The following is a 57447-nucleotide window of genomic DNA, read 5'->3' as shown; positions in this document are numbered from 1 at the left end:
CGTCGGCGACAGCCCCGGCAACCCGGGCAACCCGGGCGGCAACTTCACCAACCCGGCCGTCTGGCAGGACTTCGCCGACGTCGACATCATCCGGGTCGGCGACGTCTACTACATGTCCGCCTCGACCATGCACTACTCGCCGGGCGCGCCGGTGCTGCGCTCCTGGGACCTCGTGAACTGGGAGTTCGCCGGGCACTCGGTGCCGCGGCTGGAGTTCGGCACCAAGTACGACCTGAGCGGCAGCGAGCAGGCGTACGTGGACGGCATCTGGGCGTCGACGCTCAACTACCGGCCGAGCAACCGCACGTTCTACTGGGCCGGGTGCATCGACTTCGCGCAGACCCACATCTACACCGCCACCGCCGTGGACGGCGCGTGGAACCGGCTGACCACCATTCCCAACTGCTACTACGACGCCGGCATGCTGATCGACGACAACGACACCATGTACGTCGCGTACGGCAACGGCACGATCAGCGTGGCCCAGCTCTCCGCCGACGGACGCAGCCAGGTCCGGGCCCAGCAGGTCTACCAGACGCCGTCGAGCATCGGCACGCTGGAGGGCGCGCGCTTCTACAAGCGCAACGGCGCGTACTACATCTGGCTGACCCGGCCGGCCAACGGCCAGTACGTGCTGAAGTCCACGAACGGCCCGTTCGGCCCGTACGAGCAGCGGCAGGTGCTGCTGAACCTGCCCGGCCCGATCTCCGGCGGTGGCGTGCCGCACCAGGGCGGCCTGGTGCAGACGCAGACCGGCGCCTGGTACTACATGGCGTTCACCGACGCGTACCCCGGTGGCCGGATGCCGACGCTGGCGCCGATCACCTGGACCGCCGACGGCTGGCCGCAGGTGCAGACCGTCAACGGGGCCTGGGGCGCGAGCTACCCCAACCCGCTGCCGACCCGTCCGGTCAAGCCGCTCACCGGCACCGACACGTTCTCCGGCACCACGCTCGGCCCGCAGTACGAGTGGAACCACAACCCGGACAACAGCAGGTGGTCGGTGAACAACGGCCTGCGGCTGCAGACCGCCACCGTCACGAACGACCTGTACCGGGCCCGCAACACGCTCACCCACCGCATCCAGGGTCCGACCTCGACCGGCACGATCGAGCTGGACTACTCGACCATGCGCGACGGTGACCGGGCCGGCCTGGCGATGCTGCGGGACAGCTCGGCCTGGATCGGCGTACGGCGGGACAACGGCGCGACCCGGGTGGTGATGACGAACGGCCTGACCATGGGCTCGAACTGGAACACCACGAGCACCGGCACGGAGATCGCCAGTGCGGCGGTGTCCGGGGGGCGGATCTGGTTGCGGGCGAACGCCGACATCCGGCCGGGTTCGGGCCGGCAGGCGCGGTTCTCCTACAGCACCGACGGGGTGAACTTCGTACCGCTCGGCAACGCGCTGACGCTCAACAACGCGTGGCAGTTCTTCATGGGCTACCGGTTCGGCTTCTTCAACTACGCCACCCAATCGCTGGGCGGCGCGGTGACGGTGCGGCAGTTCTCGCTGACAACACCGTGACAACGGTCACCATTCACGAGCGTTGACACAACTGCAAAGGCCCGGGGTGTGGCGGCGGCAATCGCCGGAAAAGCCGCACCCCGGGCCCAATTGCACCGCCTCCGAGCTGCCTGTTCGTGCCGCTGCGCAGCGGAAGGGAATGAGCCGTCGATCGATTCCGCGATAGCACCGCGCCACGGTGGGAACGGTCGTTCGACGGTGCCGATACCGATGGGACCGCTGGCGTAGACTGTCGCCACCCGGGCCGGTCCGGTCGAGATCGACCGGGTGTGGCCGCGGGCAGTGGCGAAAGTGAGGTGGCCGTGCGCGGTCCTGCGATGACGGACGTGGCCCGCCTCGCCGGGGTTTCGCACCAGACGGTCTCCCGGGTTCTCAACGGGCACCCCAACGTGCGCGAGCAGACCCGGCTCCGGGTGCAGGCTGCCATCACCGAACTCGGCTACCGGCCCAACCGCGCGGCCCGCGCGCTGGTGACCGGCCGGTCCCAGGTGATCGGTGTGGTCGCGCAGAACACCACGCTCTACGGTCCGGCGTCGCTGCTCGCCGCGTTGGAGCAGACCGCCGCCGAGGCCGGTTTCGCGGTGAGTATCGGCAGCGTCCGCGACCTCGACCACCGCTCCATCTCGGCGGCAGTGGAACGGCACCTGGCGCACCGGGTCGCCGGCATCGTGGTGATCGCGCCGGTCGAGTCCGCCGGTGAGGCGCTGGAACGGTTGCCTCAGGACGTGCCGCTGGTGACAGTCGACGGCGATCCGCGACGGCCGATCCCACTGGTGACTGTCGACCAGGTCGCCGGTGCCCGGGCCGCCACCGAGCACCTGCTGGCCGCCGGGCACCGCACGGTGTGGCACGTGTCCGGCCCGTCGGACTGGTTCGACAGCGCCGGCCGGATCGAGGGCTGGCGCGAGGCGTTGCGGCAGGCCGGCGCCGAGATCCCGCCGCTGGTCCATGCCGACTGGTCGGCGGCGGCGGGCTACCGGTGCGGGCAGATGCTGGCCCGGATGCCCGAGGTCACCGCCGTCTTCACCGCCAACGACCACCTGGCGCTCGGTGTGCTGCGGGCGCTGCACGAGCACGGCCGCCGCGTCCCCGACGACATCAGCGTGGTGGGGTTCGACGACGTGCCCGAGGCGGCGTACTTCATCCCGCCGCTGACCACGGTACGCCCGGACTTCGACGCGGTGGCAGCGGCGAGCCTGGACCTGCTCCTGGCCCAGATCGAGTCGCAGAGCGCCGGGCCGCTGCGGCAGACGATCGCCCCGACGCTGGTGCCGCGCCGCAGCGTCGGCCCGCCGCCCGCCCGCTGAGCCGCGGCTTGCCCCTCCGTGGCCGGCCCCCGACGGTCCGATCGTCAGTGGTCCGTGCGACGAGCGCGCGCCCGGCGCACGACCAGCAGCACGATCCCGGTGACCACGAGCAGACCGGCGACCGCCCCGCCGGCCAGCAGCGCGACCGGCGGGCCGTCGTCGCCGGACCGCGTACCGGAGGCGTCCGGCTCGCCCGCGCCGGCCGAGGTGTCCGCGCCGGTCGACGCGGGAGCCGACGGTGAGGCGGGAGCCGTCGGTGAGGCGGGAGCCGTCGGCTCGGGCGCGGCCGGGTCGGCCACTGTGAAGCGGTACGAGCCCTGGACCGGGTGGCCGTCGCGGGAGACCACCCGGTAGGCGACGGTGTAGGTGCCGTTCACCAGCGGCTCGTCGATCGTCACCGTGCCGGTGACGCCGTCCACCGCCGGTGCGCCGGTGGGCACCGCGCGCCGGCCGGCGTCGCTGAGGGTGATGGTGGTGAAGGCCGGGTTCAGCCGCTGCATGAACCGCAGCGTGACCTGCGTCGGCGCGCTGGTGAGCCGGGCGTCGCGCGCCGGGGTAGCCTCCTGCAACGAGTTGTGCGCCGCCGCGGGCGTGGCCGGGACCAGCAGCAGCGCGGTGAGGGTCGCGGCGAGCAGCGCGGTGACGGATCGGGTACGCATGACGGGCCTTCCTGTGGTGGTCAGCCGAGCAGCTGCCGGCCGACCCAGCCGCCCTCGGGGCAGCCGGGCGGTACGGCGAACACGGCGGAGCCGATCGGGGTGGTCCACTCGTTGAGCAGGTCACGCTCGGCGAGGCGGCGCTGGAGGGGCAGGAACTGCCGGGCGATGTCGGCCTGGTACGCGGCGAAGACGAGCCCGCTGTCAGCGTTCCCCTCGGGGGTCGGCACGCCGTCGTAGTTGTAGGGCCGGCGCAGGATCTTCTGCCGGTCGTCGGTGACACGGGCCCGGGTCAGGTGCGAGAAGTCGGGGATCACGGTGAGCCCGTCCGGGCCGAGCGCGGCGAAGTCCGGCTCGTCGTGTTCGGCCCGCCCGGTCAGCGGCGCGCCGGTGTCGAGGCGCCGTCCGACGGCGAGTTCCCGGTCGGCGCGGCCCAGCAGGTCCCAGGTCTCCAGGTTCATGCTGATCCGCCGCACCACCAGCGTGGTCGAGTCCCGCAGCCAGTCCGGCCCGTCGGTCACCCACACCGCCGTGTCGGCGGGCGTGCCGGGCTTCGGGTTGGCGGTGCCGTCGAGCTGCCCGAACAGGTTGCGCTGGGTACGCCCCGGCTCGGCCCCGGCGGCCCGCCGGAAGCCCTGCTGCACCCAGCGGACGACGGCGAACGGCCGGCTGTCCTTGACCAGGACCCGCTGCGCGTGGGCGACGGTGAGCGGATCGTCGGCGCAGATCTGCAGCAGCAGGTCCCCGCCGGACCAGCGGGGTTGCAGCCGGTCGATGCCGAACGCGGGCAGCTCGGCCACCGAGGCGGGCCGCCGGTCGTCGAGCCCGGCGGCGGCGTACAGCCCGGGGCCGAAGCCGAACGTGACGGTCAGCCGGGCCGGCAGCACGCTCAGCTCCGGCTCGGTGTCGGCCAGCGCGGGGCGGCCCTGGGTGAGCCGGGCGGCGTCGTCGGAGAGCAGCCGCATCATCCGGCCGAGCGCCGCCCGGTCGGTGCCGGGCCGCAGCGTGAACGCGACGAACGCCGCGTGCGCCTGCGCGTCGGTGGTGACCCCGGACTGCCGGGCGCCGTGGAACGGCTCGACCGCGTCGCCCACCCGGGCCACCGGGACGGCGTCGTCGGGGCGTACCCCGGGAGTGGGAGCACGGGCGGCGGCGAGGGCGCCGGCGCCGGCCAGCGCGCCCCCGGCGGCCGCCGCGCCGCCGGTGAGCAGGCCACGCCGGCTCACCCGGCGGGCGGGCGCGCCGGTGCCGGTCATGACGCCGGGCTCGCGCCGTGCCCGGGCGCGTAGCTCTCCTGGGCGCCGGTGAACGGCTTCGCCACGGCGGTGAACGTCTGGGTCCGGCCGTCGGCGAAGGTGAGCGTGACGTCGAGCTGGTCGCCGGCGCGCACCGGCCGGGTGAGGTCCATCAGCATGAGGTGGTCGCCGCCGGGTTCCAGGGCGACCTGGGACCGGGCGGCGACCACGACGCCGCCCGGCTTCTGCCGCATCGCCATCTTCCCGTCGGTCATGGCCATCTCGTGGATCTCGGCCCGGGACACGTCGGTGCTCACCCCGGTGATCGTGACGTCGGTGTCGCCGTCGTTGACGATCGTGGCGAACGCGGCTGTCATGCCCTTGTCGGCGGCCTTCACCCACGGGTCGCGGACGGTGAGCACACCCGCCGCGGCGCTCGCCGGCGCCGAGGCCGGCGCCGAGGTGGCCGGTGCGGCGGCGGACGGCGTGTCCGAGGAGCCGCAGGCGGTGATCGACGCGGCCAGCACGGCGGCGCCGATCAGGGCCGCCGGGCGCAGGAACCGGCGGCGGTTGGTGCTGGACATGACGTCGTCCCCTCGAAGATCCGGTGTTCGTACCGTTTGTCGGCGCGGCGCCACGGAAAGTTCCGGCCGGGGCCGTCGGGCACGTCACACCCGGCCGGTGGGCCGCCCGCCGAGCCGGGTTCGGCGGTGCGCCCGGAAGGCATAATGGTTCCGGGTGTCACGTGGCGCGCCGGGTGCGGCCGCGGCCGGCCGAGGGTGCCGGGCGGGCGCCCGGACGAGGGAGGCGACGGTGACCCAGGCGACGACCGGGGCGACCCGCAACACCCGTCAGCGTGCCGAGGTGCTGGCGCTGCTGCGGGAGTTGGACGGCTTCCACAGCGCGCAGCAACTGCACCAGATGCTCGTCCAGCGGCAGGCGAAGGTCGGCCTCACCACCGTCTACCGGACGCTGCAGATGCTCGTCGACAACGGCGAGATCGACTCGGCCCGGCTGCCCGGCGGCGAGCATCTCTACCGGCGGTGCAGCCAGAGCCGCCATCACCACCATCTGGTCTGCCGCCGCTGCGGCCGGGCCGTGGAGGTGGCCGGCCCGGCCGTGGAGCGGTGGGCCGACCAGGTCGCCGCGCGGCACGGGTTCACCGACGTCGGGCACACCCTGGAGATCTTCGGCACCTGCGACCGCTGCGCCGCCTGACCCGCGCGGCGAGCTGACGAACACGGTTCCCGTTACCGGATTGCCGGACCTGTCGCACATCGCCTCAAGCGGGACGGCGGGCGGACCCATGGGGCCGCCCGCCGTCCCGCTGTGCGACGGGGTCAGCTCAGCCGTGCCTCGATCGCCTCGATGACGCGGGGACGCAGCTCGGCCGCGCGGACCACCGCGTCGACCGACCCGACCTCGACGGCCCGCTGGATGCTGTGCACCCGGTCGAACTCGGCGGCCACCTCGCCCAGCTTCTCCGCCCGCACCGACGAGCGCAGCTCGTCCAGCTCGGCGGTGAGCGTCGCCCGCTCGGTGCCGGCCGTGGCGGCGACCTTCGCCTCCAGGTCGCGTACCCGCGCGTCGGCGGCGGTGCGGGCGGCGACCTCACCGGCGAACACCACGGCGGCGGCCGGCGCGCCGCCCAGCACCGAGGCGAACGACCCCTCGATCGCCAGCACCGTCATGTCCGGGTTGAGCGCCTTGGAGAAGACCACGAACGCGCCGCCGTGATAGCGCGAGATCACGCAGAACACGATCGGGCCGCGGAAGTTGACGATCGCCCGGCCGATCTCCGCGCCGTACTCCAGTTGCAGCTTGCGCATCGACTCGGGTGAGCCGTCGAAGCCGGACAGGTTGGCGAGCACGACCAGCGGCCGGTTGCCGCTGGCCGCGTTGATCGCCCGCGCGGCCTTCTTCGACGAGCGCGGGAACAGCGTGCCCGCGGTGTAGGTGTCCGGGCCGTCGGTGGGCGGGAAGCCGTGCCGGGGCACCGAGCGGGACTCGATGCCGAGCAGGCACACCGGGATGCCGCCGAGGTGCACGTCCTGCACCACAGCGGTCTCCGCGTCGGCCATCCCGGCCCACCGCTCCAGCACCGGGTGGTCCTGGTCGGCGAGGGCCCGCATCACGGTACGGATGTCGAACGGCTTCTTGCGGTCCGGGTTCGCCGTGGCGGAGAAGATCTCACCGACGGTGGCGAAGTCGCTGCCGGCCACCGCGTGCGGGTAGCCGCAGATGTCCCGGTCCACCGGGTCCATGGTGACGGCCCGGCGCGGTGCGGCCTCGCCCGGCGCGACGTACGTGTGGTCGTAGTGCGCCATCAGCACGTCCCGCGCGGCCGGCAGGTCCGGCGCCCAGTACTGCGCCTGCCCGTTCGGGCCCATCACCCGGTCGTAGCCGCCGATGCCGAAGTTGTCCTCGGCGGAGACACCGCCGGAGAAGTCGAGCGACTGCTTGCCGGTGAGCACCATCGCCGAGTCAGGCGTCATGACCAGCACGCCCTTGGTGTGCATGAGCATCGTCGCCTCGGCGTTCCAGTACGGCTGGGCGCCGACGTTGATGCCCGCCACCACGATGTTGATCTCACCGCCGTCCTGGGTGAACTCGACGATGCGCTTGAGCGCCGCGGCCACCCAGTCCATGTTCTCCGTGCCGGAGGTCATCGAGATCCGGGCGCCGGCGGACAGCGCGTACCACTCCAGCGGCACGCCCATCCGCTGCGCCAGGTCCAGCGCGGCGATCACCCGCCGGCACTCCGGCTCGGAGAGCGCGCCGAGCGACTTGGTCGGGTCGCCGAGCAGCACCACCCGGGTCACCCCCTGCGGATGCCGCGGCGTGGGCGTGGTGACCACGCCGGCCACGATCGCCGCGGTGTTGCGGCCCTTCGGCCGGTCCACCGGCACCAGTTCGTTCTCCGCGTCCAGGTCGTGCTCGACGAAGTCGCCCAGCAGGCCGGTCAGCTCGTACGGGTAGACGGTGTTGCGCCCGGCCGCGCGCAGCACCTTCAGCCGGTACTCGTCCAGCGGCTCGACCGGCTCGGCCGGCGGCTCGCCCACGGTCAGCCGCGCGTGCCCGGTCACATCGAAGGTGATCCGCACGCCGACCTTGGTGAGCTCCCCGGTACGGCGGTCGCGCTGCCGGGCGATGAACAGGATCTCCTCCAGTTCGGCGCCCACGGTGGTCGGGCGTACCCGCCCGGCGATCAGCTCCATCTCCTCGCGGGTCAGCTCGCTGGGCGGCCACACGTAGATGACGATCCGGTTGGTCGGGAACCGCGACTTCGACGGCCGCCGCGACTGCGCCCGGCGGATCGAGTCGAGGCAGGCCGCCACCGCGTCCTCGGTGGTCGGCAGCGCCACCAGGCGGCCGTCCTGTTCCCGCAGCTCGGTCAGGTCACGCACCTGCGCGAACGCCACCAGCCGCTGGTCGGCCGGGTTCTGCCGGGCGACCGCCTGGAACAGGTAGACCTCCTCGTCCAGCGACGGCAGCCGGGTCAGGTCGAACTCGCGCAGCCGCTCCAGCTGCATCCGCTGCGCGATGTACGGGTGCAGGCCGCGGATCAGCCGTTCCTCGGCCATCCCCCCGCCCTCGGCCGGACGGAACGTGACGTGGTGGTGCATCACCGCGCCGGCCCGACCGGCCACAGTGGTGGTGAGCCGGCGTACCTGCTGCGGCAGCGGGTGCGCGTTCACCACCTCCAGCAGCGCGGCGGCGGTGGCGCCCAGGTCCTCGGGCTGGTTCTCCCAGGACAGGTAGACGTCCGCGTCGACCGCCTCGCAGTCCCGGGCCACCTCGGCCAGGCCGCGCAGCGCGTCGCCGAGCGCGTCGAAGCGTACGGCGGCCGAGACCACGCTCGACCCGGTGCGCCCGGCCACCACGAACGTGCAGCCCTCGGCGGTGCGCGTAGTGACCTCGGTGAGCGCCTTGTTGCCGTAGTACCGGCGGGTCAGCACCTCCAGCATTGTCGCGTTGTCCGGGGCGTTGCGGACCAGACGCTGGCCGAGCAGCCGGACCAGCGGCTCGGTGCTGCGCACCATCTCGGCCATCCGCTCGGCGCGGTCCGGCGCGTCCGGCTGCGCGTCGAGGTGCCGCAGGTGGGAGCGGACCCGGGCGTAGACGCGGGCCCGGTTGCGACGCAGCAGCGGCTGGGCGAACCAGGCGAACACCACGCCCCGGGCCAGGTCGGCGACCACCGGGAAGCGGACCTGGGTGGCCGCGACGAGGCGTTCCAGCGTGAGGCCGGCCGGCTCGCGCAGCGCCTCGTCCGGAGGCGGCTCGCGCAGCCAGGAGCGCAGTAGCGCGGCGATCACCGTGGCGTCGGCGGCGGCCCGCTGCTGCGCCAGGAAGATCCGGAAGACCGCGGCCTCCAGCTCGGGGGAGCGGTCCAGCTCGGTGACGCCGTAGTGGGCGAGCGCCTTGGCCAGGCGGGCCCGGAACGGTTCCGGGCAACCGGCCCGCTCGACGTCGAGGCTCTGCAGGTAGGTGTGGAAGTACTCGCGGGCGCTGGGCGCGTGCCCGCCCGGCGCGTCGTCGCCGGGCCGGTTGCGGCTCAGCTCGGCCAGATCGGCGAAGACGTTGACCAGGTCCAGTTCCTCGGCCAGCGGCCGGTGCCCGGCCTCGGTGGCCGCGCGCCGCGCGTCCAGGTAGTCGTCGAGCACCCGGCGCTCGTCGTGCGGGTCCACGTCGTAGCCGAGCATCAGCGCGCACAGGTCCTCCCGGCCGCGTGCGGCCCGGGACCGCGCCGGCACGTCCGCGGGCGCGACGGGCAGGTCCAGCTCCACCGCCGGCCCGGCCGGGCCGGCGGCGGCCTCGGCGCCCTCCTCGGCGACCGGCTCCAGGCGCAGCAGTGGCGCACCGGCCTCCACCTGGGTGCCCACCGCCACCGACGACTCCTTGAGGCGGGCCCGGAACGGCGCCCGCAGCACCGTCTCCATCTTCATCGCCTCCAGCACCAGCACCGGCGCCCCGGCCTCGACCTCCGCGCCGACCGCGAGCGGGGTGGCGACCACGAGCGCCGGCATGGGGGAGCGCAGCACGCCGCCCTCGTCGCGGCTGATCCGGTGCGTCACGCCGTCCACCTCGACCAGGTGGACCGGGCCGTGGGTGTCGGTGAGCAGGCGGAACCGGGCGCCGTTGACGGCGACCTGGCCGGTGTGCCGGTCGAAGCGGTCCAGCTCGACGTCGGCGGTGCGGACGTCGCCGCCGACCTCGACGCCGACCCGGAACCGGTGCGCGCCGACCCGGGCCACCCGCATCCGGTAGGTCACGCCGCGCAGCTTCAGGTCCAGCGGCCGGCCGCTGCGGTGCTGCACCTGGGGGCGTCCACCGGCCGCCGTGGACAGCAGCCGCTGCCGCTCGGCGGTCTCGTCCTCCTCGTACGCCTCGATCGCGGCGGCGGCCAGCGCGACGGCGGAGTGCCGGTGCGCGACCAGGCGGCCCTCGCCGCGTACCCGGTCGATCCAGCCGGTGTCCGCGCTGGCGTCGATCACCTCGGGCTGGTCGAGCAGGTCGAGCACGAAGCTCTTGTTCGTCGCGCCGCCGGCGATGACCACAGTGGTGTTCGCCATGGCCCGGCGCAGGCGGCCCAGCGCCTCGTCGCGGTCCCGGCCGTACGCGATGATCTTCGCGATCATCGAGTCGAAGTCGGCCGGGATGGTGTCGCCCTCGCTGACCCCGGTGTCGACCCGGATGCCCGGGCCGGCGGGCAGGTCCAGCCGGGTGATCCGGCCGGGGGAGGGCGCGAAGTCGCGGTCCGGGTCCTCGGCGTTGAGCCGTGCCTCGATCGCGTGCCCGCGCTCGGCCGGCGGCCCGCCGGTGAGCCGTCCGCCGCCGGCCACGTGCAACTGCGCCTTGACCAGGTCGAACCCGGTGGTCGACTCGGTGATCGGGTGCTCGACCTGAAGGCGCGTGTTCACCTCCAGGAACGCGAACAGCCGGTCGCCCGGGTGGTAGAGGAACTCCACAGTGGCCGCGCCGCGATACCCGACGGCGACCGCCAGCCGCTCCGCGGACGCCTTCAGCTCCGCGGTCTGCTCCGGGCTCAGCACCGGCGACGCCGACTCCTCGATCACCTTCTGGTTGCGCCGCTGCACCGAGCAGTCCCGTACGCCGAGCGCCCACGCGGTGCCCTGGCCGTCGGCGATCACCTGGACCTCGACGTGCCGGGCGCCGGTGACCAGGCGCTCCAGGAACACCACGCCGCTGCCGAACGCCCGCGCCGCCTCCTGGCTGGTGCGCTCGTAGGCGTCGGCCAGTTCGGCGTCGCTGCGGATCACCCGGATGCCGCGCCCGCCACCACCGGCCGTCGCCTTGAGCATCAGCGGGTAGCCGATCGAGGCCGCCGCGCGCAGCGCGTCCTCCAGGCTCTCCACCGCGCCGCGGCTCCACGGCGCGACCGGCACGCCCACCTCCTCGGCGATCAGCTTCGCGCCGATCTTGTCGCCGAGCTTGCGCATGGCGTCCGGGCTCGGCCCGACGAACGTCACGCCGACCTTCTGGCACAGCTCGGCGAACGCCGGGTCCTCGGCCACGAAACCCCAGCCCACCCACGCGGCGTCCGCACCGGTGTCGACCAGCGCGCGCTCCAGGACCTTCAGATCGAGGTACGGGCGGTCCGACGCGGGGCCGAGGTCGTAGGCGATGTCCGCCTCGCGGACGAAGGTGGCGGTACGGTCGACGTCGGTGTACAACGCGACGGTCTCGATCCGGCTGCCGGTCTCCGCGGCCAGTTCCCGGACCGCGTGGATGAGCCGCATCGCGGCCTCACCACGGTTGACGATGGCGACACGGGTGAACACGTGACCGTCCCCTTCGGTAGACCCACGGTGGTGCGCCGGGCGGCGGCGGTGCCCCCGGCTTGCCTCACCCTTCCGCCTGTGCGCGGGCCGCGCCATGTCGTAACCGCCGAAGCCTGAGCGGGGGCCGTTGTGGGAACCCAACAAAAGTTTTTAGCCAGGCGCTCACTACCGGCGGGTATGCGACAACGGCGCCGGACCCGAGCGGGTCCGGCGCCGTCTTGCGACGTGCGGTGTTGGCGGCTCAGCCCGGGATGTCCCGGGGGTCGCGCTCGCGGGGGTACGTGTTCTTCTCGCCGATCGTGCCGTCCTGCTTCTTGATCACGTGCTCGGTGCCGCGTTCGACGGCCATCTCCCGGCCCGCCGCCTCGGCCTCCGCCTTGGTGTCGTGGCGGCTGGTCGCGCGCTCGTTGCCCTCCGGGCGGTTCTTCCACTGCCCGTCCTGCTGGTAGGTGTCGATGTCGCCCTTCGCCATGCCGTCAGCTCCCTCGTTCGCGTGCCTGATGACAAATGTCTGCCCATGCGCGGGGAGTGCTAATCCTGGTGGCACGATCCGGCGGTCCGGGCCGGGCGTGTGAGCGCCCGGTCCGGACCGCCCGGGTCAGGCGGCGGCGTGCAGTCCCTGCCAGGCGCCGTACCCGCCGAGCAGGTCGGACACGTCGGAGTGACCGGCGTCGCGCAGCAGGCTGGCGGCGACCGACGAGCGGTACCCGCCGGCGCAGTGCACCACGACGGGCCGGCCGGCCGGCACCTCGTCGAGGCGGCGGGTCAGCTCGGCCAGCGGGATGTGCAGCGAGCCGTCCACGGCACCCTGCTCCCGCTCACCCGCGTTGCGCACGTCCAGCACCACCGGGGCGTCCGGGCGATCGAGGGCCGCGCGCAGTTCGGTGGCGGTGAGCCGGCTGGCCCGGGTCATCTCGGCGACCATCTCCAGGAACGCGCTCTCGGGCTCGCGCAGGTAGCCGATGACCCGGTCGAAGCCGATCCGGGCGAGGCGGACGACGATCTCCTCCTCCCGGTCCTGCGGGGCCACCACGAGCACCGGCCGGTCGGGTGCGACGACACTGCCGGCGGTCTCGGCGAACCGGCCGTCGGCCGGGACGTTGAGCGCGCCGCGCAGGTGCCCGGTCGCGTACTCCTGCGGGTCGCGGGCGTCGACCACGACGGCGCCGTCGGCCCGGGCGGCCAGGAACTCGGCCGGGGTGAGCGGGCGGGCCGGCCGGGCGTGGTCGAACAGCTCACGCGCCTTGCGGTTGAGCACCGCGTCGAAGGCGAAGTAGCCGGGCGCGGCCGGCTGCCCGCCGGTGACCAGGGCGAGGAAGCGCTCCTCGCTCATCGGCGCGCAGGCGTAGTTGGTGCGGCGCTGCTCGCCGATGGTGGACTGCCGTTCGGTGGACAGGTTCTTGCCGCAGGCCGAGCCGGCGCCGTGGGCGGGGAAGACGCGCACCTCGTCGGGCAGGCCCATCAGCTTGCGCTGCACGCTGTCGTAGAGCATCCGGCCGAGTTCCTCGGCGGTCACGCCGAACGAGGCGAGCAGGTCCGGGCGGCCCACGTCGCCGATGAACAGCGCGTCGCCGGTCAGCACGCCGTACGGGGCCGGGTCGTCGGCGCGCTCGTAGACCAGGATGCTGATCGACTCCGGCGTGTGACCCGGGGTCTCCATGATCTCCAGGGTCACGTCGCCGAGGCTGATCCGTTCGCCGTCGGTGAGCTTGCGGCTCGGGTACTCGGTCTCGGCCCGGTGCCCGTAGCCGATCCACGCCCCGGTCGCGGCGGCCACCTCGAGGTGGCCGGCGAGGAAGTCGGCGTGGAAGTGGGTGTTGACGACGCCCTCGATCGTCAGGCCGTGCGCCCGGGCGTCGGTGAGGTACTCGTCGATGTCCCGGCGCGGGTCGACGAGCACGGCCCGGCCGGTGCGCTCGTCGGCGATCAGGTACGAGGCCTGGGACAGGCAGTCGAGGTAGTACTGGGTGAACAACATCGGCGTGCTCCTTCTCCTGGTGATGAGGCGTCTGCTCAGGCCACGTGGCCCGGCCGGCCGCCCTTGGCTCGTACCGCCAGCCCGGCGCGCGCCCACGCCCGCATGCCGCCGGTCAGGTCGTGCACCTCGTGGCCCGCCGCGGCGAGCATCCTGGCCGCCCGCCGCGATCGCGCGCCGGACCGGCAGACGGTCACCACGGGCCGGTTCGCCGGCACCTCGGACAGCCGGTCCGCGAGCTGCCCGAGCGGGATGTGCCGGGCGCCCGGCGCGTGCCCGGCCCGCCACTCGGCGGGCTCGCGCACGTCGAGCAGCAGCGCGCCCGCGCCGGACAGCGCCGCGGCCTCGGCCGGGGAGACCCGGGCGACGCGGGGGCCGAACAGGCGGCGCAGGAAGCCGGTACGCGGACCGGCCGTCGTCTCCGGGCGGCTGGTCACGGCCGGCTGCCGGCTGTCACCGGGCGGCCCGAGCGCACCCAGGCCGAGGTGCCGCCGCTCACCGACAGGGCGGTGACGCCGGCGCGTTCGAGCAGCTCCGCGCCGACCCGGCTGCGCCCGCCGGCCTCGCAGATCACGTAGACGGTGCCGGTGCGGGGCACCTGCGACATCTGGGTGGCCAGGTGACCGAGCGGCACACAACGGGCGCCGGGGACGTGGCCGCCGAGGTATTCGGTGGTCTCCCGGACGTCGATGACCGTCGCCCCGTCCGCGTGGGCGGTGGCGAACGTGGTCAGGTCGACCTCGCGCATGGGTGTTCTCCTTCCGGACTCTTATACCCCCCGGGGTATCTGCTCCCGACGGTAGCGCGGCGTCCGGCCGGCTGCCACCCCCCCCCGGTCGTCCGGTGTCCGCGTTTGCCGGAACGGCAAGGTTGCTTGCTGTCCGGCCGGCGGCGGCGCACGATTCGCGGAGGCCGGCCGGGAGACGCCCGCCGGCGAGGAGGCGGACATGACGGGGCACCACCACCACGAGCACCCGGCGGACACCGACGCGGCCCGGTTCTGGGACGAGCGGTACGGCCAGCAGGACCGGATCTGGAGCGGCCGGGTGAACCCGGTCCTGGCCGAGGTGGCCGGCACGCTGCCCCCGGGCACCGTACTCGACCTCGGCAGCGGTGAGGGCGGCGACGTGGTGTGGCTGGCGTCGCGGGGCTGGCGGGTCACCGCCGTGGACATCTCGTCGGTCGCGCTGGACCGCCTCGCCGTGGAGGCCGAGCGGGCCGGGGTGGCGGAGCGGATCACCACGGTGCGGCACGACCTCACCCAGGGCTTCCCGCCCGGCCGGTACGACCTGGTGTCCGCGCAGTTCTTCCAGTCGCCGCTGGTCCTGCCCCGGGAGAAGGTGCTGCCCCCGGCGGCCGAGGCGGTCGCGCCCGGCGGCCGGCTGCTCGTCGTCGAGCACGGCGCGCCGCCGCCGTGGGCCGGGCCCGACACCGGCCACCACCGATTCGCCGACCCGGAGGAGATCCTGGCCGCTGTGGACCTCGACCCGGACGGCTGGGACATCGAGCGGCTGGGCGCGGCGCGCCGTACCGCCACCGGCCCGGACGGCCAGACTGGTGAGCTGATCGACCACGTGGTCCTGGTTCGGCGCCACTGATCGCCGGTCAGGCCCGGGCCGTCGGCCGGGTCAGCAGCAGCACCAGCAGCCCGGCCGCGCACAGGGCGGTGGCGAGGGCGTACGCCCACCGGTAGCCGACCTGCGCGGAGAGCCCGAGCAGCGGCCCGGCGAGCATCGCGCCGATCGGGAACGTGTTTGTGAACAGCGTGGTGGCCCGGCCCGGCTCGCCCGGCAGCAGATCCTGCACGTAGGCGATGCCGACGCCGGACACCGCGGCGATGAACAGCGCGTTCACCGGTTGCGCGAACAGCAGCACCGGCACGCCCGGTGCCAGCGCGGCGGTCGCGTAGTAGGCGACCCCGCAGCCGCCGCCGAACAGGATCAGCGGCCGCAGCCGGACCCGCGCGGTCAGCGCGCCGAGCCCGAGCATCAGCGGGATCTCCAGCGCCGCGCACAGGCCCAGCACCAGCCCGGCGCGGGAGGGGTCGTCGTTCAGTTCGGTGTCGATGAACAGCGGCAGCGCCTGCACGCCGAGCGTCAGCGGGCACTGGAGCAGGACGAACGCGAGCGCCGTCAGCGCCAGCCGCAGGCGGGAGGGGCCGGGCGGGCCGGGCGCCGCGCCGGCCGGATCGCCGGCGACCGGCCGCGCCGGCAGCGGCAGCTCCTCCAGCCGGAACGCGGCCACCAGCGCGGCCAGCGCGTACATGGCGGCGGCCATGCCGTAGACCAGGCGGAAGCCGCCGACGTCGAGCAGCACCGCGGCCAGCGCCGGCCCGGCCACCCAGGCCAGCGAGAACACGGTACGCATGAGGCTGACGCCGAACGCGGCCCGGCCCGGATCGTCCCTGTCGAACAGGGCCCGGGTGTACGCGAACGACTGCGGGAACAGCGAGTTCGCCAGCGCCGTGGCGGTGGCCGTGAGCCCCAGCAGGATCCAGTAGTCGCGGACGTACGCGGTCAGGCCAGCGCCCACCACACCGGCCAGCGCGGCGCCGACGAGCAGCGCGCGGCGGATCGGCAGGCGGTCCGACAATCGGCCGACCAGCGCGGACGCCACCACCCCGGACAGCGGCGCGACGACCAGGAACACTGTCACCCGTACCGGACCGGCGTGGACCTCCCGGTCGAGGAACAGCGACAGGAACGGCAGCACCACCGCGGTGGAGAGGCCGACGGTCAGGAACACCACACCCAGCGGGAGCAGCCGGAAGGGCCCGGCGCGTACCGCCGGCCTCGTGTCCACAGCCATGCGGCGGACTGTACGCCGTGGCGGTGCGGCAGCCGACCGGGTTTCCGCGCCGGGTCAGCCGACGGCGGTGGGGGAGGGTGGCGCGCTGCCGCCCTGCGGCGCCTCGGCCGTCATCAGCCGGACGATCTCCGCCCGGTCGGCGGCCGACGGCATGCCCCACTCCGGCCGGTAGCCGAACGCCCGGTCCAGCGGGGTCGACGAGGTACGGCCGTCGAGGATCTCCACCGCGTCGGTGCCGATCAGCCCGGGATGCTCGACGCCGCACGCCTCGGCCACCTTGACCAGGTCGCGGCGCAGCGTCCGGATGTAGTTCGCGGCCCGCACCGACTTGCGGGCCGGGTCCAGGCCCCGGGCCAGCCAGGCGTTCTGCGTGGCGACGCCGGTCGGGCAGGTGTCGGTGTGGCACTTCTGCGCCTGGATGCAGCCGATCGCCAGCATCGCCTCCCGCCCGACGTTGACCATGTCCGCGCCGAGCGCGAACGCCACCACCGCGTTGTCCGGCAGGCCGAGCTTGCCCGCGCCGACGAACACCACCTTCTCGTGCAGGTCGCGTTCGGCGAAGGTCCGGTAGACCCGGGAGAAGCCCTGCTGGAACGGCAGCGAGACCGAGTCGCTGAAGATCAGCGGCGCGGCGCCGGTGCCGCCCTCGCCGCCGTCGACGGTCACGAAGTCCACGCCGCGCCCGGTGTCGCGCATCAGCGTGGTCAGCTCCTCCCAGAACCCCAGGTCGCCGACGGCGGACTTGATGCCGACCGGCAGGCCGGTCTCGGCGGCGAGCAGCTCCACCCAGTCGAGCAGGCTGTCGCAGTCGGAGAACTCGGCGTGCCGGGAGGGGCTGACGCAGTCCCGGCCGGCCGGGACGCCCCGGGTGGCGGCGATCTCGGCGGACACCTTCGCGGCCGGCAGCAGGCCGCCGAGGCTGGGCTTGGCGCCCTGGCTGAGCTTGATCTCCAGCGCGCGTACCGGCGCCGACGCCACCAGGTCCTTGAGCCGTTCCAGGCTGAACCGGCCCCGCTCGTCGCGGCAGCCGAAGTACGCGGTGCCGAGCTGGAAGACCAGCTCGCCGCCGTTGCGGTGGTACGGCGACAACCCGCCCTCGCCGGTGTTGTGCAGGCAGCCGGCCAGCGCGGCGCCCCGGTTCAGCGCCTCCACCGCGTTGCCGGACAGCGAACCGAAGCTCATCCCGGAGATGTTCACCACCGACTCCGGCCGGAACGCGCGCGCCCGGCCGCGTGCCGCGCCGAGCACCTTGGCGCAGGGCAGCGTCACGTCGTGCCCGGCGGTCGGCGTCGACGGCGGGACCGCCCGGCCGAACGTCCGGTGCTTGATGATCGGATAGCCGGAGGTGTGCTCGATGTCGTTGTCGGTGCCGAACCCGAAGTAGTTGTTCTCCTGCTTGGCCGAGGCGTACACCCAGCGGCGCTGGTCGCGGGTGAACGGCCGTTCCTCGTCGTTGCCGGCCACGATGTACTGCCGCAGCTCCGGGCCGATCGACTCGATCAGGTACCGGGCCCGGCCCAGCACGGGGAAGTTGCGGCGCAGCGCGTGGTCGCGTTGCAGCAGGTCCCGCGCCGCCAGCGCGGCGACGGCGGCGACGGCTGCGGGTACGGCTCTTCTCGCCCAGCTCATCCCGCCACTCTTTCCGGCCCGGCACCCGGTCAAACGCCTGATGGAACCCGGCCGCCCCGGGCGGTGTCATGGATACGGACCGACGGCGGAGGCTGCCCTGGACGACGACGAGCTCGTCACCCGCGTACGCGCCGGCGACCGGGAGGCGTACGACGCCCTGGTCGCCCGGCACACCGCGTCCGCGTACCGGACGGCGGTGCTGCTGGGCGCCGGGCCGGACGCCGAGGACGTGGTCCAGGAGGCGTTCGTGAAGGCGTACCGGAAACTGTCCCGCTACCGGGGCGAGGCGTCGTTCCGGTCCTGGCTGCTCGCGATCGTCGCCAACGAGAGCCGGAACCTGCACCGGACGCGCATCCGCCGCGACGGGCTGACGCTGCGCGCGACGGCGGATCCGGTCGCGGCCGGCGCCACCGTGCCCGACGGGCTCGACGCCGTGCTGGCAGCCGAGCGCCGGACGGCGCTGGTGGGGGCGCTGCGGCGGCTGCCCGTCCGGGACCGCGAGGTGATCGTCTGCCGATACCTGCTCGACCTCGGCGAGGAGGAGACAGCGACAGTGCTGGGGGTGCCCCGGGGCACCGCGAAGTCCCGGACCCACCGGGCGCTGGCGAAGCTGCGGGCCCTGCTGGACCGGGAGGTGGCGCACCGTGGATGACCTGGAACGGGAGCTGCGGGAGCTGACCGGATGGCTGGAGCCGGGCCGGACGCCGGATCTCACCGCCGGGGTCCGCGCCCGGCTCGACGCGCCCGCGCCCCGCCGCCGGTGGCGGTACGCGCTGGCCGCCGCGCTCGCCGTGCTGCTCGTGGCGGCGCTGCCGCCGGGGCGGGCCGCGCTCGCCGACGCGGTGACCGGGCTGCTGCGGTTCTCCGGGGTCGTCGTCGACACCGCCCCCGCGCCGCCGCCGACGGGTACGCCCTCGCCGCTGCCCGCGCAGCACCAGGTCGCCCTCGCCGAGGCACAACGGCAGGTCCGGTTCCCGATCCTGGTGCCGGCCCGCCTCGGCGCACCGGAACGCGTGCTGGTGGCCGATCCGGACGGCGCCGGCGCCCACCGGGTCGTCAGCCTGCTCTACCGGGGCGGCACGGTACGCCTGGACGCGTTCGACGGTTCGCTCGACATCGTGTTCCACAAGCGTTCCCTCGGGGCGGACGTGACGCTCACCCAGGTCGGCGGCGAGTTCGCGATCTGGGTCGGTGGCCCGCACGCGCTGGCGTACGTGGACCGGTCGGGGACGGAACGGGTGGCCACCGCGCGGTCGGCCGCCGCCACGCTGATGTGGGAGCGGGCCGGGGTGAGCTACCGGCTGGAGGGGGACCTGACCCGCGAGCAGGCGCTGGACGTCGCGTCCTCCCTGGAGTGAGCGCGGCGGGAACCTCGGGGCGCCCGGCGGTGTCGTGAGGACGAGAGTCGTCGACGGGGGAGGCCCGGATGTCCGTTCCGAGAAGAGTCCTGCTGGTGCCGGTCCTGCTGTTGGCCGGTTGCGCCGGCCCGGTACCGGTCCCGGCCGGCGCGCCGGCCACGGTCCCGGCCACGGTCCCGGCCACCGAGTCAGCCGCCGCCACCGAGTCAGCCGCCGCCACCGAGGCGGCCGAGCCGGCGGCCTGCGCCGAGCGGCTGGAGACCGGCCGGCTGCCGGACTGGGCGGACGCCGGGTTCACCGGCGACACCCGGGTGCGGCACGTCTTCGGCGCCCGGGGCGGCATCGTGGCGATCCTGTTCGCGTACCCGCTGGTGCACGCGCGCGGCGACGGCGCCAACAACAAGATCCTCTGGGTGGCCCGCCCCGAGCCCGGCCGGTCCGACCCGGCGCCGCGCACCCCCCTGGTGATCACCGCGACGCGGGACGGCACCGGCACCCCTGTCGTCCGGGAGGTGGAGGGCGGGCCCGGGCCGTCCATCGTCGACCTGCCGGCCGCCGGATGCTGGCGGCTGCGGCTGGACTGGTCCGGCCGCACCGACACGATGGACCTGGTCTACCGGCCGGCGTCCGGCTGACCGGCATGGCCGCTGCCGGTCCGGGTAACGCTGCGTCATGGCGAAGTACACCGAGCCGGAACTGCGCGAACGCCTCAAGGCCGAGATCCGCGCCTCCGACAAGGGCGGCCGGCCGGGGCAGTGGTCGGCCCGCAAGTCGCAGCTGCTGACGAACGAGTACAAGAAGGCGGGCGGGGGATTCGAGGGCCCGAAGGACGCACGGCAGCGCTCGCTGCGACGCTGGGGCGGCGAGCAGTGGCAGACCCGCAGCGGTGACACGCGTGCCCGCAACGGTGGCGAGACCCGCCGTTACCTGCCCAAACAGGCGTGGGAGGAGCTGTCGGAGGCGGACCGGCGGGCCACCGACACCCGCAAGCGCCGCGCGTCGCGCTCGGGCCGGCAGTACGTGCCGAACACCGGCCCGGCGAAGCGGGCCCGCCGGGACGCCACCGCCGCCGAGCGGATCACCGAGTTGCCGGTGACCGAGGCGGTCAAGCTCATGGGCGACCTCGACACCCGGCAGCTCGGCGCGGCGCTGCGCCGCGAACGCGGCGGCAAGGCCCGCAAGACGCTCATCGGGCGGCTGGAGTCGGAACTGGGCCGCCGCCGGGCGGCGTGAGCGCGCACCGGGCCGGACACCGGCGGCGGGACCGGTCACCGGACCGGCCCCGCCGTGGTGCGCCGGTCGACTAGCGGCGCGGGTGCTGCGGAATGCGCGGCAGTACGTAGGGCGGACCCGAGAAGATCAGGTCGGCCTTCAGTTCGTGGTACGCGCGCTTCGGCTGGTAGTTCTCGTCGTACACGGTGGCCAGACCCTCCGGCGGGTCGGAGAACGCGCCGGGCACCCAGGAGTGCTTGTCGGTGAATCCCCAGAGGGTGAACGACAGGCAGTGCCGCTCGGCCAGGCAGGCCTGCATCAGCACGCTGAAGTTCGCCGCCGACGCCTGCAACCTCGGATTGATCTCGGCGGAGTCGCCCGCCTCCACCCCCTCGGTGATCTGGCTGCGCACGTCCACCTCGGTGAGGGCCGTGGCCAGCCCGAGCCCGGCGAACTTGCGCAGGGCCGCGGCCACCTGGAGCGTGCTGAAGTTGCCGTACTGGGTGCCCAGGTGACCCTGTGCGCCCACGCCGTCGATCGGCACGCCCTTGGCCCGCAGGTCACGGGCCATGTCGTAGACGAACTGAGTCTTGTCGTCGGCCGGGTTCCCGGAGCCGAACGCCTCGATGTTGTAGTCGTTGTAGAACAGCAGCGCCCTCGGGTCGGCGGCGCGGGCCCAGCGGAACGCGTCGGCGATGTAGCCGGGGCCGAGGTTCTGCGCCCAGAACCCCTTGTAGTGCAGGGTGGAGGGCGTGTCCCAGGGGTCGCTGACCGCCTCGTTCACCACGTCCCACTGCCAGATCTTGCCCTTGAAGTGGGTCACCACGGCGGTGATGTGGTCGCGCAGGATCTGGCGCAGCTCGGCCTTGCTGATCGAACCGTCCGCGACGCCGCTGGTCAGCCACGCGGGCAACTGGTTGTGCCAGACCAGCACGTGGCCCCGGACCCGCTGGTTGTTCTTGCGGGCGAACTCGACCAGCTCGTCGGCCGGGCCCCAGTTGTAGGCGCCCCGGGTGGGTTCGAGGCTCTCCCACTTCATCACGTTCTCGGCGGTGACTGTGGAGAACTCGGACGCGGCCAGCTCGCGGTAGCGCGGCTCGGCGGCGTTGTTGAGGGTGTCCATGTCCACTGCGGTGCCCACGTACAGGCCGTGGCGCTTGGCCAGGTCACGCAGGCTCTGCGCGGTCGGATCGTACGGTCGTCCGGCTGTCGCGGGTACGACGTTGAGGGCGGTGGCGGTCGCGACGGCGACGGTGCCGGCGGCGAGCCAGCGTCTCAGCTTCATGTCGTTCCTCTCGGGAGGGTGCGCGCGGCCGGGGCCGGCGGTGACGGTGCCGGGGACGCCGCGCCGTGGAACGGATCGGCGGGCGCCCGGGTGGACGAAGCGGCTTCCGAAACTTCCGGTCTTCCTTCCGGAAGTAGCCCGAAACATTACGGACGCCGATAGCCGTCCGTCAATCACCTGGGCCGTGCGGGTGAGGCGGCGGGTGCGGCGGCGGGTCAGCGCAGCGGGCGGCAGGAGGCCCGGATGACCAGCTCGGTCGGGAGCTGGATGTGGGTGTCCCGCTCGACGCCGGCGATGAGGTCGATCAGCAGGCGCAGCGACTCGGCGCCCATGCGTTGCAGCGGCTGCCGGATCGTGGTGAGGGGCGGGTCGACAAGTGCCGACTCCGGGATGTTGTCGAAGCCGATGACCGACAGGTCGTCCGGCACGCGCAGGCCGAGGCCGCCGGCGACGTCCAGTGTGGAGATGGCCGAGAGGTCGTTGCCGGCGAAGATCGCGGTCGGCCGGTCGGGAAGCGCGAGCAGCTCGGCGGCGGTGCTGGCGGCGGTCTCGGTGCGGAACCCGCCCACTCGCACGAGCCGCTCGTCGACCGGCACGCCCGCGTCGGCCATCGCCTTGCGGAACCCGGCCTCCCGCAGCCGGGCCGACTCCAGGTCGGGCCGGCCGCTGATGTGCGCGATCCGCCGGTGCCCCAGCGACAGCAGGTAGTCGGTGGCCAGTACCGCGCCGGCGAAGTTGTCGGAGTCGACAGTGGGCAGGCCGGACGGGCCGGTGTGCGGGTCGACGGCCACCACGTGGAAGCCGTGCTTGGTCTCGACCACTGTCGGCGTCACGATCACCGCGCCGTCGATGAGCGTGCCGGACAGCCGGGCCAGCGAGCGCCGCTCCCACCCTATGGCCGCGCCCTCGCCGTCGCCGCTGGAGTAGGCGAGCAGCTGGTAGCCGCTGCCGGCGACCTCCCGGGACGCGCCCTTGAGCAGCTCGGTGGAGAACGGCTCGAACTCGGCGACCAGGATGCCCAGCACGTTCGTGCGGTGGCTGCGCAGGCTCTGCGCCCCCAGGCTGGCCTCGTACCCCAGCTCGTGGATGACCTGCTGGACCCGCTCGACGGTGGCCTGCGCGACGCCGTACCGGCCATTGACAACCTTCGATACGGTTGCCACCGAGACGCCGGCCGTACGTGCCACGTCCGACATCTTGACGCGCTGCTCGAACACCACGCCGACGATGATAGAGGGCTCTCCCGGGGCGATCGAAGACGATGTCGAAAACGTTATCGATACCGATTGACTTCACGTTACGGCCCTGTAAAACTCCCCCGCAGGTAACCCGGCTATGTGGTCGAGGAGACATCTATGGCGATGAAGCGCCGTGCTGGTGCCGTCCTGGCACTGTTTGTGACAAGCGCTCTGCTGGCCTCCGCGTGCAGTGGCGGTGGCGAGGAGGAGAAGGCCGCCGAGAGCGAGCTGTACAAGAACCCGGTGACGTTGACCTGGTGGCACAACGCCTCGCAGGACGGGCCCGGCAAGACGTACTGGGAGAAGGTCGCCAAGGACTTCTCCGCCGCCCACCCGACCGTCAAGATCGAGATCGAGGCGATCGAGACGAACCAGCTCCAGCGCACCCGGCTCCCCGCCGCGCTGCTGAGCAACGACCCGCCGGACGTCTTCCAGGCGTGGGGCGGCGGCGAGATGCGCGAGCAGGTCGAGGCCGACTACCTCAAGGACATCACCGACCAGGTGAAGGGCGAGGTCGCCGACATCGGCACCGCCGCCGAGATCTGGCAGGTGGAGGGCAAGCAGTACGGCCTGCCGTACCGGATGGGCATCGAGGGCATCTGGTACAACAAGGACATGTTCGCGCGGGCGGGCATCACGGCGCCGCCGACCACCTTCGAGGAACTCAACACCGCTGTCACCAAGCTCAAGGCCATCAACGTCATCCCGATCGCCCTGGGCGCCGGTGACAAGTGGCCGGCGGCGCACTGGTGGTACAACTTCGCGCTGCGTGCCTGCTCGGTCGACACGCTGAAGAAGGCCTCCAAGGACCGGACCTTCGACGACCCGTGCTTCGTGAAGGCCGGTCAGGACCTGAAGGCCTTCATCGACACCAAGCCGTTCCAGAACAACTTCATCGCCACGCCGGGCCAGAACGACCCGACCAGCGCCAACGGCCTGCTCGCCAACGGCAAGGCCGCGATGGAGCTGATGGGTGACTGGAACCGCGGCACGCTGGACACCGTCGCCACCGACAAGGCGGCCCTGGGCAAGTTCCTCGGCTGGTTCCCGGTGCCGGCGATCTCCGGTTCCGCCGGTGACCCGAAGGCGGCCCTCGGCGGCGGCGACGGCTTCGCCTGCTCCAAGAACGCCCCGGCCGAGTGCGTCGAGTTCCTCAAGTACCTCGTCAGCCCCGAGGTGCAGAAGGGCTACGCCGCCACCGGCACCGGCCTGCCCGTCGCCAAGGGCGCGGCCGACGGCGTCACCGACCCGGCGCTGAAGTCCATCCTGGAGTCCACCTCCTCGGCCACCTACGTGCAGCTCTGGCTGGACACGGCCTTCGGCAGCACCGTCGGCACCGCGATGAACGACGCGATCGTCGCGATCTTCGCCGGCAACGGGACACCTGAGAAGGTCGTCTCGGCCATGAAGGCGGCCGCAAGCAAGTGACGTCCGCATCGCAGACCCGTACGCCCGCCGTCGGCGCGCAAGCGCCGCCGGCGGGCCTCCGGCCCGGCGCACGGGCCGCCTCCCGCCGCGCCGAGACCCGTCGCAAGTGGTACGAGATCATCGGTCTGACCACGCCCGCGATCGTCATCTACGTGATGTTCGTGCTGGTGCCGATGGGCTTCGCGTTCTACTACAGCCTGTTCCGCTGGCGCGGCGTCGGCCCGCCCACCGAGTACGTCGGCTTCCGCAACTACACGCTCGCCTTCCAGGACCCGATCTTCCTCGACGCGCTGCGCAACAACGCGATCATCGTGTTCGGGTCGCTGCTGATCCAGGGGCCGGTCGCGCTCGGCATCGCCCTGCTGCTCAACCGCCGCTTCCGCGGCCGCTCGGCGTTCCGCCTGCTGGTGTTCGTGCCGTACGTGCTGGCCGAGGTCACCGTCGGCATCATGTGGAAGCTGATCCTGACCGAGAACGGCACGCTCGACGCGCTGCTGCAGTCGATCGGGATGGGCGGCCTGGTGCAGGCGTGGCTGGCCGACCTCGACGTGGTGATCTGGACCCTGCTGTTCGTCCTCACCTGGAAGTACGTCGGCTTCGCCATCATCCTGCTGCTCGCCGGCCTGTCGAACGTGCCGCAGGAACTCAACGAGGCGGCGGAGATCGACGGCGCGAGCTGGTGGCAGATCCAGCGGCACGTCACGCTGCCGCTGCTCGGCCCCACCATCCGGATCTGGATGTTCCTGTCGATGATCGGCTCGTTGCAGGTCTTCGACATGATCTGGGTGACCTCGGTGCCCGCGGTGCGCTCCCTCGGCGCCTCGGCCACCATGGCCACGTACATGGTGGACAACGGCTTCTTCGCCCGGCTCTGGGGCTACGGCAACGCGGTGGCCGTGATCCTGTTCGCCATCTCGTTCGTCGCGGCGCTGCTGTTCCAGCGTTTCCTGCTCCGCCGGGACATCGAGGGCGCCATCACCCGGAAGGGGAAGTGACAGTGGCCGTGAACTCCGTATCCGCCCCCTCGGCCGGGCGCCGGCCGGTGCAGTGGAGCTCGCCGCTGACGTACGCGTTGGCGCTCGCGGTGGCGGCCGTGTCGATCGCGCCCGTCGTGTACGTCGTCGTCGGCGGTTTCCGGACCACGCCGCAGATCGTGGACGACCCGGCCGGCCTGCCGGACCCGTGGGTCTGGGACAACTACTACCGGGTGCTGACCCAGAGCGACTTCTGGAAGCAGGCGTTCAACAGCGCTGTGGTCGCCTTCGGGACCACGCTCGGCGTGGTGGTGCTCGGCATGGGCGCCGCGTTCGTACTCGCCCGCTACACGTTCCGGGGCCGCGAAGGGCTCTACACCTTCTTCACCCTCGGCCTGCTGTTCCCGGCCGGCGCGGCGATCCTGCCGCTGTACCTCATGCTGCGCGACCTCAACCTGATCAACTCCTACTACGCGGTGATCCTTCCGCAGGTGGCCTTCTCGTTGCCGCTGACGATCGTCATCCTGCGGCCGTTCCTGTCGGCCATCCCGCGGGAGCTGGAGGACGCGGCCGCCATCGACGGCGCCGGCCGGCTCGGCTTCCTCTGGCGGATCGTGCTGCCGCTGTCGCGGCCCGCGGTCGTCACCGTCGGCATCCTCGCGTTCGTGGCGAGCTGGAACGCGTTCCTGCTGCCGCTGCTCGTCCTCGGGGACGTCAACCTGCACACCCTGCCGCTGGGGGTGCAGAACTTCTCCAGCCAGTACACCACCGACACCGCGGGCGTCCTCGCCTTCACCTCGCTGGCGATGTTGCCGGCGCTGCTGTTCTTCACCCTCGCGGAGAAGCAGATCGTGGGCGGCCTCCAGGGCGCGGTCAAGGGCTGAGCGGCAGCGGTACCAGCACAACCAGTGGAAAGGCACACCATGACAGAGGTCCATGCGGTGGTGGACGGGCCGGCGCCGGCTCAGGCGGGTCCGGACCACGACCGGCCGGACGGCCACGACCCCGAGACGCGCGTACGGGAACTGCTCGCTCGCATGACGATCGAGGAGAAGATCGCGCAGCTCGTCGGGTTCTGGGAGAAGGAGGACGGCGAGGCGGTCGCGCCCCTGCAGGGCGAGTTCGCCGACACCGGCCGGCTCGACGACTTCTCCCGGCACGGGCTGGGTCACCTCACCCGCCCCTACGGCACCCGTCCGGTCGACGCAGCGGCCCGCGCGGTCTGGCTGTGGAAGTTCCAGCGGGACCTGGTGACCGGCACCCGGCTGGGCATCCCGGCGATCGTGCACGAGGAGTGCCTGACCGGCCTGTCGGCGTGGAAGGCGGCCACCTTCCCGACGCCGCTGGCCTGGGGTGCGGCGTTCGACCCGGACCTGGTCGCCGAGATGGCGTCGGCGATCGGGGCCTCGATGCGCGCGCTCGGCATCCACCAGGGCCTGTCCCCGGTGCTGGACGTGATCCGGGATCCGCGGTGGGGCCGGGTCGACGAGTGCATCGCCGAGGACCCCTACCTCGTCGGCACCATCGGCACCTCGTACGTGCGGGGACTCCAGTCGCAGGGCGTGCTCGCCACGCTGAAGCACTTCGCCGGGTACTCCGCCTCACGGGCCGGGCGCAACTTCGGCCCGGTGCACGCCGGCCCCCGGGAACTCGCCGACGTGCTGCTGCCGCCGTTCGAGATGGCGATCCGGGACGGCGACGCGCGCAGCGTCATGCACTCGTACGCGGAGGTCGACGGCGTGCCGGTCGCCGCCGATCCGACGATGCTCACCGACCTGCTGCGGGACCGGTGGGGCTTCGACGGGACGGTGGTGGCCGACTATTACGGCGTCGCGTTCCTCAACCTGCTGCACCACGTCGCGGCCGACAACGCCGAGGCCGCGGTGCAGGCGCTGAGCGCGGGCGTCGACATCGAACTGCCCACCGGCGACGCCTACCTGACCCTGACCGAGACGGTGCGGGCCGGCAAGCTGGACGAGGCGCTCGTCGACCGGGCGGTGCTGCGCGTGCTGCGGCAGAAGCAGGAACTCGGGCTGCTCGACGCGACGTTCGACGACGAGCCGCCGGGCGCGATCGACCTCGACTCGCCGGAGCACCGGGCGATCGCGCGCCGGCTCGCCGAGGAGTCCGTCGTCCTGGTCGCCAACGAGGGCGTGCTCCCGCTGCCGGCGGGCCGCCGGGTGGCGGTCGTCGGCCCGAACGCCGACCGGCAGGGCGCGTTGTTCGGCTGCTACTCGTTCCTCAACCACGTGCTGGCCCACCACCCGGGCGTGGAGACCGGCTTCGAGGTGCCGACCGTGCTGGAGGCGGTCCGCGCCGAGCTGGGCGCCGACCGGGTCACCTTCGCGGCCGGCTGCGAGGTGGACTCGGCGGACCGGTCCGGCTTCGACGAGGCGGTCGCCGCCGCGTCCGCCGCCGACGTGGCGGTCCTCGTGGTCGGCGACCACGCCAGCCTCTTCGGCCGGGGCACCGTGGGCGAGGGGTGCGACCGGGACGACCTGGAGCTGCCCGGTGTGCAGCGCCAGCTGGTCGAGGCGGTGCTGGACACCGGAACGCCCGTCGTGCTGGTGCTGCTCACCGGCCGCCCGTACGCGCTGGGCTGGGCGCTGACCCGGTGCGCGGCGGTGGTGCAGACGTTCTTCCCCGGCGAGGAGGGCGCCGGCGCGATCGCGGGCGTGCTCTCCGGGCGGGTCAACCCGTCCGGCCGGCTGCCGGTCAGCCTGCCCGGCTCGGCCGGCGCGCAGCCGTACTCGTACCTGCACCCCGAGCTGGGGGAGGGCATGAACGGCACCAACCTGCCGGCGACGCCGGTGGCGCCGTTCGGCCACGGGCTGTCCTACACCACGTTCGCGTACGCCGACCTGACCGTGCCGGCCGAGGTGCCGACCGACGGGGAACTGCGGGTGTCGGTGCGCGTGACGAACACCGGCCCGGTCGCCGGTGACGACGTGGTGCAGCTCTACGGCCGCGACCTGGTCGCCTCGGTGACCCGGCCGGTGGCGCAGCTGCTCGGCTACCGGCGGGTGCGCCTGGAGCCGGGTGCCTCGGTCACCGTCGAGCTGACCGTGCCCACCACGCGGCTGGCGCTCACCGACCGCGCGCTCAGCCGCGTGGTCGAGCCCGGGGAGGTGGACGTCTGGGTCGGCACGAGCGCCAGGCGCGACGCTCAGGCGCGGACGACGCTGACCGGCGAGACCGCCGCGATCACCGCCGACTCGCCCCGCTGGACGACCACCGCTCTCCGCTGAGCCGGGCCCGCCGGTCGTCCACGGGGCGGCCGGCGGGCTCTTTCAGCTCATATTGGCGTTATGTTGTTTTTGACTCAGTAGGCTCCAGGATGTCACCCAGCCCGTGAGCCGGGACGTCCGGCGCCGCCCGCCATGCGCGGGCCGCGTCCCGCCGTCCGGCCGGCTGGGCCCCGGTCGCCGGCACCCACAGGGATGCGTGAGTCACGATGATGGACGCGGACACCATGGTCCTGCCCCGGCTCGGGGACGCCCCGGTCGAGGACCCGTGGGGCGAGGACCGGCCGCGCCGGGCCACCCCCCGGTCCGCCACCGCCGCGCAGGCGTGGTGGCGCATCGCGGCGTGGCTGGTGCCGGCGGCGCTGATGGGCGCGCTCGGCGCCGTCCGGATCACCGCGTCGGGACCGAGCGCCGGAGAACTGGTCACCCGGAGCGCGGTCACGTCGCCCCGGCCGGGCGTCGGCGCCGCGCTGACCGGTGACGATGTCGCACTCGCGCCGTACCACCTGCTCATGCGCGGCTGGGCGGAGCTGGCCGGAGCGGCGGACCTCGCGCTGCGCGTACCGTCGCTGCTGGCCATGGCCGGCGCCGCGGCGCTCGTCGGCGCGCTCGCCGCCCGGATCGCCACACCCGCCGCCGGCCTGCCGGCCGGGGTGATCTTCGCGGTGCTGCCGACCTCGATCCGGTACGCGCGGGAGGCGCAGCCGTACGCTCTGGCGGTCCTCGCCGCAGTGCTCGCCACCTGGCTGCTGCTGCCCGCGCTCGACCGGCCGCGCCCGCGGCGGCTGGTGCCCTACGCGGGCGCGGTGCTGCTGCTGGGCCTGTGTCAGCCGGTGGCGCTGCTGCTGCTCGCCGGGCACGGCTGGGTGGTGCTGGCGTTCCGCCGTCGTGCCGCCGTCCGCTGGCTGGCCGCCGTGGCCGCCGGGCTGCTCCCGGTCGCCGCGCTGCTCGCCGTCGGCCTGCGCGCCGGCGGGCACCTGGCGTCCGGCGTGCGACCCGGTGCCGCCGTGCTGGCGGCCACGCCCGGGGATCTGTTCGGCGTCGCCGCGCTCGGTGGCGTGCTGGCCGGGCTGGCCCTGTTCAGTCTGCCGTTGCGGTACGCGGCGGCGGCCTGCACCGCCTGGGCGCTGGTGCCGGCGCTCGGCCTGCTGGCGCTGGCGCAGGTCGTGCCGGTCTGGTCGGCGGTGAACCTGCTGTTCACGGTGCCGGCCTGGGCGGTGCTCGCCGGTGTCGCCCTGTCCCGGGCGCGGGCCGCCGGCACCCTCGCCGTGCCGGCGCTCGTCGCGCTGCTCGCGGTGGCGGCGCAGCTCCCGTCGTGACTGTCGACGAACGGGCGATGTCTGCCTGATTCGCCTCTTTTGCGGTTGATTGTCGGGTTAGCGTTCGGTCGGCTCCTGAGCCGGATGCAGACCATGGGGGAAACGTGGCCGTCGCCGCCGATACACGCCCGTCCCGCGCCACGACGGCCGGGACGCCGGGCGCCCGCCCGACCGCGCCCGCCCTGCCCGGGGCGCCCGCCGACCAGGACCGCCGGCAGCGCAACGTCGACGCCCGCGTGGCGTACGCGCGCTGCGGCGCCACCGCCGGGCCGCTGCGCCCGCCCCGCCGCCCCGACGCGGCGGTCGAGTTCCGCCCCACCGCCTCGGTGGCCGCGCGGCTGGTGCTGACGCTGCTGGTGCTGGTCAACAGCGCCGCCGGCCTGATCTTCGTCGGTTGGCTGCTGCTGCCCCGGCACGTGCCCGGCCCGGGCGTCGTCGGGCTCGGCGGCTGGCAGACGGCCGCCGCCCGGCTCGCGTTCTGCGTCGTCGTCGGCATCGAGCTGATCCGCCTCGCGCAGAACGTGGTGGTCTGGGTGTTCGCCTTCCACGCCCGGGACCCGGTGCCGGTCGACCCGCCGGTCGGCCTGCGGGTCGCCCTGCTCACCACGATCGTGCCGAGCAAGGAGCCGATCGAGGTCGCCGAGCGGACGCTGCGCCGGCTCCGGGAGATCGTCTACTGCGGGCACGTCGACGTGTGGATCCTCGACGAGGGCGACGACCCGGCGGTCCGGGCGATGGCCGCGCGGCTGGGCGTACGCCACTTCACCCGCAAGGGCCGGCCCGAGTACAACCGGCCCGGCGGCGAGTTCCGGGCCCGGACCAAGTCCGGCAACCACAACGCCTGGCGGGCCGAGCACGAGCACCGCTACGACGTCGTCGCGAACGTCGACCCCGACCACGTGCCACTGCCGAACTTCCTGGAACGCACGCTCGGCTACTTCCGCGACCCGGACGTCGCGTTCGTGGTGACCCCCCAGGTGTACGGCAACATGCACCAGAACTTCGTCGCCCACGGCGCCTCGGTGCAGCAGTACCTCTACAACGGGCTGATCGCCCGGGGCGGCAACGGCCTGGACGCGCCACTGCTGACCGGCACCGGGCACCTCTACCGCCCGGCGGCCTGGCGGACCGTCGGCGGCTACCAGGACTCGATCATCGAGGACCATCTCACCAGCATCCGTGTGCACGCCGCCGTCAACCCGGCAACCGGCAACCGGTGGAAGGGCGTCTACACCCCGGACGTGGTGGCGCTCGGCGAGGGGCCGACCTCCTGGGCGGACTACTTCAACCAGCAGAAGCGCTGGGCGGCCGGGATCTGCGAGATCCTGCTCCGGCGCGAGATGCGCACGCCGCGCGACCTGCCGTCGCGCCGCCGCTGGCAGTACCGGCTGCTCCAGTTCTACTACCCGAGCGTGGCGGTGAGCCTGCTGCTCGGCAACGCCGCCACCGCGCTCTACCTGCTCACCGGCGTCGACGCGGGCCGGCTCGACCCGCAGGTCTGGGCGACGCTGTGGGGTTCCACCATCGGCACCTGGTTCCTGCTCTGGCTGTGGCTGCGCCGCTTCAACATCGCCCCGCACGAGCGGGAGGAGGTGGGCATGGCCGGCATGGCGCTCGCACTGTTCGCCGGACCGGTCTACGTGGCCGCCGCGGTGGGCGCCCTGCTGCGCCGCAAGCTCGGCTTCGTGGTCACCGCCAAGGGCGCGCTGCGCACAGTGGAGTCGGCGCGCACGTTCCGGCTGCACCTGTGCTGGGCGCTCGCCGCCGCCGGACTGCTCGCGGCGAGCTTCGCGCTGGGTCACGACTACCCGCTGCTGCGGGTCTGGCCGGCGCTGACGCTGCTGACCGGGCTCGCGCCGCCGCTGATCTCCTGGGCGGAGAGCCTGCGGGCCCGCCGGGTCCGGGCCGCCGACGTGGCCCGGGAACCCCAGGTGATGCCCCGGACCGTGGCCGAGGGTGGTGTGCCGTGCTGAGGCCGACGCTGCCCCGGGTGGGCCTGGCGCTGGGCGGGTTGCTGCTGCTCGCGTACGCCTTCGTGGTGGCGCCCGGCGCCTGGCGCGACCCGGGCACGGACGTCGCGGCGCGACGGCCCGCCCCGGCGACGCCGCAGGCCAGCACCGACGTGCCGGCGGCGGTCGTGCCGAGCCCGCGCGGCGGCCCGTTCCCCCCGGCCGGGCAGGCGTTCTTCGGGGTGATGACCGACAAGGGACCGTACGACTTCGCGCCGGTGGACCGGTTCGCCGAGGCGGCCGGGCGCGCGCCGCAGGTGATGCTCTTCGGCGCGGACTGGGCGTCGGCCGCGTTCGACCGCAGCCTGTTCGACCGGATCGCCGAGCGGGGCATGATGCCGATGCTCGGCTGGGAACCGTGGGACCACACGGTCGACCGGGCGGCCCGTCGTACCGCCCTGACCGACAGGCAGATCGACCGGCTCCGCGCCACCCAGCCGGACTACCGGCTGGCCCGCGTCGCGCGCGGCGATTTCGACGCGTACCTGCGCTCCTGGGCGGAGGGCGTCCGGTCGCTGGGCTATCCGGTGGCGATCCGCTTCGCGCACGAGATGAACGGTGACTGGTACCCCTGGTGCGAGCGGGCCAACGGCAACCGCCCCGGCGACTACGTCCGGGCCTGGCGGCACGTGCACGACCTCTTCGCCGAGGCCGGCGCCACGAACGTCACCTGGGTGTGGAGCCCGAACGCCCGCTGGGACAAGACGACAGCCGGGCTCACCGGCCTCTACCCGGGCGACGGGTACGTCGACTGGGTCGGTGTCACCGGCTACTACGGCAGCGGCGCGTTCACCAAGACGTACTGGTCGTTCGACCAGATCTTCGGTCCGACGATCGCCGAGATCCGCAAGGTCACCGGCAAGCCGCTCGTGGTCACCGAGACCGGCGCCGCCGACGCGGCCGGGCACAAGGCCCGGTGGATCCGGGACACGTTCCGCGCCCTGCCCCGCTATCCGAACCTGATCGGGCTGATCTGGTTCGAGGTGGACAAGGAGAAGGACTGGCGCATCGCCGGCTCGCCGGCGGCGGCGACCGCGTTCGCCGAGGCGGTGGCCGGCCGGCGCTACGACGTGACCTGGTCACCTGCGGCGCGGCCGCGCGCCGGGCCCTGATCCCGCCCGTGCCGGGCCACACTCCATGTCGGACGGTGCGGCTACTCTCCTCGATCATGAACGAGAGAGATCAATTCCGGCGGGCGGCGATCGAGCGGGGTGTGCCCGAGGACGAGGTGGCCCGCTTCGCGGAGCTGATCCGGTTCCAGATCCACGCCTGCCAGCGCGAGGAGGGTGTGCACGTCGGGCGGCGGGGCGGGCGGCCGCGGCTGCCGGTGGGCATGCCGTGGCCCACGTGCTCGGAGGGTTTCCCGTTGCCGTTCCTGCTCCGGCTCGACTGCGCGGCGCTGCCCCGGGTTCCCGGCCTCGCCCTGCCGGCCGACGGCACGCTGCTGTTCTTCCTCGACCAGGAGAGCGCACTGGACGCCTGCGGCATCGAGCCCGAGCAGGAGTTCGCGCGGGTCGTGTACGTTCCGGCCGGCGCCGAGACGGTGGACGGTGAGTACGTCGTGCCCGCCGACACCGAGATGGAACCGTTCCTCGCCCCCGAGCACGAGATGTACGCGGGGCTCCAGGCGGAGCTGCCGGACTGGCTCGACCGTTCGGAGGAGTGGCTGTGTGACACCCAGATCCAGCTCCTGCGCGACATGCCGCACCGCAAGGAGATGAAAGCGCTGGTCGAGCAGCTCTGGCCCGAGCGGAACTGGTGGCTGGCGGAGGACGTCTTCGTCGGCGGCTACACCATCTCGGCGCAGGACCCGCCCGAGTCGATCATGATGGACCCGGAGCGGGTTCAGCAGGCGAGGTCTCTGCCCCGCGCGGAGCGGATGGTGGCCCGGTACGAGGAACAGCAGCGGGTGATGCGCGAATGGGTGCCGCTGGCCCAGTTCGGCGTGCCGGACGAGGAGTACGTCAACGCGCGGTTCCTGATCCGCCACGAGGACCTCGCCGCCCGGCGGTTCGACAGGGTGCTGTCCTTCTGCGAGTTCACCGAGTGACAGCCGGAGCGGGCAGTCGTCCGCCGTGCGTGTCACGGCCGGGTCACCGTCCGGTGCCGGGGGACCGGTGATTTCGCCGATGCGCGCGGGTCGACAGGGCGCGGATGCTGACGCATGTCGATGTAATTCCGGCGCAAGGAGTGACCGACGTGCCCACCACCATCCGTTCCCGTACCCCCGTCCGTGCCCTCGCCCGTCTCGCCGTGGCGGCACTGCTCGCCACCGGCGGCGCCCTCGCCGTGCCGGCCGCGGCGAGCGCCGCCAGCCCCTACGAGCGCGGCCCGGCGCCCACTAACGCCATCCTGGAGGCCAGCCGCGGCCCGTTCGCCACCTCGTCGACAAACGTCTCCTCGCTGAGCGTGACCGGCTTCGGCGGCGGCGTCATCTACTACCCGACCAGCACCGCCGAGGGCACCTTCGGCGCGGTCGCCATCTCGCCCGGCTACACCGCCTCCTGGTCGAGCCTGAGCTGGCTCGGGCCACGGATCGCCTCGCACGGCTTCGTGGTGATCGGCATCGAGACCATCACCCGGCTGGACCAGCCGGACAGCCGGGGACGCCAGCTCCTGGCCGCGCTGGACTACCTGACCCAGCGCAGCTCGGTGCGCGGCCGGATCGACACCTCCCGGCTCGCCGTGGCCGGGCACTCGATGGGTGGCGGCGGCAGCCTGGAGGCCGCGGCGGCCCGGCCGTCGTTGCAGGCCGCCGTCCCGCTCGCACCGTGGAACCTGGACAAGACCTGGTCCGACGTACGGGTGCCGACGCTCATCATCGGCGGCGAGACCGACAGTGTGGCGCCGGTGGCGACCCACTCGATCCCGTTCTACAACAGCATCCCGTCCTCCTCCGAGAAGGCGTACCTGGAGCTGGACGGCGCGAGCCACTTCTTCCCGCAGACGGTGAACACGCCGACGGCGAAGCAGATGGTGGCCTGGCTGAAGCGGTTCGTCGACGACGACACCCGCTACGAGCAGTTCCTCTGCCCCGGCCCGAGCGGGTCGGCGATCGAGGAGTACCGCAACACCTGCCCCAGCGCCTGAGCCCGTCCGCTCCGGGGTGGTCGCCACGGCGACCACCCCGGGAGCGTGTCCGCCTCTTTTCCGGCGGGTTGCCCATCTGTGACACTGCATGAATGGTTTCTGCATCGACAGTGCATATAGCCTTGTGGGGACGGGACGACGAGTGCGACGCGATCCGCCGGCTCCTCGACCGCGACGACGGCGGCGCGCTGCTGTTCCACGGGCCGCCCGGCTCCGGGCGCAGCTCCCTGCTGGCGTACGCCCGCAGGTCGGCGGGGGAGCGCGCCGTGCTCACCGGCACCGGCCTGGCCGACGAGGCGACACTGCCCTACGCCGGGCTGCACCGCCTGCTCGACCCGGTGCTGGACGCGGACGCGGCCCTACCGGCGCGGCAGCGCCGGCTGCTGCGCCGCGCGCTCGGCGGCGACGGGTGCCCGGCCGAGCAGCGACTGGCCCTTGCCGCGGCGGTGCGTTCCCTGCTCGCCGCGGTGGCAGCGGACCGGCCGCTGCTGTGCACTGTGGACGACCTCGACACCGGGGATCCGCAGAGCGCCTGGACGCTCGCCGTGGTGGCTCGCCGGCTGCGCCGGCTGCCGGTGGCGCTGCTGCTGACCGCGACCGCCCCGGCCACCGTCGACGGCGTACCGGCCCACCGGCTGCGTCCGCTGGACGCCGGCGAGTGCCGGGCGATGCTCGCCGGGCTCCGGGACCGCCCGCCCGCGCCGGTGGCCGCCGCGCTGGCCGCGCTCAGCCGGGGCAGCCCGGCCGCGCTCGCCGACCTGGCCGGCGCGCTCACCCCGGCCCAGTGGCGGGGCGAGGCGCCGCTGCCCGGCACCCCGCCGGTGGACGGCGCGCTCGCCGCCTCGTACCGGGCCCGTCTGGACCGGCTGCCGGTCCCGACCCGGCGGATGGTGTTGCTGGCCGCGCTCGACCCCGGCGACGACCCGGGCACGCTGGTCCGGGCCGCGTGGGCGGCCGGCCTGACTGTCGAGGCGCTCGCCCCCGCCGAAGCCGCCGGCCTGCTGCGGACCGGGCCCGGCGGGGCCACGTTCCCGCACCCGCTCGCCCGCACGATGATCACCGCCGTGGCGCCGCTCGCCGACCTGCGCGCGGCCCAGCTGCTGCTGGCCGGCACGCTCGCCGAGGGCCCGCTGGGCCGGGCGCTGCGCCACGCCACCGCCGCCGACTGCCCGTCCGACGTGCTCGCCGCCGAGCTGGCCTCGGCTGTCGACGAGGTACCGGACCGGGCCGCCGCCGCGATCGTGCTGCGCCGCGCCGCCGAGCTGAACCCCGACCCCGGGCGCGCCGCCGAGCTGACGATCGCGGCGGCGCGCTGCGCCTGGACCGCGGGCGACCCGGACCACGCCCGGGGACTGCTGCGGGGCCTGACCGCCGGGCCGGGGGCCGGCGGCCGGGCCGACCTGGTGCGCGGCGACATGCAACTGCGCTGCGACGCGCCCGCCGCCGCGGTCGCCACGCTGCTGGCCGCCGCCGACGCGGTCGCGCCGGCCGACCGGCGGGCAGCGCTGCTGGCGCTGGTCCGGGCCGGCGAGGCCATCTGCGTCACCGGCGACCAGTACCGGTATGCCGAGGTGGCCCGCCGGGCCGAGGCCCTGCGGCGGCCCGGCGACCCGCCCGGCCTCGACCTGCTGGCCACGTTCGCCTCAGGCGTCGGGGCGACGCTGCGCGGCGACCACGCGCGCGGCGGCCCGGCGCTGCGCCGCGTGGTCGTCCTCGGCGGCCGGCTGACCGGGCCCGCGCTCACCCCCGGCGCGCTGGTCTGCGCCGCCGCGGCGGCCCTGCTGGTAGCGGTGGACGCGCCCGCGCACCGGCTCGCCGGCCGCGCGGTGGAGCTGGCCCGCTCGCGCGGCGAGCTGTCCCTGCTGCCCCGGGCGCTGGAGCTGCGGGCGGTCGCGGAGTACTGGCTGGGCCGGCACGAGGCCGCGGCGCAGACCGCCCGCGAGGGCGTGCGCGCGGCCCGCGCCACCGGTCAGCACGTGTGTGCCCAGGTGCACCTCGGCATCCTCGCCGTGCTGGCGGCGGTACGCGCCGACCGGGACGCCGCGCTGGCCCGGATCGCCGAGATCGGGGACGGGGCCGCCCCGGGGAGCCGGCCGGACGCGTACGCCAGGTGGGCCCTCGGCGTGCTGGACCTGATCGACGGCCGGTACGCCGACGCGGCGGCCCGGCTGTCCGCGCTGGCCCGCACCGGCACCGGCCGGGGTCAGGTGCTGGTCCAGGTGATGGCCACGCCGTACCTGGTGGAGGCCGCCGCGCACGACGGCGGGCGACCGGCCGCCGCGCTGGCGGTGTTCGACCACTGGGCCAGCAGTACGGCGAGCCCGTCGCGGCGGGCGCTGGCCGCGCGCTGCCGGGCGCTGCTCGCACCGCGCGGCGGCCCGGAGGCCGAGCGGGAGTTCCACGCGGCGTTGCGGCTGCACCCGGCCGACACCGACCCGTTCGAGCGCGCCCGCACCGAGCTGCTGTTCGGCCGCGAGCTGCGCCGGCGGCGCCGCCCCCGGGACGCCCGGGCGCACCTGCACCGGGCCCGGGAGGCGTTCACCCTGCTCGGTGCCACCGTCTGGGCCGACCGGGCGGGCGAGGAACTGCGCGCGGCGGGGGAGTCGGTCGGGCCGGTCCGGCGCGGCCCGGAGCAGTTGCTGACCGGGCAGCAGCTGCACATCGCCCGGCTGGTCGCGGAAGGAGCGACCAACCGGGAGATCGCCACCCGGATGTGCCTGTCCACCCGGACCGTCGACCACCACCTGCGCAACGTCTTCCACCGGCTGGGCGTGCGCTCCCGTACCGAGCTGGCCCGCCTGCTGGCCTGACCGCACGCCGCCGTCGGGCACCCGCGTGGCGCCGGGCCGGGCCCCGCGACCCGCCGGGCTCAGCGCAGCGCGGCCACCGCCGCGTCCGCGCCGCCGCGCCAGAGCACGCCGGCCTCGGCGAACCCGGCCGCGCGCAACGCGTCCAGGTGCCACGCCGCCGGCGGGCTCCACTCCGGGCTGTGCCCGGTCGGGTAGATCTGCCGCCGCTTCTCCACCAGCGGCCCGAGCAGCGGGTCGCCGGCCGCCTGCGCCCACCAGTCCGGCCAGGACAGCGCAGCGCCGGCCCGGTGCCGGGCGTCTCGTCGTGCCTTCGCGCGAGCGCCGATAAGGGCGGTGAGCGCCGGCATCGTGTCGTCGGGCATGTGGTCGGCGTTGACGAACACGCCGCCGGGCCGCAGCACGTCGCGGATCTCGCGGTACAGCTCCGCCAGGCGCGGACCGTCGAGCCAGTGCAGGGCGGTGGCGGTGAGCACGGCGTCGTAGTCCCGGTGCGGCAGCGCGGCGGCCCAGTCGGACCGGTTGAGGTCGGCGGTCACCACGGTGGCCCGGCCGGCCAGCGCCGCTTCGGCGAGGGTGAGCAGCACCGGGTCGAGGTCGAGCACCGTCACCTCGGCGTCGGGCCGGCGGGCCAGCGTCCGCAGGCTGATCGACCCGGTGCCGCCGGCCAGGTCGAGCACCCGGGGCGGCCGGTCACCGGCGACCGCCTCGACGGCGTCGAGCATCGCGTCGAAGCGGTGCTCCCGGTCCGGTATGAACGTCTCCTGCTGCCGGTCCCAGCTCTCCTGCCAGGCGCGTACGTCCAGATCGTAAGGAGTCATGCCGCTGACGATAGTTACCGCAGGGGATCCCTGTCGAGGCTTGTTGCCAAACTTTTGCAATAAGCCGTGACCGTCCCGGCGGCGTCACCGGGACCGGACCCGGGGCGGGGCGACGGTGACGAGCGGGTGACGCGCGCTGCGGCAGGGTCGCGGCACGACGACGGCACCGTCCGAGGGGGCTGCATGATCAGAACGATGCTCCGGCTGCGCGCGCGCCCCGGCTGCGAGCCCGCGGTCGGACCGGCGTTCGAGACGGTCGCCGGGCAGCTCGGCGCGCTGGCCGGCAACCTGCGGCACGAGCTGCTGCGCGACGCCCTCGACCCGCGCGGCTTCGTCGTCGTCACCGAGTGGACCGACGAGGTGGCGCTGCGCGCGTACCGGCGGGGGCCGGTGGCCGCCCGCCTGGCCGGCCTGCTCCGGCCGTTGACCGAGCCGGACGGCGACCCCGGGTATCCGCTGATGCGGGAGACCGGGGACGGCGACGGCCCGGTCTACGTGGACGTCGAACTGACCGTGCCGCTCGGCCGGCTCGCCGAGTTCCACAAGGGCTACCCCGAGGTGGTCCGGCGGATGGCCGCGATACCCGGCTACCGCCGTGAGCAGTTGCTGCGCGAGCCCGGCTCCGACATCCACCACATCTTCGCCGAGTGGGACGGCGCCGCGCCGTTCCTCGCCTGGATCGGTGACCCGGCCCACGCCTCCGCGCAGGCCGGGCCGATCGCACCGTTCCTTCTCGACATCCGGCGCCGGCTGTTCCACGTCGTGCCTGACGCGGACGGCCGCCGACACCCCACCACGGGCTGGGAGGCCGACGTGCACAGGACAACACACGTACTCGTCGTCGGGGCGGGACCCACCGGGCTGACCGCCGCCGTCGAACTGGCCCGGCGGGGCATCGACTGCCTGGTGATCGACAAACAGCTCACCCCGCCCGGCCACGCGGACAAGGCGATCGGCGTGCACTGCCGCACCATGGAGATCTGGGAGGAGCAGGGCGTCGTCCGGGAGGCGATGGACGCCGGCATCTGGCTCACCGGAAACATGGTCTTCGTCAACGGCACGCAGACCCACCGGATGAGCTGGGAGCTGCCCGGCCTGCCGTACGCCCACCTCGGCCTGCCGCAGTACGAGACCGAGCGGATCCTCACCGACCGGCTGGCCACGCTCGGCGTCCGTCCGCGGCGCGGCGCCGAACTGATCGACTTCACCCAGGACGCCGACGGCGTGACCGCCACCGTCCGCACCGCCGACGGCGCCACCGAGACGGTACGCGCGGCGTACCTGGTCGGTGCCGACGGCGCGCACAGCCGGGTACGGGAACGGCTCGGGCTCACCTTCACCGGCGGGCTGGGCCGGTTCCCGCAACTGTTCATGCTGGTGGACGTCGACGTGGACTGGGAGATGCCGGACGGGCACCTGCTGCGGTTCCTGCACATGACCGACGGGCAGATGGACGGGATGCTCGTCTGCGTGCCGCTGCGCGGCGAGCACCGCTACCGCATCGCCACCCTGGCCCCGCCCCGGTTCTTCGCCCAGACCGGCGGGCGCGACGCCCCGCCCGGCTTCAGCGAGGAACTCGACGAGCCGACCATCGCCGACGTGCAGGCCGCGCTGGACCGCCTCGCGCCGCCCGGCACCCGGGCGACCAACCTGCGCTGGTCGTCGGTGTTCCGGATCAGCCACGGCATCGTCGACCGCTACCGCGACGGCCACGTGTTCGTCGCCGGGGACGCCGCCCACCTGCACCCGCCGGCCGGTGGCCAGGGCATGAACACCGGCATCCAGGACACCTGGAACCTGGCCTGGAAGCTGGCCCTCGCGGTACGCGGGCTCGCCGCGCCCGGCCTGCTGGACAGCTACGAGACCGAGCGCCGCCCCGAGGGCGAGGAGATCGTCGGCCGGGCGGTACGGATGGCCGGCACCGAGGAGGTGGACCGCGCCGACCTGGAACGGCAGTTCCTCCAGGAGATGTCCATGCTGCTCAGCTACACCGGCAGCCCACTGGTCGGGGAGACCGTCGCCGACCCGGCCGCGCTCGGCGACGCCCCCCGGCCCGGTGACATCGCGCCCGACGTGGACGGGCTGCGACGGCGCGGCGTGGGCCACCCGCTGCGGCTGCGCGACCTGACCCGGGGCACCGGCCACACACTGCTGCTCTACGCCGACCGCACGGCCGACGCGGGGGAGCTGGCCGCGTTCACCGGCCTGTGCGCCGACGCGCGCCGGCTCGCCGGCGGGCAACTCGACGCGTACCTGCTGCTCGACCCGGAGGCGGACGAGCCGCGACTACTCGACCCGCCCGTGGTGCGGGACGCCGAGCGCCGCTTCCGTGCCGCGTACGGGCTGGACGGCACCGGCCTGTACCTGATCCGCCCGGACGGGCACGTCGGGTTCCGGGGCGCCCCGGTCGACCCGGACGCGCTGCGCAAGCACCTGCACCTGGTGTTCGGGAGCGCGAGGTGAGCCGGGTCCGGACGGTGCTGTCGATGCGGACCCGGGAGGGCTGCGAGGAGCGCTTCGAGGCCGAGTGGCTCACCGCCGCCGAAGAGATCCGCACGCTCGACGGCTGCCTGCACCAGGACCTGGTCCGCGACGCCGACGACCCGCGCAGCTATCTGATCATCAGCGACTGGGCGGACCGGGATCGGCTCGACGCGTTCGGCCGCAGCGCGCACCGGGACCGGCTGCTCAGCATCATCCGCGAGTTGCGCGAGTCCGCCGACCGGCACACCTACCAGGTGCTGCACAGCGTGGCCGGCGAGATGGGGGAGAGGCGATGACCGACGACGTGGTGCCGGCGGGCGAGCTGTACACCGACGCGTTCGCGGCCGACCCGTACCCCGCGCTGGCCCGGCTGCGCGCGGACCGGCCGGTCTGCCCGGTCGGCTCGCCGCGCTTCGACTCCTGGCTGATCACCCGCTTCGACGACGCCCGCACCGCGCTGACCGACCCGCGCCTGTCCAAGGACCTGTACGGCCCGGGGCAGCACTACCTGAAGATCTTCGGCCCGAACTCCGAGGGCCTGAACCGCAACATGCTCAACTCCGACCCGCCCGAGCACACCCGGCTGCGCCGGGTGGTGTCGCAGGCGTTCGCGCCCCGGCGGATCGAGGCGCTGCGCCCCCGGGTGGCGTCGATCGTCGAGCAGCTCATCGACAAGATGGCGCCGCACGGCGAGGCGGACCTGATGCACGAGTTCGCCATCCCGCTGCCGATGACTGTCATCTGCGAACTGCTCGGGGTGCCGCCGGCCGACCACGACCGGGTGCTCGACTGGACCCAGGTCATCCGCACCTCCGGCTCCAGCAGCCGGCCGCCGGCCCAGGAGCGCGCGGCGGTGCAGGAGGCCCAGCTACGGCTGCACCACTACCTGGCCGGGCTGGTCCGGGCCAAGCGCGACGACCCGGCCGACGACATCATCGCCGCGCTCATCAAGGCGGTCGACCAGGACGGGACGCTGTCCGAGGCGGAACTGGTCACCACCACGTTCCTGCTGCTGTTCGCCGGGCACCAGACCACCGCCGACTTCCTGGGCAACGCCGTGCTGGCGCTGCTCACCCACCCCGAGCAGATGGAACTGCTGCGCGACTCGCCGCGCCTGCTGCCCGCGGCGATCGAGGAGCTGCTGCGCTTCGACGGGCCGCTGCCGGTGGCCAGCCCGCGCATCGCCACCGAGGACGTCGACTACCAGGGCGTACGCATCCCGCGCGGCGCGATCGTCGGGGTGGCGATAAACGCGGCCAACCACGACCCGGCCCACTTCGCCGACCCGGACCGGCTGGACGTGCGCCGGGTCCGGGGCCCGCACCTCGGGTTCGGGCACGGCGTCCACTACTGCCTGGGCGTCTCGCTGGCCCGGATGGAGGCCGAAATCGCGCTCGGCGCGCTGCTGCGCCGGCTGCCCGGCCTGCGCCTGGGCGTACCGCTCGCCGAGGTGCGCCGGCTTCCCGCCGCCTCACCGTTCCGCGGCCTGCTGGAACTGCCTGTCACCTTCACCGCCTGACGGTGCCGCCGTCGCGGCTCATCACCAAGGAGCAGTCATGGTCTTCCGCAACGTGATCGTCTGTCACATGGTCCCCGGCAGCGAGCAGATCGTCGGCGGCGTGTTCGGTCACTACGACCAGGCCACCCGCCCGCAGGACCTCGGCGTCATCGGCCGGTACCTGCTGTCCCACCACGACCTCTACCTCCACGTGATCGAGCGGGAGCAGGACCCGCGCATCTCCGGGCAGACCCGGGGGCTGCCCGCCTTCCAGAAGATCGCCGAGGAGATCGGCCCGTACGTGACCCCGTACCCGCGCTACTGGAAGAACCCGTCGGACTCGGTCGCGAAGGAGTTCTACCACTGGGCGCCCGAGGGCGAGCCGCCCGCCGACACCACGCTCACCGTGATCGTCGGGCGGATCAAGCCCGGCGCCGAGCCGGACGTGGCCCGGGTCTTCGCCGAGTCCGACGCCGGGTCGCTCCCGGCCGACCTCGGCGTCACCGGCCGCTGGCTCTACTCGATCGACGACGTCTACGTGCACCTGCTCGAACAGGAGACGTCGGCGGCCGAGGCCACCCGGGACCAGCACGGCGACAAGCCCGCCTTCGGCAAGGTGATGCGGGACCTCGGTCCGTACATCGAGCCGTACCGGCCGGAGAAGTGGCAGGGCCCGCAGGACTCCGTGGCCACCGTCTTCTACCGCTGGCAGGCCCAGGACTGAGTGCTCCCGTCGCCCGGGAGCGCGGAAACGCCGCCCCCGCGACCGGCCGTACGCCAGGCTGGTGCGGGGGTGCCGGGTGCCGACGAAGGAGATCGTCCAGCACGTCGGGGCGCTGCTGGACCTGGCCGGGGTGCTCGTCATCGCGGTCGGCGTCGCGGTCGCCACGGCGGTGTTCGCGGCGCGCTGCGCCCGGACCCGGGCGGTGGTGGCGCACTACCGGGCGTACCGGCAGGGGGTCGGCCGGGCCATCCTGCTCGGCCTGGAGTTCCTGGTCGGCGGCGACATCATCCGTACGGTCGCGGTGTCGCCCACGTTCACCAGCGTCGGCGTGCTGGCGCTGATCGTGCTGGTCCGCACGTTCCTCAGCTTCTCGCTGGAGGTGGAGCTGGACGGCCGCTGGCCCTGGCAGGGCCGGACGCCCACCGACCGGCCGAGCGTCGGCGCCCACCCGCAGCGCTGACCGGGCGCCGCCACTTACCCCCAGGGGGTATGGTGGTCGGCGGAGGTGACGCCCGATGGAGCACGGACCCGGTCACGACACCGGCCACCACGGCGACCACGCCGGCGGTCACGGCGCGCACGCCGGGCACGACCCGGAGCAGTTCCGCCGCCGGTTCTGGCTGAGCCTGGCGCTGACCGTGCCGATCGTCGCCACGAGCCACATGGTGATGGACTGGTTCGGCTACTCGCTGGACTTCCCCGGCGTGCGCTGGGTCGGCCCGGTGCTCGGCACCGTGGTGTTCGCCTACGGCGGCTGGCCGTTCCTGACCGGCGGGCTGCGCGAGCTGCGCGAGCGTGCCCCCGGCATGATGCTGCTGATCTCGATGGCGATCGTCGTCGCGTACCTCGCCTCGGCCGCCACCAGCCTCGGCCTGTTCGACCTGGACTTCTGGTGGGAGCTGGCCGCGCTGGTCACCATCATGCTGCTCGGCCACTGGCAGGAGATGCGGGCGGTCGGGCAGGCGCGTGGCGCTCTCGGTGCCCTCGCCGCGCTACTGCCCGACGACGCCGAGCGCCTGGACGACGCCGGGCGGCCGCATCCGGTGCCGGTCGGCGAGCTGCGGGTGGGCGACCTGGTGCTGGTGCGCCCCGGCGGGCGGGTGCCGGCCGACGGGCGGATCGTCGAGGGCGCCGCCGAACTGGACGAGTCGATGATCACCGGGGAGTCGCGGCCGGTCGCCCGCGCCGCCGGGGACCGGGTGGTCGCCGGCACCGTCGCCACCGACTCCACCCTCCGGGTACGCGTCGAGGCAGTCGGCGCGGACACCGCGCTGGCCGGCATCGGGCGGCTCGTCGCCGAGGCGCAGGCCTCCGGCGGGCGCGCGCAGGTGCTCGCCGACCGGTTCGCCGCGCTGCTGTTCTACCTCGCGGCGTTCGCCGGCCTGGCCACGTTCGCGGTCTGGGCGCTGCTCGGCGACCCCGACCAGGCGGTGGTACGCACCGTGACCGTGCTGGTGATCGCCTGCCCGCACGCGCTCGGCCTGGCGATCCCGCTGGTGGTGGCGCTGTCCACAGCGCTGTCGGCCCGCGCCGGCATCCTGGTCAAGGACCGGCTCGCGCTGGAGCGGATGCGCACCGTCGACACCGTCCTGTTCGACAAGACCGGCACGCTCACCACCGGCCGGCACACGGTGACCGGGGTGGCCACCACCGGCGGGCTGGACGAGAACGTCGCCCTGGGCCTGGCCGGCGCGGTGGAGGCCGACAGCGAGCACCCGCTGGCCCGGGCGCTGGTCGCCGCCGCCGACGCCCGAGGAGCCCGTCCCGCCGCGCGCGGCTTCCGGGCGCTGACCGGCCGGGGCGTACGCGCCACGGTGGACGGCGTGGACTGGGCGGTCGGCGGCCCGGCCCTGCTGCGCGAACTCGACGCCCCGGTGCCGGACGACCTGGCCCGGGCCGCGCGGGAGTGGTCGGGCCGGGGCGCCGCGGTGCTGCACCTGATCCGGCTGCCCGAGGGCGGCCCGCCCGAGGTGACCGCCGCGTTCGCGATGGAGGACCAGGTGCGCCCGGAGGCGCGGGCCGCCGTGGCCGAGCTGCGCGACCTCGGCGTACGCAAGATCGTGATGATCACCGGCGACGCGCGCCCGGTCGCCGAGGCGGTCGCCGCCGACCTCGGTTTCCGGCCCGGTGTCGACGAGGTCTTCGCCGAGGTGCTTCCCGCCGACAAGGACAAGGCGGTGGCCGAACTGCGCGAGCGCGGGCTGACGGTGGCGATGGTCGGCGACGGCGTGAACGACGCACCGGCGCTCGCTCGCGCCGACGTCGGCCTGGCCATCGGCGCGGGCACCGACGTGGCGATCGAGTCCGCCGGGGTGGTGCTGGCCGGCTCCGACCCGCGCGGCGTGGGCGGCGTGATCCGGCTGTCCCGCGCCTCGTACCGGAAGATGCGGCAGAACCTGGCCTGGGCGGCCGGCTACAACGTGGTGGCGATCCCGCTTGCCGCCGGGGTCCTCGCGTGGGCGGGGATCGCGCTCAGCCCGGCGCTGGGCGCGGTGCTGATGTCCGCCTCCACCATCGTGGTCGCGCTCAACGCCCAACTGCTGCGCCGGGTCCGGATCACGCCGTCCGACTGAGCCGCAGTTCCGGTCCCCGAGCCGCCCCGCAGCTCGCGGATGCGAGCCACCACGCCCCTTCCGGCTCGCACCTGCGGGCCGCTAGGGTGGGGCGCGTGACGGTGTTCCGCATCGGCGAGGCGGCCGAACTGCTCGGGGTCAGCGCGGACACGGTCCGCCGCTGGATCGACGCCGGCAAGCTGCCGGCCGCCCGCGACGAGCACGGCCACCGGGTGCTCGACGGCGCGGACGTCGCGGCGTTCGTCCGCGCCCCCGGCCATCCCGAGCTCTCCTCGGCCCGCAACCGGCTGCGCGGCATCGTCACCGCCGTCGTCAAGGACACCGTGATGGCCCAGGTGGACATCCAGGCCGGCCCGTTCCGGGTGGTGTCGCTGATGAGCCGCGAGGCCGTCGACGACCTCGACCTCCAGGTCGGCTCCGTCGCCGTCGCGGTCATCAAGTCGACCACCGTCGTGGTCGAACGCGCCGTCACCCCCAGGGGAAGGACAAGCCCATGACCGTACGGCGGATCCGCGTCGCGCTCGCCGCCGCGCTGGTGGCGGCGCTCGGCCTGACCGCCTGCGGCGGCGCCGACGAACCGGCCGGGCCCGACGGCGCCGGACCGCTGACAGTGTTCGCCGCCGCCTCGCTCACCGAGTCGTTCACCACGCTCGGCAAGGAGTACGAGGCAGCGCACCCGGGCCGCACCGTCAGGTTCAACTTCGGCGGCAGCTCCGGGCTGGCCACCCAGATCACCCAGGGCGCACCCGCCGACGTGTTCGCCGCCGCGTCCCCGGCCACCATGAAGACGGTCACCGACGCCGGTGACGCGGCCGGCGAACCGGCGGTGCTGGTCCGCAACCAGCTCGTCGTCGCCGTACCCCCTGGCAACCCGGCCCGGGTCGGCGGCCTGGCCGACCTGGCCCGCCCCGGCGTCAAGGTGGCGCTCTGCGCCGAGCAGGTGCCCTGCGGCGCCGCCGCCCGCACCGCGCTCGGCGCCGCCGGCGTCCGGCTCACCCCCGCCACGCTCGAACAGGACGTCAAGGGCGCGCTGGCCAAGCTGCGCCTCGGCGAGGTCGACGCGGCACTGGTCTACCGCACCGACGTCCGCTCCGCCCCCGGACTCGACGCCGTCGAGTTCCCCGAGTCGGCGCGCGCGGTGAACGACTACCCGATCGTGGTGCTGCGCGCCGCCGGCAACCCGGCCGGCGCCCGCGCCTTCGTCGACTTCGTCCGCTCCGACGCCGGGCTCGCCGTGCTCACCGCCGCCGGGTTCCAGGCGCCGCCCGGCGCATGAGCCGCACCGTACGCCGGCAGCGGGTGCCGGTGGCCCTGCTCGTGCCCGCCGGGCTCGGACTGGCCTTCCTCGTCCTGCCGCTCGCCGGCCTGCTGCTCCGCGCACCCTGGACCACGCTGCCCGAGCGGCTGACCGAACCGGGTGTGCTCACCGCGCTGCGGCTGTCGCTGGAGACCGCCACCGTCGCCACGCTGCTCTGCGTGGCGCTCGGCGTACCCCTGGCCTGGCTCCTGGCGCGGGTGGAGTTCCCCGGCCGGCGGCTGGTCCGGGCGCTGGTCACCGTGCCGCTGGTGCTGCCGCCGGTGGTCGGCGGTGTGGCGCTGCTGCTGGTCTTCGGCCGGCGCGGGCTGATCGGGTCGTGGCTGGACGAGACGTTCGGGGTGACGTTGCCGTTCACCACCGCCGGGGTGGTGCTGGCCGAGGCGTTCGTGGCCATGCCGTTCCTGGTCATCGCCGTCGAGGGGGCGCTGCGCGGCGCCGACCCCCGGTACGAGGAGGCCGCCGCCACGCTCGGCGCCGGACGGTTCACCACCTTCACCCGGGTCACGCTGCCGCTCGTCGCCCCGGGCGTGGTGGCCGGGGCGGTGCTCTGCTGGGCCCGGGCGCTCGGTGAGTTCGGCGCCACCATCACGTTCGCCGGCAACTACCCCGGCCGCACCCAGACCATGCCGCTGGCGGTCTACCTGGCCCTGGAGACCGACCTGCAGGCCGCGATCGTGCTGAGCCTGATCCTGCTCACCGTCTCCGTGGTCATCCTCGCCGCGCTGCGCGACAAATGGGTCGGGACCTCATGAGTGTGCTGGACGCGCACCTGGTCGCCGAGCGGGACGGCTTCACCCTGGACGTGCCGCTGCGCATCGCCGCCGGTGAGGTGGTGGCGCTGCTCGGCCCCAACGGCGCCGGCAAGACCACCGCGCTGCGGGTGCTCGCCGGGCTGCACCCGCTCAGCGCCGGGCACCTCACGCTCGACGGCGCCGACCTGGACCGGCCCGGACGCCGGGTGTGGACGCCGCCGGAGCGGCGGCCGGTCGGCGTGGTGTTCCAGGACTACCTGCTGTTCCCGCACCTGAGCGCGCTGGACAACGTGGCGTTCGGGCCGCGCCGCCGGGGCGCCGACAAGCGCGCCGCCCGCGCCCTGGCCCAGCGGTGGCTGGACCGGGTCGGCCTCGGCGACCAGGCCCGCCGCCGGCCCCGGCAGCTCTCCGGCGGGCAGGCCCAGCGGGTCGCGCTGGCCCGCGCGCTCGCCGTCGACCCGGCCCTGCTGCTGCTCGACGAGCCCCTGGCCGCGCTCGACGCGCGGACCCGGCTGGACACCCGCGCCGAACTCCAGCGCCACCTCGGCGCGCACCCCGGCGCGACGCTCCTGGTCACCCACGACCCCCTCGACGCCCTGGTGCTCGCCGACCGACTGGTCATCGTGGAGGACGGGCGGGTCGTGCAGGAGGGCGACGCCCCCACCGTGACGGCCCGGCCACGCACCGACTACGTGGCCCGGCTCGTCGGTCTCAACCTGCACCGCGGCCACGCCCACGGGCGCACCGTCACGGTCGGTGAACTGACGCTCACCACCGCCGACACCGTCCACGGTGACGCGTTCGTGGCGTACCCGCCGTCGGCGGTGGCGCTGCACCCCGCCAAGCCCGAGGGGAGCCCGCGCAACGTCTGGGCGGCCACTGTCAACGGCGTGCAACGACACGGTGACAACCTGCGCGTGCAGCTCGCCGGGCCGGTCGAGGCGGCCGCCGACGTCACGCCCGCCGGCGCGGCCCATCTCGGACTGATCCCCGGCCGGCCGGTCTGGGCAGCGGTGAAGGCAGCCGAGACGCGCGCCTATCCGGCGTGACAAACACCGCTGGTCAGGACGTGTGCCCAGGTGAGAGGTTTGATCTGCGCTCAACCGGTCACTGGGACGGTAGCGACGACGCAAAGGGGGACACGGTGCCCGACACGATCCGCAACAGGTCCAGTCAGGACGCCGCTCTGCCACGGGGCGTGACCGATTCGTTGCTGTGGCGTGCCGCGTACGACGTTGCCGCCGCCCACCGGCCCGACGAGTCCGGCCGGTGCGAGAGCCTGCTGTGTGACGGCCAGGCCGCGCCGTGTGACGCGCTGACCGCGGCCCACCGGGCCATGGAGCTGGCCGGGGACCGGCACGACGACCGGGCCGAGCCCGAGACCTGGCGTCCGGAGCAGCGCCGGCGCGCGGCCTGAGCATCGGGTCGCGGGCGGTTCGAACCGCTGACGCCCCGCTTTCGTGTTTATGATCGACAACTCGGTCGGAATGCGGGGAAGAGGAGAGTTCGTGACTGTCGACGCCCACGCGTTCTGGCTCCGCACACCCGGTGCGGGCGAGATCCGGCCGGTCCGGCTCGCCCCGCCCGGCCCGGGCGAGGTGCTGGTCCGTACCCGCTTCTCCGGGGTCAGCCGTGGCACCGAGACGCTTGTCTTCACCGGCCGCGTCCCGGCCGACCAGCACGCCGCCATGCGCGCGCCGTTCCAGGAGGGCGACTTCCCCGCGCCGGTCAAGTACGGCTACCTCAGCGTCGGCACCGTCGAGGCGGGCGACGAGCGGCTGCTCGGCCGTACCGTCTTCTGCCTCTACCCGCACCAGAGCGCGTACGTGGTCCCGGCCGACGCGGTCACAGTCGTGCCGGACGGCGTACCGGCCGGGCGTGCGGTGCTCGCCGGCACCGTGGAGACGGCTGTCAACGCTCTCTGGGACGCCGCCCCGCTGGTCGGCGACCGGGTCACGGTGATCGGCGGCGGCATGGTCGGCTGCGCGGTGACCGCGCTGCTGACCCGCTTCCCCGGCGTACGCGTCGAACTCGTCGACGCCGACCCGGCCCGCGCCGGGGTGGCCGCCGCGCTCGGCGCCGACTTCGCCACGCCCGCCGACGCCACCGGCGAGCGTGACCTGGTGGTGCACGCCAGCGCCACCGCCGACGGGCTGCAACGCGGCCTGGCGCTGCTGCGCCCCGAGGGCACCGTGCTGGAGCTGAGCTGGTACGGCGACCGGCCGGTCACGCTGGCGCTGGGCGGCGCGTTCCACTCCCGACGGCTGGGCATCCGCAGCAGCCAGGTCGGCACCGTCTCGCCCCGGCGGGCCGACCGCAGCTACGCCGACCGGCTCGCGCTCGCCCTGGACCTGCTGGCCGACCCGGTGTTCGACGCGCTGCTCACCGGCCGGTCCCGCTTCGACGACCTGCCCGACGTGCTGGACCGGCTCGCCTCGGGCGAGCTGCCGGCGCTGTGTCATCTCATCACCTACGGCGAGGAGTGATCGTGTTCAGCGTGACCGTCCGGGACCACATGATGGTCGCCCACAGCTTCCGCGGCGAGGTGTTCGGCCCGGCGCAGCGGCTGCACGGGGCGACGTTCGTCGTCGACGCCACGTTCCGCCGCGCCGAGCTGGACGACGACGGGATCGTGGTCGACATCGGGCTGGCCACCGAGCAGCTCAAGGCCGTTCTCGCCGAGCTGAACTACCGCAACCTCGACGACGAGCCGGCCTTCGCCGGGGTGAACACCACCACCGAGGTGCTCGCGCGGACGATCGCCGACCGGCTCGCCGACGCGGTGCACGCCGGCCGGCTGGGGGAGGGCGCGCGGGGCCTGGCCGGGATCACCGTCACGCTGCACGAGTCGCACATCGCGTGGGCGAGCTACGAGCGGTCGCTCTGACCGGATGACAGTCGTCCACGTGGTGCTTCCGGGCGACATCGACGACCCGGCGGACCCCAGCGGCGGCAACGCCTACGACCGCCGGGTCTGCCGGGGCCTGGCCGCCCGCGGCTGGACGGTACGGGAGCACCAGGTGCCAGGCGGCTGGCCACACCCGGGGCCGGCGGAGCGCGCCGACCTGGCCGGGCTGCTCGGCGGGCTGCCCGACGGCGTGCCGGTGCTGCTCGACGGCCTGGTCGCCTCGACCGTGCCGGATGTGCTCGCCCCGCACGCCGCGCGGCTGCGCCTGGTCGTCCTGGTGCACCTGCCGATCGAGGGCGAGACGGAGGCGCGGTCGCTGTCGGCGGCCACCGCCGTGGTCGCCACCAGCGAGTGGACGCGGCGTCGCCTGCTCGACCGCTACGCGCTGCCACCGCGGCTGGTGACCGTCGCGCCGCCCGGCGTCGACCCGGCGCCCGTCGCCACCGGCACACCCGGCGGGGGACGGCTGCTCTGCGTCGCCGCCGTCACCGGGGTCAAGGGGCACGACGTGCTGGCCGCCGCGCTCGCCGAGGTGTCGGACCTGGACTGGACCTGCGACTGGGTGGGCCCGCTGGACCGGGACCGCGCGTTCGCCGACGGGTTGCGCGGGCGCCTCGACGCCACAGGTCTCGGCGGCCGGGTCCGGCTGACCGGACCGCGCACCGGCACGGACCTGGCCGCCACGTACGCCGCCGCGGATCTGCTGGTTGCGCCCTCGCGGCGGGAGACGTACGGGATGGTGGTCACCGAGGCACTGGCCCGTGGCGTACCGGTGCTGGCCAGCGACACCGGCGGCCTGCCGGACACGCTCGGGCACGCCCCCGGCGGCGACCGGCCCGGCCTGCTGGTGCCGCCGGACGATCCTGGTGCGACCGCCGCGGCGCTGCGGCGCTGGCTCACCGACGCCGGCCTGCGGGACCGGCTGCGCCACGCCGCCCGGCAGCGGCGGCACACCCTCACCGGCTGGCCGGTCACCGTGGACCGGCTGGCGACGGCACTGAAGGAGGCGACCGCGGCATGACCACCTCACTCCCGCCCGGCTTCGCGGACTGGCTGCGACTGCGCGAGCCCGCCGACGCGGCGGCCCGCAGCGCCGAGCTGGCCGACGCGGTCCGCGACCGGCTGCCCGCCGGCCGCCCGCTCGTCGTGCACGACCTGGGCAGCGGCACCGGCTCGATGGCCCGCTGGCTCGCGCCCCGGCTACCCGGCCCGCAACACTGGGTGCTGCACGAACGCGACGCGGACCTGCTCGCGCTGGCCCGGGCCGGACGGCTCACCGCCGCCGACGGCGCCGAGGTCACGGTGACCACGCGCGGCTCCGACGTCACCCGGCTGACCGCCGCCGACCTCGTCGACGCCCATCTGGTCACCGCGTCCGCGCTGCTGGACATGCTCACCGCCGAGGAGGTCGAACGGATGGCGGCGGCCTGCGCCGGCCACCCGACGCTGTTCGCGCTCACCGTGACCGGCCGGGCCGAGTTCAGCCCGCCGGACCCGCTGGACGCCGAGCTGACCGCAGCGTTCAACGCCCACCAACGCCGTACCGTCGACGGCCGGGTCCTGCTCGGCCCGGACGCGGTGGACGTCACGGTGGCCGCGTTCCGTCGGCACGGCGTCGACACGCTCGTGCGGCCGACCCCGTGGCGGCTCGGCCCGGAGCAGGCGGAACTGGCCGCCGAGTGGCTCACCGGCTGGGTCGAGGCGGCCGTCGAGGAACTACCGCATCTGTCCGGGCCCGCCGCGACGTATCACAGGTGGCGGCTCGCCGAGGCCGCCGCCGGACGGCTCGGAGTGGTGCTGCACCACGCCGACCTGCTCGCCGGCTGAACCGTACCGGCCGTCGGCACGTGACAACCGGTGGGAACAAGGGAGGACCGTTTGTCACACGTCGCCGTCGCCGGGCCCGTACCGGCCGTCGCATCCGTACCGGCCCGGCCGCGCCGGTCCCGGCCCAACGGAGCCTGGGTACGTCCGCTGCTCGGGCTCGCCGTGCTCGCCGTGCTCGTCGCGTCGGTGGGCACCGGCCCGTTCCTGGCCGGGCTGCGCCTGATCGACGCGCCCGCGCTGGCCGCCGCGCTCGGCATCGGCGTGATCACCACCGTCTGCTGCGCCTGGCGCTGGTCGCTGGTCGCCGGCGGGCTGGGCGTACGGCTGCCGATGCGCGCGGCGGTGGCGCACTGCTACCGGGCCGTCTTCCTGAACTCCACGCTGCCCGGTGGCGTGCTCGGCGACGTGCACCGGGCGGTACGGCACGGCCGCGACGCCGGGGACGTGGCCCGGGGCGTGCGGGCGGTGGTCTGGGAGCGCACCGCCGGGCAGGTGGTGCAGGTGGTGATCGCGGTGGCGCTGCTCGCCGCGTTCCCGTCGCCGGTACGCCGGTACCTGCCCGCGCTGGCCGCCGTGCTCGCCGTGGTCGCGCTGGCGCTGGTGCTCGCCGCCCGCGCGGTGCCCCGCTCCGGCGCGTCCCGCCTCGCCCGGGCGGCCCGGACCGCTGTCGCCGACGTCCGCTCCGGGGTGCTGGGCCGCCGGACGTGGGCCGGTGTGGTGGTCGCCTCGACAGTGGTGTTCGCCGGTCACCTGGCCACGTTCGTGGTGGCCGCCCGCACGGCCGGCGCGGACGCCCCGCTGTCGCATCTGCTGCCGCTGACGCTGCTGGCCCTGATGGCGATGGCGGTGCCGCTGAACGTGGGTGGTTTCGGGCCGCGCGAGGGGGTGGCCGCGTGGGCGTTCGCCTCGGCCGGGCTGACCGCCGCGCAGGGTGTGGCGACCGGCACTGTGTACGGCGCGCTGGTCCTGGTGGCCAGCCTGCCGGGCGCCGCGGTGCTGCTGGCACGGCGGATGCCCCGGCGCGAGCCCGGCAACTGTCGGTGATCCCGCCTACGGTGGGGGAGCGAGGTGTGCGTCGCCGGGTCCGCCCGGCGACCGGACGACAGGAGAACCATGGACGAAACGCTGCCCACCGCGACGGTCCGGACCCGCGTGACGGTTCCGCTCCGGTTCCCCGACGGCTACGTGACCACGGCCCGCGTGCACACCTTCCACGGTCTCGTCGACGGACGCGAGCACCTGGCGTTCGGGCTCGGTGAGCACACCGAGGTCGACCCGCCGCTGGTCCGCCCGCACAGCGAGTGCCTCACCGGGGACGTGTTCGGCAGTCAGCGCTGCGACTGCGGGCCGCAGTTGCGCGAGGCGGTGCAGCGCATCGCCGAGGCCGGTGGCTACCTGCTCTACCTGCGGCAGGAGGGGCGCGGCATCGGCCTGTACGCCAAGCTCGACGCGTACGCCCTGCAGGACGACGGCCTCGACACGTACGAGGCGAACCTCGCGCTCGGGCGCGGCGCGGACGAGCGCGACTACACGGTGGCCGCGCAGATGCTCGCCGCGCTGGGCGTGGACCGGGTGGCCCTGCTCAGCAACAACCCGGACAAGGCGGCCCAGCTCGAACGCCTCGGCGTGACGGTGGCCGACCGGGTGTCCACCGGCGTGCACCTGTCCCCGGCCAACGCCGGCTATCTGGCGGCCAAGGTGACCCGCGCCGACCACGCCCTCGACCTGCCGTTCGTGCCGTGACCACCCGCCCGTACGTGCTGCTCAGCTGCGCGATGTCGATCGACGGCTACATCGACGACGCCAGCGCCGAGCGGCTGCTGCTGTCGAACGACGACGACCTGGACCGGGTCGACGCGACCCGGGCCGGGTGCGACGCGATCCTGGTGGGCGCGGCCACCGTGCGCCGCGACGACCCCCGCCTGCTGGTGCGCAGCGAGCAACGGCGGGCCGAGCGGGTGGCGCGCGGGTTGCCGCCGTCGCCGGTGAAGGTGACTGTCACCGGCAGCGGTGACCTCGATCCGGGTGCCCGGTTCTTCACCACCGGTGACGGGCTCAAGCTGGTCTACTGCCCGAGCGGCGTGGTGGACAAGGCCCGCGAGCAGGTGGGCGCCGTGTCGACGGTGGTCGACGCGGGGGATCCGGCCACCCCGGAGGCGGTGGTGGCCGACCTGGCCGGGCGTGGGGTGACGCGCCTGATGGTGGAGGGCGGCGGCATGGTGCACCGCCAGTTCCTGACCGCCGGCCTGGCCGACGAGTTGCACCTGGTGGTGGCGCCGTTCTTCGTGGGGGACAGGCGGGCGCCGCGCTTCGTCGGGGACGGCCGCTTCCCGTGGCACGCGGGGCGCCGGGCCCGGGTGGTCGAGGTGCGCCAGATCGGCGACGTGGTCCTCACCCGGTACGCGTTGTCCGACCGCTGCCCGGCCTGACCGCCGTGTCGATCCGGTCCGCCCTTGTGCAAGCTCACGGTCGTGATTAGTTTGTTGACCATCCATACGAACTAACCCGCTGCGCTTCCCTTCCCGAAGGGGGACCGATGACCGCGCACCACCCCGACCCGGGCTCCTCCCGCCGCCGCTTCCTCGGCCTGGTCGGCCTCGGCGTGGCCGCCACCGCCACCGGCCCGCTGCTCGCCGGCTGCTCGGAGAAGCCGGCCGGCTCCGGCGCCGCCCAGAACCTCGACGCCGTCTCCGGCCTGCTGCCCACCCGCAAGGACCTGCCCGGCGGCATCAAACCCGACATCGTCGGCACCCGCCCGGTGCCCGACGGCTACACCAGCTACCCGACGAGCCTCGTCGACGCCATCACCGACAAGCCCGGCACCAGCGGCAAGCAGGTCACCGCGATGACCCCGGCCTGGGGCCCGGCACCGCCCGGGGTGGCGCAGAGCGCCTACCTCCAGGCCGTGAACGCAGAGCTGGGCACGCCCGTCAACTTCACCATCCAGGACGGCAACACGTACGCCGACAAGCTCAACGCCATGCTCGGTGCGCGGGACGTCCCGGACCTGCTGTGCGTACCGGGGTGGGAGGTGGAGAAGATCCCGCGCTTCGCCGAGGCGATCAAGGTGCTCTTCGAGGACCTGACCGACCACCTCAAGGGCGACGCCGCCGGCGCGTACCCGATGCTGGCGAGCTTCCCCACCGGGGCCTGGCGGCGTGCGGTGTGGAACGAGCGGATCATGTCCGTGCCCAACCCCACTGACGGGCCGTTCCCGTGGGCAATGTTCACCCGCAAGGACGTGCTCGACGCCCGCGGCCTGGCCGTGCCGGCGAACCTGGACGACCTGCTCGCCGCGGCCAAGCAGGTCACCGACCCGGCGCGCAAGGTGTGGGCGTTCAACGACGTCTTCGCCATGATCCAGATGTTCCACAAGGTGCCGGGCCACAAGGGCGGGTGGCGGGTCAAGTCTGACGGCACGCCCGAGTTCAAGTACGAGACCGAGGAGTTCCGCCGCGCGCTGGAGGTCATGGCCAAGATCTACGCGGACGGCCTGGTCCACCCGGACGTCGTGGCCAGCAAGGGCGCGGACGCCAAGCAGTTGTTCGCCAAGAACGGCGCGATCGTGTTCCTCCAGGACGGCGTCGGCTTCTGGCAGGGCGCCCAGGCCGAGCACCAGAAGACCAACCCCAAGCTCAACATCCAGGCGGTGCCGATCTTCTCCGCCACCGGCGGCGACCCGCTGGTCTGGGGCGACGACGAGCCGATCTCCTACACGTTCGTCAAGAAGGGCCTCGGCAAGGACCGGGTCCAGGAGCTGCTGCGGATCATCAACTGGTGCTCCGCGCCACTGGGCAGCCAGGAGGCCCAGCTGCGGGACTTCGGGGTCGCGGGCAAGCACCACACCCCGTCGCCGAACGGCCCGGTCAAGACCGACCTGGCGTTCAAGGAGATCGCCAACCAGTACTTCTTCATCAGCGGCCGCAACCCCACCATCGGGCCGTTCCCGGACACCCCGCGCTTCGTGCCGGACGTGCTCGCGTACTCCAACGAGATGGTCAAGCACATGGAGCCCAACCCCTGGGCGGGCGTGAAGCTGGAGATGCCGGCCGCTTACAAGGCCAACCAGGTGCCCACCGAGGACAAGTTCACCGACGTGCTGCGCGGCCGCCGACCGCTCAGCGACGTGGACGCCATCGTCAAGGAGTGGAAGGCGAACGGCGGCGAGGAGGCCCGAAAGCTGCTCGCCGACTCGCTGCCGAAGGAGGGCCGGTGAACGAGCCGGCCGTCCTGGCCGGGCCCGAGCGGGCCCGGCCGGACGCGCCGGCCCCACCGGGCCGCCCGCCCCGTCGCCGCCCGTCCCGCCGCCGGGTGCCGCTGCGCACCCGGCTGCGCCGGGACTGGCAACTGCTCGCCATGGTGGCGCCCGGCTTCGGAATCCTGCTGATCTTCAGCTACCTGCCGATCGCCGGCAACGTGATCGCCTTCCAGGACTACAACCCCTACCTGGGCGACAACCCGTGGCAGGCGTTCCTGCACAGCGACTGGATCGGCTTCGGGCAGTTCCAGCTGCTCTTCGACGACCCGGCGTTCTGGGACGCGTTCCGCAACACGCTGGCGATCACCGCGTTCCAGCTGGTGTTCTTCTTCCCGCTGCCGATCCTGCTGGCGATCGCGCTGCACAACCTGCTGT

51 protein-coding genes (2 of these 51 running past the window's edge) are annotated in these 57447 nt (G+C 74.0%); 38 read left to right on the top strand and 13 right to left on the bottom strand.

The genetic code is table 11. From position 1 onward, the window contains the following. Positions 1-1531 carry the 3' portion of an RICIN domain-containing protein gene (locus tag AB0C17_RS13760; protein ID WP_357382992.1) on the top strand. Its footprint begins 545 nt before the window's first position, so the window shows 1531 of its 2076 coding nt (coding positions 546-2076); the start codon falls outside the window, past its left edge; the stop codon is at positions 1529-1531. 317 nt (positions 1532-1848) lie between these two features. Continuing rightward, positions 1849-2838 carry a LacI family DNA-binding transcriptional regulator gene (locus AB0C17_RS13755; RefSeq protein ID WP_357382994.1) on the top strand — a complete coding sequence of 330 codons (990 nt, stop codon included), beginning with the start codon at positions 1849-1851 and terminating at the stop codon, positions 2836-2838. Positions 2839-2882: 44 nt separating this feature from the next. Here the strand turns inward: AB0C17_RS13755 and AB0C17_RS13750 are convergent, their stop codons facing one another. From AB0C17_RS13750 to AB0C17_RS13740, 3 genes are read right to left on the bottom strand one after another with little or no spacing between them, the layout of a single operon-like run. Further along, positions 2883-3497: a copper resistance protein CopC gene (locus AB0C17_RS13750; protein WP_357478655.1), complete on the bottom strand. Its 615-nt coding sequence runs from the start codon at positions 3495-3497 to the stop codon at positions 2883-2885. A 20-nt stretch (positions 3498-3517) separates the two neighbouring features. Beyond that, positions 3518-4750, bottom strand: a complete 1233-nt coding sequence (locus tag AB0C17_RS13745; RefSeq protein WP_357478651.1) for a Dyp-type peroxidase — start codon at positions 4748-4750, stop codon at positions 3518-3520. Then, entirely contained in the window at positions 4747-5313 is a 567-nt protein-coding gene (locus tag AB0C17_RS13740) for a copper chaperone PCu(A)C (RefSeq protein ID WP_357467764.1), read from the bottom strand. Before AB0C17_RS13740 ends, AB0C17_RS13745 begins: the two co-directional genes overlap by 4 nt. 229 nt (positions 5314-5542) lie before the next feature. Between AB0C17_RS13740 and AB0C17_RS13735 the strand changes: the two genes are divergently transcribed. Next, the gene (locus tag AB0C17_RS13735) at positions 5543-5947 is read left to right on the top strand and encodes a transcriptional repressor (protein ID WP_354864003.1); all 405 of its coding nucleotides are present in this window, start codon (positions 5543-5545) and stop codon (positions 5945-5947) included. 122 nt (positions 5948-6069) lie between these two features. Here the strand turns inward: AB0C17_RS13735 and AB0C17_RS13730 are convergent, their stop codons facing one another. The 5 genes from AB0C17_RS13730 to AB0C17_RS13710 all read right to left on the bottom strand — a co-directional run bounded on the left by AB0C17_RS13730 (position 6070) and on the right by AB0C17_RS13710 (position 14255). Then, on the bottom strand, positions 6070-11532 hold the full coding sequence (locus AB0C17_RS13730) for a carboxyl transferase domain-containing protein (RefSeq protein WP_357467762.1): 5463 nt from the start codon (positions 11530-11532) through the stop codon (positions 6070-6072). 241 nt (positions 11533-11773) lie between these two features. Further along, positions 11774-12004 carry a DUF2188 domain-containing protein gene (locus AB0C17_RS13725; protein ID WP_357383004.1) on the bottom strand — a complete coding sequence of 77 codons (231 nt, stop codon included), beginning with the start codon at positions 12002-12004 and terminating at the stop codon, positions 11774-11776. 126 nt (positions 12005-12130) lie between these two features. Then, the gene (locus AB0C17_RS13720) at positions 12131-13510 is read right to left on the bottom strand and encodes a rhodanese-like domain-containing protein (RefSeq protein WP_357467759.1); all 1380 of its coding nucleotides are present in this window, start codon (positions 13508-13510) and stop codon (positions 12131-12133) included. A 35-nt stretch (positions 13511-13545) separates the two neighbouring features. Continuing rightward, on the bottom strand, positions 13546-13890 hold the full coding sequence (locus AB0C17_RS13715; RefSeq protein WP_357468184.1) for a rhodanese-like domain-containing protein: 345 nt from the start codon (positions 13888-13890) through the stop codon (positions 13546-13548). Positions 13891-13940: 50 nt separating this feature from the next. After that, entirely contained in the window at positions 13941-14255 is a 315-nt protein-coding gene (locus AB0C17_RS13710) for a rhodanese-like domain-containing protein (RefSeq protein WP_357467755.1), read from the bottom strand. Between the two features lie 199 nt (positions 14256-14454). Here AB0C17_RS13710 and AB0C17_RS13705 point away from each other — a divergent pair, with 199 nt between their 5' ends. After that, positions 14455-15105 (top strand): class I SAM-dependent methyltransferase, encoded by a 651-nt coding sequence (locus tag AB0C17_RS13705; RefSeq protein WP_357478648.1) that lies wholly within the window; start codon positions 14455-14457, stop codon positions 15103-15105. 7 nt (positions 15106-15112) lie between these two features. Here AB0C17_RS13705 and AB0C17_RS13700 read toward each other — a convergent pair whose 3' ends face one another. Together AB0C17_RS13700 and AB0C17_RS13695 are read right to left on the bottom strand one after the other, a co-directional pair. Continuing rightward, positions 15113-16315 carry a sugar efflux transporter gene (locus AB0C17_RS13700; protein WP_357467748.1) on the bottom strand — a complete coding sequence of 401 codons (1203 nt, stop codon included), beginning with the start codon at positions 16313-16315 and terminating at the stop codon, positions 15113-15115. 54 nt (positions 16316-16369) lie between these two features. Further along, on the bottom strand, positions 16370-17944 hold the full coding sequence (locus AB0C17_RS13695; protein ID WP_357467745.1) for an FMN-binding glutamate synthase family protein: 1575 nt from the start codon (positions 17942-17944) through the stop codon (positions 16370-16372). A gap of 40 nt (positions 17945-17984) precedes the next feature. On the opposite strand from AB0C17_RS13695, the gene AB0C17_RS13690 reads away from it, so the two are divergent. The 4 genes from AB0C17_RS13690 (at position 17985) to AB0C17_RS13675 (ending at position 20535) form a co-directional block, all read left to right on the top strand. Beyond that, positions 17985-18596, top strand: a complete 612-nt coding sequence (locus AB0C17_RS13690; protein WP_357383018.1) for an RNA polymerase sigma factor — start codon at positions 17985-17987, stop codon at positions 18594-18596. Continuing rightward, positions 18589-19302 (top strand): hypothetical protein, encoded by a 714-nt coding sequence (locus AB0C17_RS13685; RefSeq protein ID WP_357467742.1) that lies wholly within the window; start codon positions 18589-18591, stop codon positions 19300-19302. The genes AB0C17_RS13690 and AB0C17_RS13685 overlap by 8 nt, the downstream gene beginning before the upstream one ends. Before the next feature lie 68 nt (positions 19303-19370). Further along, on the top strand, positions 19371-19937 hold the full coding sequence (locus AB0C17_RS13680; RefSeq protein ID WP_357467739.1) for a hypothetical protein: 567 nt from the start codon (positions 19371-19373) through the stop codon (positions 19935-19937). 37 nt (positions 19938-19974) lie between these two features. Further along, positions 19975-20535 carry a hypothetical protein gene (locus AB0C17_RS13675; RefSeq protein ID WP_357478645.1) on the top strand — a complete coding sequence of 187 codons (561 nt, stop codon included), beginning with the start codon at positions 19975-19977 and terminating at the stop codon, positions 20533-20535. 70 nt (positions 20536-20605) lie between these two features. On the opposite strand, the gene AB0C17_RS13670 is transcribed toward AB0C17_RS13675, so the two are convergent. Together AB0C17_RS13670 and AB0C17_RS13665 are read right to left on the bottom strand one after the other, a co-directional pair. After that, positions 20606-21799, bottom strand: coding sequence for an endo-1,4-beta-xylanase (locus AB0C17_RS13670; protein WP_357478642.1), 1194 nt, complete (start codon positions 21797-21799; stop codon positions 20606-20608). A 215-nt stretch (positions 21800-22014) separates the two neighbouring features. Then, positions 22015-23019 (bottom strand): LacI family DNA-binding transcriptional regulator, encoded by a 1005-nt coding sequence (locus tag AB0C17_RS13665; RefSeq protein ID WP_357467733.1) that lies wholly within the window; start codon positions 23017-23019, stop codon positions 22015-22017. 135 nt (positions 23020-23154) lie between these two features. On the opposite strand from AB0C17_RS13665, the gene AB0C17_RS13660 reads away from it, so the two are divergent. The 10 genes from AB0C17_RS13660 (at position 23155) to AB0C17_RS13615 (ending at position 37912) form a co-directional block, all read left to right on the top strand. Beyond that, positions 23155-24465 carry an extracellular solute-binding protein gene (locus AB0C17_RS13660; protein ID WP_357467731.1) on the top strand — a complete coding sequence of 437 codons (1311 nt, stop codon included), beginning with the start codon at positions 23155-23157 and terminating at the stop codon, positions 24463-24465. Next, positions 24462-25460 carry a sugar ABC transporter permease gene (locus tag AB0C17_RS13655; RefSeq protein ID WP_357478639.1) on the top strand — a complete coding sequence of 333 codons (999 nt, stop codon included), beginning with the start codon at positions 24462-24464 and terminating at the stop codon, positions 25458-25460. Before AB0C17_RS13660 ends, AB0C17_RS13655 begins: the two co-directional genes overlap by 4 nt. Continuing rightward, positions 25457-26323 carry a carbohydrate ABC transporter permease gene (locus AB0C17_RS13650; RefSeq protein ID WP_357478636.1) on the top strand — a complete coding sequence of 289 codons (867 nt, stop codon included), beginning with the start codon at positions 25457-25459 and terminating at the stop codon, positions 26321-26323. Before AB0C17_RS13655 ends, AB0C17_RS13650 begins: the two co-directional genes overlap by 4 nt. 39 nt (positions 26324-26362) lie before the next feature. Then, positions 26363-28687: a glycoside hydrolase family 3 N-terminal domain-containing protein gene (locus tag AB0C17_RS13645; protein ID WP_357478633.1), complete on the top strand. Its 2325-nt coding sequence runs from the start codon at positions 26363-26365 to the stop codon at positions 28685-28687. A 206-nt stretch (positions 28688-28893) separates the two neighbouring features. Continuing rightward, entirely contained in the window at positions 28894-30003 is a 1110-nt protein-coding gene (locus AB0C17_RS13640; protein ID WP_357478629.1) for a glycosyltransferase family 39 protein, read from the top strand. A 104-nt stretch (positions 30004-30107) separates the two neighbouring features. Next, entirely contained in the window at positions 30108-31976 is a 1869-nt protein-coding gene (locus AB0C17_RS13635; protein ID WP_357478626.1) for a glycosyltransferase family 2 protein, read from the top strand. After that, a complete protein-coding gene (locus tag AB0C17_RS13630) occupies positions 31970-33124 on the top strand; it encodes a glycosyl hydrolase (protein ID WP_357478623.1) in 1155 nt (384 codons plus the stop codon). Before AB0C17_RS13635 ends, AB0C17_RS13630 begins: the two co-directional genes overlap by 7 nt. A gap of 56 nt (positions 33125-33180) precedes the next feature. Then, positions 33181-34062 carry a YwqG family protein gene (locus AB0C17_RS13625; RefSeq protein WP_357478620.1) on the top strand — a complete coding sequence of 294 codons (882 nt, stop codon included), beginning with the start codon at positions 33181-33183 and terminating at the stop codon, positions 34060-34062. A 149-nt stretch (positions 34063-34211) separates the two neighbouring features. Further along, positions 34212-35102, top strand: a complete 891-nt coding sequence (locus AB0C17_RS13620; RefSeq protein ID WP_357383046.1) for an alpha/beta hydrolase — start codon at positions 34212-34214, stop codon at positions 35100-35102. 122 nt (positions 35103-35224) lie between these two features. After that, a complete protein-coding gene (locus tag AB0C17_RS13615) occupies positions 35225-37912 on the top strand; it encodes a LuxR family transcriptional regulator (RefSeq protein WP_357478617.1) in 2688 nt (895 codons plus the stop codon). A 59-nt stretch (positions 37913-37971) separates the two neighbouring features. On the opposite strand, the gene AB0C17_RS13610 is transcribed toward AB0C17_RS13615, so the two are convergent. Continuing rightward, positions 37972-38730 (bottom strand): class I SAM-dependent methyltransferase, encoded by a 759-nt coding sequence (locus AB0C17_RS13610; protein ID WP_357478614.1) that lies wholly within the window; start codon positions 38728-38730, stop codon positions 37972-37974. A gap of 183 nt (positions 38731-38913) precedes the next feature. Here AB0C17_RS13610 and AB0C17_RS13605 point away from each other — a divergent pair, with 183 nt between their 5' ends. The 20 genes from AB0C17_RS13605 to AB0C17_RS13510 all read left to right on the top strand — a co-directional run. After that, on the top strand, positions 38914-41193 hold the full coding sequence (locus AB0C17_RS13605) for an FAD-dependent oxidoreductase (protein WP_357478611.1): 2280 nt from the start codon (positions 38914-38916) through the stop codon (positions 41191-41193). Continuing rightward, entirely contained in the window at positions 41190-41510 is a 321-nt protein-coding gene (locus AB0C17_RS13600; protein ID WP_357383054.1) for an antibiotic biosynthesis monooxygenase family protein, read from the top strand. The genes AB0C17_RS13605 and AB0C17_RS13600 overlap by 4 nt, the downstream gene beginning before the upstream one ends. Beyond that, the gene (locus tag AB0C17_RS13595) at positions 41507-42733 is read left to right on the top strand and encodes a cytochrome P450 (protein WP_357478608.1); all 1227 of its coding nucleotides are present in this window, start codon (positions 41507-41509) and stop codon (positions 42731-42733) included. Before AB0C17_RS13600 ends, AB0C17_RS13595 begins: the two co-directional genes overlap by 4 nt. 37 nt (positions 42734-42770) lie before the next feature. Beyond that, positions 42771-43436: a TcmI family type II polyketide cyclase gene (locus AB0C17_RS13590; protein ID WP_357478605.1), complete on the top strand. Its 666-nt coding sequence runs from the start codon at positions 42771-42773 to the stop codon at positions 43434-43436. Between the two features lie 76 nt (positions 43437-43512). Beyond that, positions 43513-43896 (top strand): DUF1622 domain-containing protein, encoded by a 384-nt coding sequence (locus AB0C17_RS13585; RefSeq protein ID WP_357383058.1) that lies wholly within the window; start codon positions 43513-43515, stop codon positions 43894-43896. A 55-nt stretch (positions 43897-43951) separates the two neighbouring features. Continuing rightward, a complete protein-coding gene (locus AB0C17_RS13580) occupies positions 43952-46009 on the top strand; it encodes a heavy metal translocating P-type ATPase (protein WP_357478602.1) in 2058 nt (685 codons plus the stop codon). 95 nt (positions 46010-46104) lie between these two features. After that, positions 46105-46506, top strand: coding sequence for a MerR family DNA-binding transcriptional regulator (locus tag AB0C17_RS13575; RefSeq protein ID WP_357478599.1), 402 nt, complete (start codon positions 46105-46107; stop codon positions 46504-46506). Then, a complete protein-coding gene (gene modA / locus AB0C17_RS13570) occupies positions 46503-47285 on the top strand; it encodes a molybdate ABC transporter substrate-binding protein (protein ID WP_357478596.1) in 783 nt (260 codons plus the stop codon). The genes AB0C17_RS13575 and modA overlap by 4 nt, the downstream gene beginning before the upstream one ends. Continuing rightward, complete coding sequence (locus AB0C17_RS13565) at positions 47282-48079, top strand: ABC transporter permease (RefSeq protein ID WP_357467692.1); 798 nt, start codon at positions 47282-47284, stop codon at positions 48077-48079. Before modA ends, AB0C17_RS13565 begins: the two co-directional genes overlap by 4 nt. After that, entirely contained in the window at positions 48061-49128 is a 1068-nt protein-coding gene (locus AB0C17_RS13560; RefSeq protein WP_357478593.1) for an ABC transporter ATP-binding protein, read from the top strand. Before AB0C17_RS13565 ends, AB0C17_RS13560 begins: the two co-directional genes overlap by 19 nt. A gap of 95 nt (positions 49129-49223) precedes the next feature. Beyond that, a complete protein-coding gene (locus AB0C17_RS13555) occupies positions 49224-49496 on the top strand; it encodes a hypothetical protein (RefSeq protein ID WP_357467687.1) in 273 nt (90 codons plus the stop codon). Between the two features lie 91 nt (positions 49497-49587). Beyond that, a complete protein-coding gene (locus AB0C17_RS13550; protein WP_357467684.1) occupies positions 49588-50565 on the top strand; it encodes a zinc-binding alcohol dehydrogenase in 978 nt (325 codons plus the stop codon). Positions 50566-50567: 2 nt separating this feature from the next. Next, complete coding sequence (locus AB0C17_RS13545) at positions 50568-50966, top strand: 6-carboxytetrahydropterin synthase (protein WP_013286764.1); 399 nt, start codon at positions 50568-50570, stop codon at positions 50964-50966. 4 nt (positions 50967-50970) lie between these two features. Continuing rightward, entirely contained in the window at positions 50971-52008 is a 1038-nt protein-coding gene (locus tag AB0C17_RS13540; protein ID WP_357478590.1) for a glycosyltransferase family 4 protein, read from the top strand. Continuing rightward, on the top strand, positions 52005-52814 hold the full coding sequence (locus tag AB0C17_RS13535; protein WP_357478587.1) for a class I SAM-dependent methyltransferase: 810 nt from the start codon (positions 52005-52007) through the stop codon (positions 52812-52814). The genes AB0C17_RS13540 and AB0C17_RS13535 overlap by 4 nt, the downstream gene beginning before the upstream one ends. A 147-nt stretch (positions 52815-52961) precedes the next feature. Further along, positions 52962-53858, top strand: a complete 897-nt coding sequence (locus AB0C17_RS13530; protein ID WP_357383228.1) for a lysylphosphatidylglycerol synthase transmembrane domain-containing protein — start codon at positions 52962-52964, stop codon at positions 53856-53858. A gap of 69 nt (positions 53859-53927) precedes the next feature. Next, complete coding sequence (gene ribA / locus AB0C17_RS13525) at positions 53928-54557, top strand: GTP cyclohydrolase II (protein WP_357467673.1); 630 nt, start codon at positions 53928-53930, stop codon at positions 54555-54557. Then, entirely contained in the window at positions 54554-55243 is a 690-nt protein-coding gene (locus AB0C17_RS13520; protein WP_357383081.1) for a RibD family protein, read from the top strand. The genes ribA and AB0C17_RS13520 overlap by 4 nt, the downstream gene beginning before the upstream one ends. 107 nt (positions 55244-55350) lie before the next feature. After that, on the top strand, positions 55351-57030 hold the full coding sequence (locus AB0C17_RS13515) for an extracellular solute-binding protein (protein WP_357478584.1): 1680 nt from the start codon (positions 55351-55353) through the stop codon (positions 57028-57030). Beyond that, positions 57027-57447 carry the 5' end (the start) of an ABC transporter permease subunit gene (locus tag AB0C17_RS13510; protein WP_357383085.1) on the top strand. The gene runs 602 nt beyond the window's last position, so only the first 421 of its 1023 coding nucleotides appear in the window; its start codon is at positions 57027-57029; the stop codon falls past the right edge of the window. Before AB0C17_RS13515 ends, AB0C17_RS13510 begins: the two co-directional genes overlap by 4 nt.

Origin of the sequence: Micromonospora sp. NPDC048887 (genome assembly GCF_040649715.1) — a bacterium.
Lineage (GTDB): Bacteria > Actinomycetota > Actinomycetes > Mycobacteriales > Micromonosporaceae > Micromonospora.
Note: the sequence above shows the minus strand (reverse complement) of the source record. Positions and strands in the feature narration are given on the sequence as shown.

What these genes read in the sequence shown, in the direction of transcription:
- AB0C17_RS13660 (WP_357467731.1), top strand. Translation starts at nt 23,155, where the DNA reads ATGGCGATGAAGCGCCGTGCTGGTGCCGTCCTGGCACTGTTTGTGACA.
- AB0C17_RS13515 (WP_357478584.1), top strand. Translation starts at nt 55,351, where the DNA reads ATGACCGCGCACCACCCCGACCCGGGCTCCTCCCGCCGCCGCTTCCTC.
- AB0C17_RS13645 (WP_357478633.1), top strand. Translation starts at nt 26,363, where the DNA reads ATGACAGAGGTCCATGCGGTGGTGGACGGGCCGGCGCCGGCTCAGGCG.
- AB0C17_RS13625 (WP_357478620.1), top strand. Translation starts at nt 33,181, where the DNA reads ATGAACGAGAGAGATCAATTCCGGCGGGCGGCGATCGAGCGGGGTGTG.
- AB0C17_RS13695 (WP_357467745.1), bottom strand. Translation starts at nt 17,944, where the DNA reads ATGAGCTGGGCGAGAAGAGCCGTACCCGCAGCCGTCGCCGCCGTCGCC.
- AB0C17_RS13700 (WP_357467748.1), bottom strand. Translation starts at nt 16,315, where the DNA reads ATGGCTGTGGACACGAGGCCGGCGGTACGCGCCGGGCCCTTCCGGCTG.
- AB0C17_RS13610 (WP_357478614.1), bottom strand. Translation starts at nt 38,730, where the DNA reads ATGACTCCTTACGATCTGGACGTACGCGCCTGGCAGGAGAGCTGGGAC.
- AB0C17_RS13640 (WP_357478629.1), top strand. Translation starts at nt 28,894, where the DNA reads ATGATGGACGCGGACACCATGGTCCTGCCCCGGCTCGGGGACGCCCCG.
- AB0C17_RS13710 (WP_357467755.1), bottom strand. Translation starts at nt 14,255, where the DNA reads ATGCGCGAGGTCGACCTGACCACGTTCGCCACCGCCCACGCGGACGGG.
- ribA (WP_357467673.1), top strand. Translation starts at nt 53,928, where the DNA reads ATGGACGAAACGCTGCCCACCGCGACGGTCCGGACCCGCGTGACGGTT.
- AB0C17_RS13540 (WP_357478590.1), top strand. Translation starts at nt 50,971, where the DNA reads ATGACAGTCGTCCACGTGGTGCTTCCGGGCGACATCGACGACCCGGCG.
- AB0C17_RS13725 (WP_357383004.1), bottom strand. Translation starts at nt 12,004, where the DNA reads ATGGCGAAGGGCGACATCGACACCTACCAGCAGGACGGGCAGTGGAAG.
- AB0C17_RS13680 (WP_357467739.1), top strand. Translation starts at nt 19,371, where the DNA reads ATGTCCGTTCCGAGAAGAGTCCTGCTGGTGCCGGTCCTGCTGTTGGCC.
- AB0C17_RS13670 (WP_357478642.1), bottom strand. Translation starts at nt 21,799, where the DNA reads ATGAAGCTGAGACGCTGGCTCGCCGCCGGCACCGTCGCCGTCGCGACC.
- AB0C17_RS13565 (WP_357467692.1), top strand. Translation starts at nt 47,282, where the DNA reads ATGAGCCGCACCGTACGCCGGCAGCGGGTGCCGGTGGCCCTGCTCGTG.
- AB0C17_RS13675 (WP_357478645.1), top strand. Translation starts at nt 19,975, where the DNA reads ATGGCGAAGTACACCGAGCCGGAACTGCGCGAACGCCTCAAGGCCGAG.
- modA (WP_357478596.1), top strand. Translation starts at nt 46,503, where the DNA reads ATGACCGTACGGCGGATCCGCGTCGCGCTCGCCGCCGCGCTGGTGGCG.
- AB0C17_RS13605 (WP_357478611.1), top strand. Translation starts at nt 38,914, where the DNA reads ATGATCAGAACGATGCTCCGGCTGCGCGCGCGCCCCGGCTGCGAGCCC.
- AB0C17_RS13595 (WP_357478608.1), top strand. Translation starts at nt 41,507, where the DNA reads ATGACCGACGACGTGGTGCCGGCGGGCGAGCTGTACACCGACGCGTTC.
- AB0C17_RS13745 (WP_357478651.1), bottom strand. Translation starts at nt 4,750, where the DNA reads ATGACCGGCACCGGCGCGCCCGCCCGCCGGGTGAGCCGGCGTGGCCTG.
- AB0C17_RS13740 (WP_357467764.1), bottom strand. Translation starts at nt 5,313, where the DNA reads ATGTCCAGCACCAACCGCCGCCGGTTCCTGCGCCCGGCGGCCCTGATC.
- AB0C17_RS13755 (WP_357382994.1), top strand. Translation starts at nt 1,849, where the DNA reads ATGACGGACGTGGCCCGCCTCGCCGGGGTTTCGCACCAGACGGTCTCC.
- AB0C17_RS13560 (WP_357478593.1), top strand. Translation starts at nt 48,061, where the DNA reads ATGGGTCGGGACCTCATGAGTGTGCTGGACGCGCACCTGGTCGCCGAG.
- AB0C17_RS13590 (WP_357478605.1), top strand. Translation starts at nt 42,771, where the DNA reads ATGGTCTTCCGCAACGTGATCGTCTGTCACATGGTCCCCGGCAGCGAG.
- AB0C17_RS13705 (WP_357478648.1), top strand. Translation starts at nt 14,455, where the DNA reads ATGACGGGGCACCACCACCACGAGCACCCGGCGGACACCGACGCGGCC.
- AB0C17_RS13580 (WP_357478602.1), top strand. Translation starts at nt 43,952, where the DNA reads ATGGAGCACGGACCCGGTCACGACACCGGCCACCACGGCGACCACGCC.
- AB0C17_RS13720 (WP_357467759.1), bottom strand. Translation starts at nt 13,510, where the DNA reads ATGTTGTTCACCCAGTACTACCTCGACTGCCTGTCCCAGGCCTCGTAC.
- AB0C17_RS13535 (WP_357478587.1), top strand. Translation starts at nt 52,005, where the DNA reads ATGACCACCTCACTCCCGCCCGGCTTCGCGGACTGGCTGCGACTGCGC.
- AB0C17_RS13750 (WP_357478655.1), bottom strand. Translation starts at nt 3,497, where the DNA reads ATGCGTACCCGATCCGTCACCGCGCTGCTCGCCGCGACCCTCACCGCG.
- AB0C17_RS13690 (WP_357383018.1), top strand. Translation starts at nt 17,985, where the DNA reads ATGGAACCCGGCCGCCCCGGGCGGTGTCATGGATACGGACCGACGGCG.